Source organism: Rheinheimera sp. A13L (genome assembly GCF_000217935.1).
Classification (GTDB): Bacteria; Pseudomonadota; Gammaproteobacteria; order Enterobacterales; family Alteromonadaceae; genus Pararheinheimera.
In genome coordinates this window covers 55,865-112,811 of record NZ_AFHI01000034.1, presented here as the reverse complement: position 1 = coordinate 112,811, position 56,947 = coordinate 55,865, and the positions used below count along the sequence as shown (strand labels likewise).

Annotated in this window: 53 protein-coding genes (1 of these 53 only partly in view); 24 read left to right on the top strand and 29 right to left on the bottom strand. The window is 46.3% G+C overall.

The window, feature by feature from the left end; translation table 11 throughout:
* Together RHEIN_RS15430 and RHEIN_RS15425 are read left to right on the top strand one after the other, a co-directional pair.
* A protein-coding gene (locus tag RHEIN_RS15430; protein WP_008899907.1) for a TonB-dependent receptor crosses the window boundary here: on the top strand, positions 1-1,219 show its end. Its footprint begins 1,484 nt before the window's first position; only the last 1,219 of its 2,703 coding nucleotides appear in the window; its start codon lies beyond the left edge, outside the window; its stop codon occupies positions 1,217-1,219.
* Positions 1,220-1,482: 263 nt separating this feature from the next.
* The gene (locus RHEIN_RS15425) at positions 1,483-2,961 is read left to right on the top strand and encodes a phosphoesterase (RefSeq protein WP_008899906.1); all 1,479 of its coding nucleotides are present in this window, start codon (positions 1,483-1,485) and stop codon (positions 2,959-2,961) included.
* Between the two features lie 25 nt (positions 2,962-2,986).
* Here RHEIN_RS15425 and RHEIN_RS15420 read toward each other — a convergent pair whose 3' ends face one another.
* The 6 genes from RHEIN_RS15420 to RHEIN_RS15395 form a co-directional block, all read right to left on the bottom strand.
* The gene (locus tag RHEIN_RS15420; protein WP_008899905.1) at positions 2,987-3,346 is read right to left on the bottom strand and encodes a VOC family protein; all 360 of its coding nucleotides are present in this window, start codon (positions 3,344-3,346) and stop codon (positions 2,987-2,989) included.
* 48 nt (positions 3,347-3,394) lie between these two features.
* Entirely contained in the window at positions 3,395-3,829 is a 435-nt protein-coding gene (locus RHEIN_RS15415; protein ID WP_040555273.1) for a hypothetical protein, read from the bottom strand.
* Between the two features lie 75 nt (positions 3,830-3,904).
* The gene (locus RHEIN_RS15410) at positions 3,905-4,285 is read right to left on the bottom strand and encodes a DUF2065 family protein (protein ID WP_008899903.1); all 381 of its coding nucleotides are present in this window, start codon (positions 4,283-4,285) and stop codon (positions 3,905-3,907) included.
* Between the two features lie 18 nt (positions 4,286-4,303).
* Entirely contained in the window at positions 4,304-4,852 is a 549-nt protein-coding gene (locus tag RHEIN_RS15405; RefSeq protein WP_008899902.1) for a DinB family protein, read from the bottom strand.
* A gap of 1 nt (position 4,853) precedes the next feature.
* Positions 4,854-5,255, bottom strand: coding sequence for a VOC family protein (locus RHEIN_RS15400; protein WP_008899901.1), 402 nt, complete (start codon positions 5,253-5,255; stop codon positions 4,854-4,856).
* Positions 5,252-5,632, bottom strand: a complete 381-nt coding sequence (locus RHEIN_RS15395) for a hypothetical protein (RefSeq protein ID WP_008899900.1) — start codon at positions 5,630-5,632, stop codon at positions 5,252-5,254. The genes RHEIN_RS15400 and RHEIN_RS15395 overlap by 4 nt, the downstream gene beginning before the upstream one ends.
* Positions 5,633-5,783: 151 nt before the next feature.
* Between RHEIN_RS15395 and RHEIN_RS15390 the strand changes: the two genes are divergently transcribed.
* The 3 genes from RHEIN_RS15390 to RHEIN_RS15380 all read left to right on the top strand — a co-directional run bounded on the left by RHEIN_RS15390 (position 5,784) and on the right by RHEIN_RS15380 (position 7,033).
* The gene (locus tag RHEIN_RS15390; protein ID WP_008899899.1) at positions 5,784-6,116 is read left to right on the top strand and encodes an iron chaperone; all 333 of its coding nucleotides are present in this window, start codon (positions 5,784-5,786) and stop codon (positions 6,114-6,116) included.
* Positions 6,117-6,266: 150 nt separating this feature from the next.
* Positions 6,267-6,539: a type II toxin-antitoxin system TacA family antitoxin gene (locus tag RHEIN_RS15385; protein ID WP_008899898.1), complete on the top strand. Its 273-nt coding sequence runs from the start codon at positions 6,267-6,269 to the stop codon at positions 6,537-6,539.
* The gene (locus RHEIN_RS15380; RefSeq protein WP_008899897.1) at positions 6,539-7,033 is read left to right on the top strand and encodes a GNAT family N-acetyltransferase; all 495 of its coding nucleotides are present in this window, start codon (positions 6,539-6,541) and stop codon (positions 7,031-7,033) included. Before RHEIN_RS15385 ends, RHEIN_RS15380 begins: the two co-directional genes overlap by 1 nt.
* Here the strand turns inward: RHEIN_RS15380 and arsJ are convergent.
* From arsJ to RHEIN_RS15355, 5 genes are all read right to left on the bottom strand, one after another.
* Entirely contained in the window at positions 7,030-8,250 is a 1,221-nt protein-coding gene (gene arsJ, locus RHEIN_RS15375) for an organoarsenical effux MFS transporter ArsJ (protein WP_008899896.1), read from the bottom strand. The genes RHEIN_RS15380 and arsJ overlap by 4 nt on opposite strands.
* A gap of 152 nt (positions 8,251-8,402) precedes the next feature.
* Positions 8,403-9,416 carry an ArsJ-associated glyceraldehyde-3-phosphate dehydrogenase gene (locus RHEIN_RS15370; RefSeq protein ID WP_008899895.1) on the bottom strand — a complete coding sequence of 338 codons (1,014 nt, stop codon included), beginning with the start codon at positions 9,414-9,416 and terminating at the stop codon, positions 8,403-8,405.
* 26 nt (positions 9,417-9,442) lie between these two features.
* The gene (locus tag RHEIN_RS15365; protein ID WP_008899894.1) at positions 9,443-9,943 is read right to left on the bottom strand and encodes a phosphatase domain-containing putative toxin; all 501 of its coding nucleotides are present in this window, start codon (positions 9,941-9,943) and stop codon (positions 9,443-9,445) included.
* Positions 9,940-10,986: an ACR3 family arsenite efflux transporter gene (arsB, locus tag RHEIN_RS15360; RefSeq protein WP_008899893.1), complete on the bottom strand. Its 1,047-nt coding sequence runs from the start codon at positions 10,984-10,986 to the stop codon at positions 9,940-9,942. Before arsB ends, RHEIN_RS15365 begins: the two co-directional genes overlap by 4 nt.
* Before the next feature lie 33 nt (positions 10,987-11,019).
* The gene (locus RHEIN_RS15355; protein WP_008899892.1) at positions 11,020-11,370 is read right to left on the bottom strand and encodes a metalloregulator ArsR/SmtB family transcription factor; all 351 of its coding nucleotides are present in this window, start codon (positions 11,368-11,370) and stop codon (positions 11,020-11,022) included.
* A gap of 146 nt (positions 11,371-11,516) precedes the next feature.
* Here RHEIN_RS15355 and RHEIN_RS15350 point away from each other — a divergent pair, with 146 nt between their 5' ends.
* A complete protein-coding gene (locus RHEIN_RS15350) occupies positions 11,517-12,059 on the top strand; it encodes a PH domain-containing protein (protein WP_008899891.1) in 543 nt (180 codons plus the stop codon).
* Positions 12,046-13,485, top strand: coding sequence for a PH domain-containing protein (locus RHEIN_RS15345; protein ID WP_008899890.1), 1,440 nt, complete (start codon positions 12,046-12,048; stop codon positions 13,483-13,485). Before RHEIN_RS15350 ends, RHEIN_RS15345 begins: the two co-directional genes overlap by 14 nt.
* 56 nt (positions 13,486-13,541) lie before the next feature.
* Here RHEIN_RS15345 and RHEIN_RS15340 read toward each other — a convergent pair whose 3' ends face one another.
* The 6 genes from RHEIN_RS15340 to RHEIN_RS15315 all read right to left on the bottom strand — a co-directional run bounded on the left by RHEIN_RS15340 (position 13,542) and on the right by RHEIN_RS15315 (position 15,776).
* Entirely contained in the window at positions 13,542-13,850 is a 309-nt protein-coding gene (locus tag RHEIN_RS15340; RefSeq protein WP_008899889.1) for a type II toxin-antitoxin system RelE/ParE family toxin, read from the bottom strand.
* On the bottom strand, positions 13,838-14,095 hold the full coding sequence (locus RHEIN_RS15335) for a type II toxin-antitoxin system Phd/YefM family antitoxin (RefSeq protein ID WP_008899888.1): 258 nt from the start codon (positions 14,093-14,095) through the stop codon (positions 13,838-13,840). Before RHEIN_RS15335 ends, RHEIN_RS15340 begins: the two co-directional genes overlap by 13 nt.
* A 124-nt stretch (positions 14,096-14,219) precedes the next feature.
* A complete protein-coding gene (locus RHEIN_RS15330) occupies positions 14,220-14,681 on the bottom strand; it encodes a DMT family transporter (RefSeq protein WP_040555255.1) in 462 nt (153 codons plus the stop codon).
* A 71-nt stretch (positions 14,682-14,752) separates the two neighbouring features.
* The gene (locus tag RHEIN_RS15325) at positions 14,753-14,989 is read right to left on the bottom strand and encodes a DUF3303 domain-containing protein (RefSeq protein ID WP_008899886.1); all 237 of its coding nucleotides are present in this window, start codon (positions 14,987-14,989) and stop codon (positions 14,753-14,755) included.
* A gap of 80 nt (positions 14,990-15,069) precedes the next feature.
* Entirely contained in the window at positions 15,070-15,264 is a 195-nt protein-coding gene (locus tag RHEIN_RS15320; RefSeq protein WP_040555254.1) for a hypothetical protein, read from the bottom strand.
* Positions 15,265-15,371: 107 nt separating this feature from the next.
* Positions 15,372-15,776 (bottom strand): DUF1801 domain-containing protein, encoded by a 405-nt coding sequence (locus tag RHEIN_RS15315; protein ID WP_008899885.1) that lies wholly within the window; start codon positions 15,774-15,776, stop codon positions 15,372-15,374.
* A gap of 302 nt (positions 15,777-16,078) precedes the next feature.
* On the opposite strand from RHEIN_RS15315, the gene RHEIN_RS15310 reads away from it, so the two are divergent.
* The 3 genes from RHEIN_RS15310 to RHEIN_RS15300 all read left to right on the top strand — a co-directional run bounded on the left by RHEIN_RS15310 (position 16,079) and on the right by RHEIN_RS15300 (position 19,867).
* On the top strand, positions 16,079-17,086 hold the full coding sequence (locus tag RHEIN_RS15310) for a Fe(3+) ABC transporter substrate-binding protein (protein ID WP_008899884.1): 1,008 nt from the start codon (positions 16,079-16,081) through the stop codon (positions 17,084-17,086).
* Between the two features lie 102 nt (positions 17,087-17,188).
* On the top strand, positions 17,189-18,820 hold the full coding sequence (locus tag RHEIN_RS15305) for an ABC transporter permease (protein WP_008899883.1): 1,632 nt from the start codon (positions 17,189-17,191) through the stop codon (positions 18,818-18,820).
* Positions 18,821-19,867 (top strand): ABC transporter ATP-binding protein, encoded by a 1,047-nt coding sequence (locus RHEIN_RS15300; RefSeq protein WP_008899882.1) that lies wholly within the window; start codon positions 18,821-18,823, stop codon positions 19,865-19,867.
* Positions 19,868-19,883: 16 nt separating this feature from the next.
* On the opposite strand, the gene RHEIN_RS15295 is transcribed toward RHEIN_RS15300, so the two are convergent.
* The 5 genes from RHEIN_RS15295 to RHEIN_RS15275 all read right to left on the bottom strand — a co-directional run bounded on the left by RHEIN_RS15295 (position 19,884) and on the right by RHEIN_RS15275 (position 24,679).
* Positions 19,884-21,503 (bottom strand): methyl-accepting chemotaxis protein, encoded by a 1,620-nt coding sequence (locus tag RHEIN_RS15295; protein ID WP_008899881.1) that lies wholly within the window; start codon positions 21,501-21,503, stop codon positions 19,884-19,886.
* A gap of 326 nt (positions 21,504-21,829) precedes the next feature.
* Positions 21,830-22,522 carry a CTP synthase C-terminal region-related (seleno)protein gene (locus RHEIN_RS15290; RefSeq protein ID WP_008899880.1) on the bottom strand — a complete coding sequence of 231 codons (693 nt, stop codon included), beginning with the start codon at positions 22,520-22,522 and terminating at the stop codon, positions 21,830-21,832.
* 25 nt (positions 22,523-22,547) lie between these two features.
* Positions 22,548-23,351: a type 1 glutamine amidotransferase domain-containing protein gene (locus RHEIN_RS15285; RefSeq protein WP_008899879.1), complete on the bottom strand. Its 804-nt coding sequence runs from the start codon at positions 23,349-23,351 to the stop codon at positions 22,548-22,550.
* Between the two features lie 155 nt (positions 23,352-23,506).
* Positions 23,507-23,986, bottom strand: a complete 480-nt coding sequence (locus tag RHEIN_RS15280) for a hypothetical protein (RefSeq protein ID WP_008899878.1) — start codon at positions 23,984-23,986, stop codon at positions 23,507-23,509.
* Positions 23,987-24,025: 39 nt separating this feature from the next.
* Positions 24,026-24,679 (bottom strand): hypothetical protein, encoded by a 654-nt coding sequence (locus RHEIN_RS15275; protein ID WP_008899877.1) that lies wholly within the window; start codon positions 24,677-24,679, stop codon positions 24,026-24,028.
* Positions 24,680-25,007: 328 nt separating this feature from the next.
* On the opposite strand from RHEIN_RS15275, the gene RHEIN_RS15270 reads away from it, so the two are divergent.
* A complete protein-coding gene (locus RHEIN_RS15270; protein WP_008899876.1) occupies positions 25,008-26,018 on the top strand; it encodes an integron integrase in 1,011 nt (336 codons plus the stop codon).
* 82 nt (positions 26,019-26,100) lie between these two features.
* Here the strand turns inward: RHEIN_RS15270 and RHEIN_RS15265 are convergent, their stop codons facing one another.
* Together RHEIN_RS15265 and RHEIN_RS15260 are read right to left on the bottom strand one after the other, a co-directional pair.
* Complete coding sequence (locus RHEIN_RS15265; RefSeq protein ID WP_008899875.1) at positions 26,101-27,249, bottom strand: E22 family MetX-like putative esterase; 1,149 nt, start codon at positions 27,247-27,249, stop codon at positions 26,101-26,103.
* Between the two features lie 26 nt (positions 27,250-27,275).
* Positions 27,276-28,577, bottom strand: coding sequence for a GntP family permease (locus RHEIN_RS15260; protein WP_008899874.1), 1,302 nt, complete (start codon positions 28,575-28,577; stop codon positions 27,276-27,278).
* Between the two features lie 211 nt (positions 28,578-28,788).
* Between RHEIN_RS15260 and RHEIN_RS15255 the strand changes: the two genes are divergently transcribed.
* On the top strand, positions 28,789-31,011 hold the full coding sequence (locus RHEIN_RS15255; RefSeq protein WP_008899873.1) for a TonB-dependent receptor: 2,223 nt from the start codon (positions 28,789-28,791) through the stop codon (positions 31,009-31,011).
* A gap of 220 nt (positions 31,012-31,231) precedes the next feature.
* Complete coding sequence (locus RHEIN_RS15250) at positions 31,232-31,879, top strand: response regulator (protein ID WP_008899872.1); 648 nt, start codon at positions 31,232-31,234, stop codon at positions 31,877-31,879.
* A gap of 124 nt (positions 31,880-32,003) precedes the next feature.
* Here the strand turns inward: RHEIN_RS15250 and RHEIN_RS15245 are convergent, their stop codons facing one another.
* The gene (locus RHEIN_RS15245) at positions 32,004-32,810 is read right to left on the bottom strand and encodes a glycoside hydrolase family 19 protein (protein ID WP_008899871.1); all 807 of its coding nucleotides are present in this window, start codon (positions 32,808-32,810) and stop codon (positions 32,004-32,006) included.
* A gap of 689 nt (positions 32,811-33,499) precedes the next feature.
* On the opposite strand from RHEIN_RS15245, the gene RHEIN_RS15240 reads away from it, so the two are divergent.
* Entirely contained in the window at positions 33,500-34,393 is an 894-nt protein-coding gene (locus tag RHEIN_RS15240) for a LysR family transcriptional regulator (RefSeq protein WP_008899869.1), read from the top strand.
* A 4-nt stretch (positions 34,394-34,397) separates the two neighbouring features.
* Here RHEIN_RS15240 and RHEIN_RS15235 read toward each other — a convergent pair whose 3' ends face one another.
* Both RHEIN_RS15235 and RHEIN_RS15230 read right to left on the bottom strand, forming a co-directional pair.
* Positions 34,398-37,886, bottom strand: a complete 3,489-nt coding sequence (locus RHEIN_RS15235) for a PAS domain-containing hybrid sensor histidine kinase/response regulator (RefSeq protein ID WP_237704375.1) — start codon at positions 37,884-37,886, stop codon at positions 34,398-34,400.
* A 59-nt stretch (positions 37,887-37,945) separates the two neighbouring features.
* Complete coding sequence (locus RHEIN_RS15230) at positions 37,946-38,695, bottom strand: 3-hydroxybutyrate dehydrogenase (protein WP_008899867.1); 750 nt, start codon at positions 38,693-38,695, stop codon at positions 37,946-37,948.
* A 457-nt stretch (positions 38,696-39,152) separates the two neighbouring features.
* On the opposite strand from RHEIN_RS15230, the gene RHEIN_RS15225 reads away from it, so the two are divergent.
* Complete coding sequence (locus RHEIN_RS15225; protein ID WP_008899866.1) at positions 39,153-40,403, top strand: DUF819 family protein; 1,251 nt, start codon at positions 39,153-39,155, stop codon at positions 40,401-40,403.
* A gap of 48 nt (positions 40,404-40,451) precedes the next feature.
* On the opposite strand, the gene RHEIN_RS15220 is transcribed toward RHEIN_RS15225, so the two are convergent.
* Positions 40,452-41,477, bottom strand: coding sequence for a LacI family DNA-binding transcriptional regulator (locus RHEIN_RS15220; protein ID WP_008899865.1), 1,026 nt, complete (start codon positions 41,475-41,477; stop codon positions 40,452-40,454).
* A gap of 484 nt (positions 41,478-41,961) precedes the next feature.
* Here RHEIN_RS15220 and RHEIN_RS15215 point away from each other — a divergent pair, with 484 nt between their 5' ends.
* From RHEIN_RS15215 to RHEIN_RS15195, 5 genes are all read left to right on the top strand, one after another.
* Complete coding sequence (locus tag RHEIN_RS15215) at positions 41,962-44,577, top strand: TonB-dependent receptor (RefSeq protein ID WP_008899864.1); 2,616 nt, start codon at positions 41,962-41,964, stop codon at positions 44,575-44,577.
* Between the two features lie 65 nt (positions 44,578-44,642).
* On the top strand, positions 44,643-46,166 hold the full coding sequence (locus RHEIN_RS15210; protein WP_008899863.1) for a tryptophan halogenase family protein: 1,524 nt from the start codon (positions 44,643-44,645) through the stop codon (positions 46,164-46,166).
* 143 nt (positions 46,167-46,309) lie between these two features.
* Positions 46,310-47,011 carry a SapC family protein gene (locus RHEIN_RS15205; protein WP_008899862.1) on the top strand — a complete coding sequence of 234 codons (702 nt, stop codon included), beginning with the start codon at positions 46,310-46,312 and terminating at the stop codon, positions 47,009-47,011.
* Positions 47,012-47,243: 232 nt separating this feature from the next.
* A complete protein-coding gene (locus RHEIN_RS15200) occupies positions 47,244-47,963 on the top strand; it encodes a SapC family protein (RefSeq protein WP_008899861.1) in 720 nt (239 codons plus the stop codon).
* A 563-nt stretch (positions 47,964-48,526) separates the two neighbouring features.
* Positions 48,527-49,495 (top strand): Gfo/Idh/MocA family protein, encoded by a 969-nt coding sequence (locus RHEIN_RS15195; RefSeq protein ID WP_008899860.1) that lies wholly within the window; start codon positions 48,527-48,529, stop codon positions 49,493-49,495.
* Positions 49,496-49,557: 62 nt separating this feature from the next.
* Here RHEIN_RS15195 and RHEIN_RS15190 read toward each other — a convergent pair whose 3' ends face one another.
* Positions 49,558-52,125 carry a family 20 glycosylhydrolase gene (locus tag RHEIN_RS15190; RefSeq protein WP_008899859.1) on the bottom strand — a complete coding sequence of 856 codons (2,568 nt, stop codon included), beginning with the start codon at positions 52,123-52,125 and terminating at the stop codon, positions 49,558-49,560.
* 360 nt (positions 52,126-52,485) lie between these two features.
* On the opposite strand from RHEIN_RS15190, the gene nagK reads away from it, so the two are divergent.
* Genes nagK through nagP form a run of 4 tightly spaced genes read left to right on the top strand, consistent with a single transcriptional unit; the run spans position 52,486 to position 56,916 of the window.
* Positions 52,486-53,394, top strand: a complete 909-nt coding sequence (gene nagK, locus RHEIN_RS15185) for an N-acetylglucosamine kinase (protein WP_008899858.1) — start codon at positions 52,486-52,488, stop codon at positions 53,392-53,394.
* A gap of 31 nt (positions 53,395-53,425) precedes the next feature.
* Positions 53,426-54,427: a glucosamine-6-phosphate deaminase NagB-II gene (gene nagB-II / locus RHEIN_RS15180; protein WP_008899857.1), complete on the top strand. Its 1,002-nt coding sequence runs from the start codon at positions 53,426-53,428 to the stop codon at positions 54,425-54,427.
* Between the two features lie 10 nt (positions 54,428-54,437).
* Positions 54,438-55,559, top strand: coding sequence for an N-acetylglucosamine-6-phosphate deacetylase (gene nagA / locus RHEIN_RS15175; protein ID WP_008899856.1), 1,122 nt, complete (start codon positions 54,438-54,440; stop codon positions 55,557-55,559).
* A gap of 58 nt (positions 55,560-55,617) precedes the next feature.
* Positions 55,618-56,916 (top strand): N-acetylglucosamine MFS transporter NagP, encoded by a 1,299-nt coding sequence (gene nagP, locus RHEIN_RS15170; RefSeq protein ID WP_008899855.1) that lies wholly within the window; start codon positions 55,618-55,620, stop codon positions 56,914-56,916.
* The last annotated feature ends 31 nt before the right edge of the window (positions 56,917-56,947 follow it).

Here is a 56,947-nt window from a genome sequence, read left to right as displayed (position 1 = left end):
CACACCACAAAATCAGGGCGTAAAAACACTGACGGCAGAGCAGGTGCAGGTATTTAACGGTCATCCGGATCAAAGCTGGTTACAAGGTGATATGGCGGCTTTGCAGGCTTTTTATGGCCTGACGAACTTTGCCTTAACCGATGAACATACAATAGAAAGCTCAGCCTATGATATAGCGGAAGAAACCCAGGCCGCTTATCTGGTGTACGACACAGAATATGATGTGGCAGGTATGCCGCTGCGAGCCAACATAGGTGTGCGTTATTTCACTACGGAGCTGAGCTCAGAGGGCTTGTCCAAAGGTATTCCAACCACAATGGTGCGTGATTACTCCGACTATTTGCCTAGCCTGAATGTTACCTACGAATTTGCTGAAGATGTGATCTGGCGTACCGGTCTGAGCAAAAACATGACCCGTCCTTCGTTAGGTGCTTTGGCCTTTTCGGCCAATGTCAGCCAAACCTCTTTAGGCGAAAACGATATAGGTCAGATTTCAGTGGGTAACCCACAACTGAAACCTTTTGAATCCAATAACTTTGATACAGCAGTGGAATGGTACTTTGAAGATATAGGTCTGGCTTCAGTGGCGTTGTTTTACAAAGACATTGATAACTTTATCGTCACTGAAACTCAGCAAATCGTGTACAGCGAATTAGGTCTGCCAGCGCAGTTATTGCCTGTAGGTAAAACTGTGGATGATATTTTTAACGTATCGTCGCCACAAAACTCTGATTCTTCCAGCATCAAAGGTTTTGAACTGGCGATGCAACGCGACCTGGATTTCCTGCCAGCGCCATTTAATAACCTGGGCGTGATCGCTAATTACACCTGGGCAGATGGCAATACCTTGTATCGCAACGTCGAAAACTCAGGTGAAGATCAAGTCAAACCTTTTGCTGGTTTATCGAAGCAGAGCTACAACTTCACGCTCTATTATGAAACAGAACAGTGGGGTGGCCGTGTAGCAGCCGCTTATCGCAGCGATTACATCACAGGTGTGGAAAGTGGTTCTATCGACGATGACGAACGGGGTTACCATGCCACAACTCACGTGGACTTCTCTGCGTTTTACCGCTTAAGCGAGCATGTAAAACTAAACATTGAAGCCATGAACCTGACCAATGTGCGTGATGAGTTGTATAGCGATTCCAACGACAGAGCCTACAACACCACCTTTAGTGGACGGACTTATATGGCAGGGGTGACAGTGCAGTTCTGACTATAGCCTCGTACTTGAAGCTGCAGCTTTGTTGACCGCGCGCTCTCGCCCCAGTCACATAGGTTAACTATGCTCCTGGGGTCTCAAGCACTTGTCGCCTCGCTGCAGCACCAATTACTTTGGCTTAAATTCGAGAGAGGCGGGGCAAGCCCAGCCCCTACGGTTCTCCTGATAGTTTCAGGTTTGTTGTACGAAAAAAGCCCTGATTCTATTGAATCAGGGTTTTGCTTTAACCCGATTTTCCCAGCAGTAAGGTGTAGTGAGTGAAAACTTTTGTAGTGAATAAAAAGCAGATTGGCCTGGCCGCTGCTGTGATTGCGCTCATAGCGTCGTGCCAACAGGTTCAGCTGGAGCAAAAGCCAGAACAAAGTAAAAGCTGGCTGGCCGGCGATCATCATGTGCATACCCATTACAGCGTGAAATGGGATAACTCTGTGTTTCCGCCCACGCCCATCATTGGGGGAGATGCCAAATATTCAACAGCATTGAATGCACAAATGGCCGCACATTATGGTTTAAGCTGGATGGTCGTTACCGATCACGGCGGGCCAAATCGCGCCAAGCTGGCGTTGGAGCAGGCTTATCCTGAACTTGTGGCTTCACGTAAAGCCTTGCCGCAGATTTTGCAATTTTACGGTATGGAGTTTGATGTGCCGGGCAATAGCCCTGGTGGTCGCCATGCCAGTTTTATTATGCCGCACAGCCCGACAGAAGCAGAGCAGCTGTACCAGATAGAAAGCCGTTACAACGGCCGTCAGGGCGTACCGCCAGGGCCGGAAAAAGCTGAAGATGCTTTTATGCTGCAAGCCTTAAAAGCCATGAATGAATTACCGGATAAGCCTTTGCTTTTGGTGAATCATCCGGCGCGTTTAGCCACTGGTTTTCGGCAGTACAATAAAGTGGCCCCAGCACAATTACGCGACTGGCAAGATACAGCACCTGATGTAGTCATCGGTATGACGGGCGCCGAAGGCCATCAGGCTGCGACTTTAAATCCGGATGGCAGCACAGACCCAAACGCCTTTCGTGGCGAATACCCGCATTACCCAACTATGGGTGGTTATGACCAGATGACCGCCCGTTTAGGTGGGGTTTGGGATAGTTTATTAAGCGAAGGCAGGCACTGGTGGGTAACAGGAGTGTCCGACAGTCATGGTCATTACACAGACGGCTGGGCTGATTTCTGGCCAGGCCAATACGCCAAAACTTATGTCTACGCCGATAAAAACTACGACAGTATTTTTGCGGCGCTGAAAGCAGGCCAGGTTTTTGTCACTACTGGCGATTTAATAGATGCGCTCTTTGTTGAAGTGGCAGTAAAAAACTCCACTAAAACCGCCACAGCGGGCCAGACGCTAACTGTAAAACCTGACGATGAGCTTGTGCTGCGGGTGCGTTTTCGCGACCCCAACAGCAACAACGGCGGCGGTTTTAACCCAGAAGTTGAACGAGTGGATGTGATTCAGGGTTTTATCAAAGGCCCGGCCTCAGAGCGAAATAGCGACGAAGCACCAGATACCAAAATAGCCAAACGTTTTTATCCAGCCGACTGGACTAACAAAAACGGCTATAACCAGTTTGAGCTGCCACTGGGGAAAGCAAGCACCAGCCAATATCTGCGCTTGCGTGGCACTAATAATAAAAACGAACTGGAACCAGAGCCTGATGCCAAAGGCGAAAACCCCTGGTTCGATTTATGGTTTTACAGCAATCCGGTGTTTATTAAAGTGGTTCAAGACTAAGCTCAATCCGACTTAGTCCTGAACTTTACACCTGACCTTCAGACCAGACCGCAAACTCATTGCCGCTGGGTTCGGTAAAATGAAAACGGCAGCCGCCCGGGAAGTCAAAAATGGCTTTAATGATAGTGCCGCCGTGTTGTTGCACTTTGGCTAAAGTGGCATTGATATTTGCACTGTAAAACACCAGTAAAGCGGCGCCTGTTGCAGTAGTGGAGCTTTGTTCTGAACGGAAAAATCCGCCGTCTAACCCTTGGTCTGAAAAGGCAATATAATCCGGGCCATAGTCGGTAAAACTCCAGTCAAAAGCCGCGCTAAAAAATGCTTTGGTGGCGGCTAAGTCTTTGGCTGGGAATTCGACGTAGTTTAATTTTCCATCCTGATTCATGGGTGCTTTCCTTTAAAACAACTCACTAAAATTTTTAAGACTGTCGCTTTAGCTTCCGATAGAGGGTTTTGGCTGCAACTTATTACCAAGCAAGATACCAAGCCAGGCCATGGGCAGATAAGCCAGCAGCAGGTCCAGACTGATAAACCAGACAGGAGCTGGGATCATATAACTGGCGGCTATACCACCACAGAGAAAAAATACGCCAATCACATAGGCAAAACGGTTTTTGTGACTGGCCGCAATCAGATAAGCCACTAAAGCGCCAACCAAAGTACCCAGGGCATGCGCCAGAAAAGGCATAATAAAATGCTGGGGTTCAAACAGATGTATGCCAAGGCTCAGGCTTTCAGCGTTATTCACATCAACTCCAGCAGGAGGTGGAATAAGCATAGGACTGATGCTGACCAAGAGCATATTGACCGCTGCACCTGCCACTACACCTACAAGGATGGCGAGCAAGTTTCGGAGTAGTGTAAGCATATAGATGATCTGCAAAGGCTTGTTTAGCATTTAAGGTAGATGAGTTCTGACCACTGAGCAATAACCAGAGTTGAATCAGTGCCACTGCGCCGTAGCGGCATAGATCAAAGCCAAAGATAAAACCACAGAAAACATGCCAATCCAGTGGAAGTAGTTTTTGCAGATCTGAGCGGACTGCACAGCAAACTTTTTATGTAGCCTGGGCGGAGTCAAAGCTAAACCAAGGCCTACCACTAACAACACCAAACCTATGGCTTTGAACAATAAGGGAAATTGGCTATCTGCGGCATAAGCTACAAAAATGCCACCGGCAATCAGTCTGCTACTCACTTCAAAAGGATGAAAATAAGGCTGCTCACTGAAGCTGATAATACCTTGGGCAAAAGCATGGGGCCTGAACAACATGATCAGGCTGAAGAGCAGCATCAGCACAGCAAAAGCAGTGATAAAAAACATCAGATCCCTTTTGGGGTTTTAGACAGCATCAAGGGGTTCGTTATCAATCAGCATCAACAGATCCGTGACTCCGACATCCAGACCCATCTGAGAAAATAAGGTTGTCAGTTGGCCGCGGTGGTGAGTTTGGTGATTAAACAAATGCTGCAGCAAAGACGCAAACCGCTTTTGCATCAGCTCGCCTTTCATATTGGTGTAAGGCAACACCTGCTGCAGATGTTGCTCATTCAGTTCGGCGCACAAGGTTAAAAGCAGGCTATCCAGTTGTTGGCGGCTCTTATGCAGCTGATTAAAATTTGGATACAACATCTGATCAAGGGCAGCAGGGACAGGGAAATTGCTGAGCTGTTGCAATACCCTGGGCGGGTTGGCAAGCTGCTGATATCTGTTCAGCCAGATTAAATCGGCTACCAGCAGATGATTCAGAGTACCGGCGACAGATCCAAAAAATGCACCTCTGTGCTGTAACCACTCGTCGGCGCTAAGTGCTGATGCCAGCTGATACAAAGTGGCATTCATCCGTTGATTGTAAGATGCAAGCAAACAGAAGTTGTGTAGCAGTGACATACTATTCCTTAGAAAAAAACTGTTCGCGTTTTTCTTCCATTAAACCCACTAAATTGCCATCCGGGTCGCGGACAAAACCAGTCCACAGCTGATGATCCGGCATGTGTGCCGCCAGTGCAGGTGCGCGTTCGGCTTTGGCACCACGACTAAGAATGCTGGTATACACAGTTTCAATATCAGACACTTTAAAATACAAAATTGAATTGGCACCGACGGCTCCGGCTCCTTGTGCTGTGCTCAGCATCAAGCGAACCCCGCCCGCATTCAGAAAAGCCAATTGCGGGCCAGCGGAAAACAAAAACTCCAGCCCCAGGCTATCCCGATAAAAAGCCAGAGCTTTTTCAACATCACTGACAGTAATGGCAATTTGGCTTATGGTGGACAAATGGGTGTTTGTTGTCATTGATGGTCTGCCTCTTCGCTTACTATGGCTGTAAATATCTCAAATAAAGCAAGAGATGCAAAGCCGATAACACAAGCTGTGATGGGGAAATGGATAAAATCTAAAACTGAGGTGGAAGATGAGGTTACAGTTTCTTCTCTTCCGACCAACCAGGGATAAAAAGCAAAAAAGAAGAACAGTAGCGAAGGTAAGGTAAATGCCACTATTCGCGCTGGTTGTGTTGAAAAGCCGGATGACAAAGACAACAAAAGTGCTGTCAGAAAAGGCGATAGGGTAAGCAATAAAATGACGGGTTCAGTCACTTTAAGTTTTAAGCCAATCACAGTGAAAATTAACAGGGCTAAAATAAGGGTTCGGTAAATAGTGATCTTTTTCATCTGCCATCCTTGGGTGAGCCGAAGCAAAATCTGTGTTTCAGATCCAACACTAAAGTAGTTTTCCTGCTTTGGCAACGATTGCCAGAGCAAGCAATAGCTTGTAGTTTGTAAGCTAAGCTTTAACCCATAGATGCAAAAAAGGAGTATGACTATGGACCTGGCGGATTATCTGGCCGCTTTACCTGAGCAGCGCAGGCTGAGGCTGATGGAGTTGATCACTGAAATTAAGCGGCTCTATCCGGACGCACAGGAAAGCTTGTTGTATAGCATGCCCACTTACCAGTGGCAACAAGGCTGGGTGGCCGTGGCTAATCAGAAAGCTTATGTCTCTTTATACACCTGCTCGGCTGAACATTTACTGCAGTTTCAGCAAAAACACCCAGGCATCAAATGTGGCAAGGGTTGTATTAATTTCAAAGATAAAGACCCGTTACCGCTGCAGGATCTGCAACAGGTGATCATTAGTGCGATGACAGCCTCTTAGCCCGGTCATTGATCGACGTAAAAAGAGCACAATGTTTCCGCTATATGTATGTTCTGTCATACAAGGTGCCACTTTGACACGCGGCTTGATCTTTTATCAGGAGAGGCAGATAATTTATCAAAGTGCCACTTTGGCACGGGAGATTAAATAATGGCGACTACACCACCTCGTATTACAGCAAGAGTTGATAGTGAAACCCAAAACTTGCTAGCTAAAGCTGCGGCTATCACAGGAGTATCGAGCATAAATTCTTTTGTGCTGAGCGCAGCAGTTGAGAAAGCCAAACAAATTATTGAGCGTGAGCAAAAGCTGAAGCTTTCCGAACGAGACGCCTTACTGTTGATGGAAGCGCTTGATAACCCGGCTAGTGTTCATACTCATCTGGCGGCTGCATTTGCCCGTTATGAAGGCAAAGTTCAATAATGCAAAGCCTGTTGCTGGATAAATCGAAACACGACAGAAATAGGTTTAATTGTGGCATCGATGCGTTAAACAATTACTTAAAAGTCATGGCAAGCCAGCAAAGTAAAAAAGACAATACCCGTACTTTTGTGCTTGAAGATAAAACCAATTCCCAACACATTGTCGGTTTTTATACCCTGAGCATGACTCCGGTAGATATGCAGAGTCTTCCGGCGGCATTGCAGAAAAAGCACCACTCTTCAACATCAGGTGGCCTGATAGCACGGCTTGCTGTGGATGAAAGATACAAAGGCCAGAAAATAGGTGAGTGGTTATTGATTGACGCACTTAAAAAACTACTGCAAGCCAGTGATTCAGTAGGTTTCCCTATCATTATTGTGGATGCAAAAGACGGAGCCAAAGGTTTTTATCAAAAGTATGGCTTTCGCTCCTTTGAGGATGCTGAACATAAGCTTTTTATCACCATAGCGGATGTGCGGGCCAGTTTTGGCTAAATGGCATCATTGTTTTTCTGTTCAGCTTTAGCCTTAGGCAAAAAGCAGGACAACAGCACAGTGGCCAGAATAAAACCGCTGGACCAATACAGGCAGGCTTCCAGTCCTTGGGTTTGATACAAATAACCCGACAACAGAGTGCCAATTAAGCGGCCCATGGCGTTGGCCATATAATAAAAACCTACGTCCAGCGATACACCGTCGGTTTTGGCATAGCTGACAATCAGATAGCTGTGCAAGGACGAATTAATGGCAAACACAGCGCCAAATAACAGCAGTACAGAGACTAACAAGGTTTCCGTTGGGAAGGGTAAAGGTAATAGTTTCGCCAGCACAGCCGGGATCAGACAAAGCGCTAAAGCCCAGCCCACAGCAGCCCAACGGCCCGGTACTTTGCCTGCTTTTTTACCTGTAATGAATGGAGCCAGGCTTTGCACCACGCCATAACCAATAATCCACAATGCCAAAAAAGTGCCTATGGCCTGTTGGCTCCACGCCAGTTGCTGGGCTAAAAACAGCGGCAGCGCTATAACAAACCATAAATCGCGCGCGCCAAATAAAAATAAACGGGCGGCGGATAACAAATTAATAGGGCCACTTTTCGACAGCATGTCTTTAAATTTGGGTTTGTAACTACTTTTGCCTAAGTCTTTTTTCAGCAGCACTAAACTGAGCAACCAAACCAAAGCTAAAGCCCCAGCCATGACGGCCACAGCGGCTTGAAAACCCAGTTGAGTTAATAAAAAACCGCCAATAAAAAAGCCAACACCTTTGAGTGCATTTTTCGAACCTGTCAGTACAGCTACCCATTGATACAGCTTGCTTTGGGAGTCCTGCGGCACCAACAATTTAATCGAGCTTTTGGCACTCATTTTGTTTAAATCTTTGGCGACACCAGACATTGCCTGAGCGGCCATCACCCAGGGCACTAGTAGCCACTCCGTTGGAACCAATAACATCGACAGCGCTGCTATTTGTAAAAACAGCCCTATATTCATGGTTTTATTCAAACCAATACGAGCGCCCAACCAGCCACCAAACAAGTTAGTGATCACGCCAAACAACTCGTAAAACACAAATAACGAAGCGATTTCCAGAGGGCTGTAGCCAAGTTTATAAAAATGCAGCAGCACCAGCATACGCAAAGCGCCGTCTGTCAGGGTAAAAGCCCAGTAGTTGCCTGTAACGACGAAGTACTGCTTGATTGCTGCTGTCATTTTACTCTTCCTATTTGGTGCCGCAGCGTTGTTGCCTGCGTGCTTTCGCCCAATCACATAGGACAACTATGTTCATGGGGACTCTCTTACTTGTCGCCTAGCTGCAACCTCAACTAGTTTGAGTAAAAACTAGTCTGCGGTTGTTTGTTGTATCAAACCTGATCGGCTAAACCAACCAGTTTAGCCAACTCCACTGTGCGGTTAGCGTAGCCCCATTCGTTATCGTACCAGGCATAAATTTTTACCTGAGTGCCGTTAATCACCATAGTGGATAAGGCATCGATAATGCTGGAACGCGGGTCTGTTTTATAATCGACTGACACCAAAGGCCGCTCTTCGTAGCCCAGAATATCTTTCAGTTCTTGCTCGGAAGCCGCTTTTAATAAGGCGTTTACTTCTTCTGCCGTGGTGGCGCGTTCTACTTCAAATACGCAGTCGGTAAGTGAGGCATTAGCCAAAGGTACCCGTACTGCATGACCATTTAAGCGGCCTTTGAGTTCGGGGAATATTTCGGTAATAGCAGTAGCTGAACCTGTAGTGGTTGGAATTAAGCTGCTGCCACAAGCGCGGGCGCGGCGTAAGTCCTTATGCGGTGTATCCAGAATAGACTGAGTATTAGTTAAGTCGTGAATAGTGGTGATAGAGCCGTGTTTAATGCCCAGCTTTTCGTGGATCACTTTCACCACAGGAGCCAGACAGTTAGTGGTGCAACTGGCAGCAGTCACTATCTTATGCACTGCGGCATCAAACAACTGATGATTTACTCCCATCACCACGTTTAATACACCGGCTTCTTTTACAGGCGCGCTGACCACTACACGTTTTACGCCCTGATCTAAATAGCCCTGCAGCTGGGCTGAGCTTTTCATTTTTCCCGAGCATTCAATGACTATATCGCAACCCGACCAATTAGTGTCTGCAATAGCTTTATTGTGCGTGACTGCAATACGCTGGCCTTTGATCATAACTGTATTGCCTTCGGCTTCAGCCTGATTTAACCAGCGGCCATGCACTGAGTCGAAGTTCAGTAAATGGGCAAAAGTTGCAGCGTCACCCGCCGGGTCGTTGATTTGCACAAATTCAAATTCAGGCCAGTCAAAGGCGGCGCGTATTGCCAAACGGCCAATACGGCCAAAACCATTAATACCTACTTTTATTTTTTGCATTTTGTTTGTCTCCGCTAAGAATTCGTTTAGGCCGATTGTTCGGCAAGGCTTTGAAAATACGCCTGATGGGGGGCTAAGGTCAGTGCGTAAGGCCGCAAAGCCTGCACTAAAGCTTGGGTTTTGGCTTTGCTATAACCCAGTTCCAATAACAGCTGAGCTGCAACTAAACCTGTGCGGCCCGATCCACCTTTGCAATGAATAGCCACTGTGCCACCTGCGTGTAGCAGCGGCAGTACCACGGCAGAGGCTGCTGGCCAGTTCTGCTGAAAGTCTTGCTCAGGCGCATGATCATCTGCAATAGGCAACTGAAACCACTGAATGCCGGCTGTTGCACAGAGCTCTGGTAGTTGGTCTGCATTATTCAGCTGCATTTCAGCTGTGGGCATCAGGGTTAATAGCACCTGGGTACCAGCTGCTTTTAGCTGCTGCACTGAGCTGGCTAAATCCACCCCTTTAGTACCAGGGCAAGGCGTAAAAATAAGTCCGCCGCCTTGGGGCAGTGGTAATAAATCAAATGGGTGTGTCATGCTTGAGTGTCCTTTGATAAGTCTGCATTTGGAAAATAACGGCGGGTTTTATTGGCATACCACACCAGAGATAACATCACCGGCACTTCCACCAGCACACCAACCACTGTGGCTAAAGCAGCACCTGAGTGCAGGCCAAATAAGGAAATAGCCACAGCAACCGCCAGTTCAAAAAAGTTAGAAGCGCCTATCATGCTGGCTGGGGCTGCTATGTTGTGAGGCAATTTCAGCCGGCAGGCACTGTAATAACTCAAAGCAAAAATACCGTAGGTTTGCAGTAACAGCGGAATAGCAATTAACACTATGGCGACAGGCTGGCTCAAAATAGTGGGGGCCTGCAAACCAAACAGCAGTACTACTGTGGCCAGTAAACCCAATACAGACCAGGGTTTAATCCGGGCCAGAAACTGCGGCAAGGCATCCGGGTTGGGGTTTTGCTGCAGTTTTTTTCGGGTCAACACACCAGCCACTAAAGGCAACACCACATACAAAAGTACAGATAACACTAAAGTGGGCCAGGGTACGCTGATATCCGACACGCCCAGCAGCAGTGCTGTAATAGGAGCAAAAGCAAACACCATGATCAGATCGTTCACCGACACTTGCACGAGGGTGTAGTTGGCGTCACCTTTGGTCAGTTGGCTCCAGACAAATACCATGGCAGTGCAGGGCGCAACGCCGAGTAAAATCATGCCTGCTATATATTCAGTGGCTGTTTGCGCATCCACCCAGTCGGCAAATAAAACACGGAAAAACAACCAGCCAAGTAAGGCCATGGTAAAAGGTTTAATCAGCCAGTTCACCACCAAAGTCAGCACTAAACCTTTAGGTTCGCGGCCCACTTGTTTAATGGCTGAAAAATCAATTTGCACCATCATGGGATAAATCATTATCCAGATAAACACAGCAATCACCAGATTCACATTGGCATATTCTAAAGCGGCGACTGCATTAAACAGCTCTGGTATCAATGAACCCAAAGCCACACCCAACAGAATACCAAGCCCCACCCAGACCGATAAATAGCGTTCAAATAATCCCATTCGTGTCGCTCCGTGTTGATGCTGTAGTTTGATTTAACAACAGCCTTTTTGCCGCTCTGGCCTGTCACCCATCTGACAAAGTTGCTGCTGGTTTAATGCCAGCCAACCAGAATTTGCGGCCGCTGTCTGTTGCAGACACAACAGAGCCCAGTCTGGCAGTTCAGGATTTAAACGGTAATAGACCCACAAGCCTTGTTTGCGGTCGAGCAGAATGCCATCGCGGCGCAACTGGGCTAAATGGCGGGATATTTTGGGCTGGTTATCGGCTAAAGCGGCCACCAGTTCACAAACACAAAGCTCCTGTTCATGCTGAATAAGCAGCAAACAACGTAGCCGGGTTTCGTCCGAAAGAGCTTTAAAAAAGGTGACAGGCTCAAGTAGCATGATTGAAATCCGTATATATGGAAAACCATATGCGTTAGTTTATATGTGTTTTTCCATATGTAAACTTAAATTTAGTCAGAACCGGATTAGCCTTGCTTGACGCCTTTGCGTTATGCTGGCGTTATTGAGAATAAGGAGGCTTTGCCATGACCAATCAGCTGCTTGATGCCGGATTTTTGCACGACCAGTGCTTGTCCGGCCCTTTACCAGATCAGTGGTTGTTGTTATCTGCACAGGTCTTAACCAAAAGACGTTGCAGCTGGCTGCTGACTTTGCTGATTGTGGTGGCCGTATTACTTATGATGCAGTGGTGGTGGGGCTCAGAATGGGCATTTTGGCTGTTTCCACTTTGTTGGGGCCTGACCGGACTGCTTTTTCTGACCAGTTGGTTTTGGTTACCCCTTGAAATCAGGCACAGCAGATTTTTACTCCGTACTCAGGACTTTCTGCTGCAATCCGGCGTGCTCTGGCGCAGAGCTGTGCTGATCCCTTTGCATAGAGTGCAACATGTCACTATCAGCCAGGGGCCACTGCAAAAACGTTTTGGGCTGGCCACTCTGAAAGTCTATACCGCCGGTGGTATGGAAGCGGAAGCAGCGCTGGCTGATATTGAATATGCCGTGGCACAGGCGCTAAGTGAGCAGCTTAGTCTGTTGATCCCGCGTGGAGATATTGATGCCGAACACTGAGATACCAGCACAGCAGGTACTATCTGAAGATTGGCAGCGCAGCTCTGTTTGGGCACTGTTGCCGCTGCTGGTAAAAGCCGTGGTGCAATGGATTGGTGTGATCATTGGTGGCGCTTATTTGTCCTTCAGTAGCAACTTTCAGGCTTATGCGCCCTATTGGATAACAGGCCTGGCTCTGTTGGTTCTGGGCAGTGCTTTGTTGAACTGGCGCTACACCCTGTTTCGGGTGTCAACCCAAGGCGTAGAGTTACGGCGCGGCGTGTTGCAAAAAGACCATCTGCTATTGGCAAAATCGCGCATTCAGGAGCTACAAGTTCAACAACCCTTCTACTTCCGGCCGTTGCGGTTATTTACTGTCAGTCTGGATAGTGCAGGCAGCCAACAACAAGAGTTTTATCTGACTGGTGTGACGTCAGAGCAACTGGCTTTGTTGCAAGGCGGTGTGCAGGTTGAGCAGGCGTTGCCTTCGACACCATTTGTGCGGGTTTGGCTCGCGACTTTGTATAACAAACATCTATGGTTGCCGTTAGTGGCTGTTTTAGGCGCGATGCAATCACAACTGGATGGAGAGCTATTTGAGCACTTGTTTGCACAAGGTCGTGAAGTGTTGCAAGAGTCGGGGCTGCAGCAAAGTTTTGTGCTGCAACTAGCGGCAAGCCTGAGCGTACTGCTCTTGGTTGCATTGGTGTTGCTGCTAATGACCTTGATTTGGCTCTATCCACAGCGTTTTTTACGTGATGAAAGACAACTGCAACTGACCCAAGGCGTTGTATTAAAAAAATCCCAGCGCATCCATGCAAAACGGGTGCAGATGATGACTGTTAATCAGCCATGGCTGGCGCGGATTCTGGGGCATTTTTCACTTATTTTCCATGGCTTCACTAATTCTGAGGTACAGAGAAGTAAGTTTGTATTGTTAGGACAAACCGGCGAGGACATTAATCAGCAATTAAAGGCACAACAGCTGTTAGCGCTGTCTGAGATCCGGCGGCTCCCCTTGCAGCGTTATAAGCCAGCTTATTTCCAGCGCTTGTTGTTGCTCAGGGGCATTATTGCTGTATTACTTAGTCTGCTTTGTGTTGTTCTGTGGCAAACCGGAGTTGTCGCTTTCAGTACGGGCGCTCTGGTGCTGGTGGCTGCCGTATTGTGGCTGCTGACTGATCTGTGGGCCTACCGCCGTTGGCACGGATTCTGTGTGCAGGATCAGGTGTTGTACTTGTGGCATGGTGGCCTTGGCCAGTTCTGGCAGGTACTGCCGCTGCAGCAAGTACAAAAAGTACAGCTGGTGCAATCCTTGTTTTTTCGCCGGCAACAACTGGTGCAGGTTAAATTCAGTACGGCCAATGGCACAGTCACACTGGCAGCACTACCCAATCAGCAAGCTCAGGATTTATATCGGCTGGTGCTGAAGCTAAGGCCTGACTAATTGTTGCCAAAACGACTGCAAGCTGAGTGGTATTTATAGAGTCCGCGATTCTGTTGTTAGTCGTTTTTGCTACTCAACATAAACTTCCGTAAATCCCGCTCTTCACGCATAACATACAAAACAAAGACTTTTTCACCAAGGTGTTTATAAAAAATGCGGCAAGGATTAGCTACGACTTCACGATAGTTATGATGTTCAAGCCCTGCCGGAATTCGACCAGAATCAGGGAATATTTCCAGACGTTCGACTTTAGCAAAAACGGATTGAACCAAGTGTTTCGCTGCAGCAGGGTTTTCAACAGCAATATAGTCAGCAATATCATTCAGATCAGATAAGGCAGGTTCAGTCCAAATCACTTCAGCCATTTTGACATTTTGTCCTTCGCAGCGTAATGACTTACTACTTTACCCTCTGCTAAAGCTCGCTCTCCCCGTGCTATACCTTCGAGGATCGAAAGACGTTTTTGCATAAATTCATAGTCGTCCACGTCAACAAGATAGGCTGATGGCTTGCCATGTTCAGTGATTAATACCGGCTCTTTTGATGTATGCAGATCAGCGAGAATTTTAGTCGCCTGGCGTTTAAGTGATGTAACGAGTTCAACTTTCATTTGAGCTACTCCCGGCAAATACTAAAGTGATACTATTCTATCACTTTAGCGGTGGCAAGCTTGCTAAAAATGAAAATCCTATTCAGCTGGCACACAGAGCCGCGTTGGAGCTATGTGCAACAAGCTATTTTTTCGACACCATAATGACCCCAATAATTAAAAACACCGCACCTATAATGCGGTTGGTTGAGATTTCAATTTTAGGATAGCCAAGCAAACCCTGTTGGTCGTAAAAGATTGAGGCTATAACCTGGCCACAGACAACTGAGATTGCCAGCGCTACAGCCCCCACTTTTGGTGCAAGATAAATGGACATGACAATATTAAAGGCACCAAAAAAGCCACCTAGCCAGGCCCACCATGGAATGTTGAGTGCTTCTGCCGGAGAAAACCATTTATCGTTTTGGATCAGAATAATGGCACCCAGCACTAAGGTGCCGATCAGGAATGACAGAAATGCAGCTTGTACAGGCGAGTCTAAAGCGGTTCTGAATTGAGCATTCACACCGGCCTGAGAAGCCAAAGAAACACCAACAACAATAGCGGACAAAAACAAAATATAACTACCAATGTCTTTCAACAACATGCTCCAATATCTGGCTGGTTCTCATAACCCTGCTTGCAGCAGGTTGGGTTGAATTCCTTCCGGGATCTGAATTAATCAAGCGGCACTAATTCAAAATCAACAAAGTCGTCCCATTTCTTAAACCACTGATAAAAAAGCTCACTGTCATTGGATTCCATCAGTTGGTAGCAGACATTCAGCTCCTTATTGACCCAGGAATTCAGGTAATGCAGGCCCTCAGGGAACATACGACCCTGTGTGTTATATCTTTGATAATTAGCTTCGATACAACCGGGTTTAAACTTCTCGATTACCATATATTTTTTCATTTCTGAGATCCTTTGTAGTGAAGCGCAGTAACACTATGCAGCCAGATCAAATGAGTGGGCGTATTCATTTCTGACCGGGTTCATTTATCAGTTTTAGCTTTATATTGCTTGTGCTTCTGCAAATAACCAATAACCGCGCCCGTCAGTATGCCAGCAGCTATACCTAAGGCGAGATGTCCCACAGCGACTCCTAATCCGGAGCCTATAGCAGGGCCTATACATAACCAAAATCCGATTGGGTTTGCCAGTTCAGTTTTGTTTTTCCATGTACTCAATTTGTTTTGTCCTTAATAGCTAACGCAGCCATCAAATGCGTTCAATTTGTTGTGAATTCAGCACGGATAGCTTGTTGCAATGCTGATTGTTATATCCTTTTAACTTATCAGGCCCCAAGTAGCGGAAGGTGTTTCAGGCTATGGTATTTTAATGCCAGCTGCAGACAATGGCTTAATGGCCCTTTTTTTATCGCCGCATCTAACGGCAGCACCAGTGCTCTTTTTCCTTCATAGCTAAATTCATCCCTGTATATCTCTTTGAAGGTTTCAACCAGGCTGGTTTGGCAATGAAAATAGATCTGTATCACAGCCGGGGTTTTGGGTTTCCAGTCTATCCGGATTGGGCTGCCACCTTTGACCAGATAGCTGGCTTCTCCCCATTTCAGGTTTTCTTCTACTGTACCCAAGGCATTTTCTGCTGCCACAGTAAAAATCAGACCGCGAACATACTCAAGCTGTCTTTGAGCCTGCACAGGATAGGTGGCAAATTTAGCCTGTATTTCAGGTGCCATACCAGCTCCGGATGAATAACAAATAAAGCAGTCTGTCTGGGCTTGCCAGCTTAAGCGTCTAAATTAGAGTAGTTTTCCTGACACAGCAACAAATCGCAGCTCAATCTTTACTAACTATTGTTACAAGCTGTATCTGCTCAACGTCTGCTCTTTGTAGCTTGCCCTATAGATGCCAAATTCTGCGGCCACGCTTTAACCCTTTTAAGCGACAATTTGCAGCAAAATTGCTTTTGTTATTTGAGAATGGTTCTTGTTTGTGGCTATACTGCGGCAACTTTCAGTGAACCTCAACGGAGTATCCGATGAAATTGTGGCAAAAATCTTTAGTTGCAGTGGCTTTGTCTGCAGCTGCTTTGGCTCAGGCAGCAGAAGTGAATGTGTATTCTGGCCGTCAGGAAGAACTGATTAAGCCAATGCTGGATAAATTCAGTCAGGAAACTGGCATTAAAGTAAACCTGATCACTGGCAAGCCGGATGAACTGATCAGCCGTATGCAAAGTGAAGGTCGTAACAGCCCGGCCGATTTGTTGATCAGTACGGACGTAGGTCGTTTATACCGAGCTGAAACTCAGGGTTTATTACAGGCAGTGGATTCTAAAGTACTGACCGACGCTATTCCGGCCAGCTTACGCCATACGGAGCAGCAGTGGTTTGGTTTAACTATGCGCGCTCGCCCTGTGATGTACGTGCCGGGCAAAGTCAAACCAGAACAGCTAAGCACTATCGAAGATTTGGCCGATCCAAAATGGAAAGGAAAAATTTGCATCCGCTCTTCTGACAATATTTATAACCAGTCGATGGTAGCCGCTTTAATAGCTCAGTTGGGTGAAGAAAAAACTCAGGCCTGGGCCAATGGTTTTGTCAAAAACTTCGCTCAGCCACCTAAAGGCGGTGACCGCGATCAGATCAAAGCAGCAGCTGCTGGTGTTTGTGACATTGCCATTGCCAACACTTATTACTTAGGTGGCATGTTTGATGACGCTAATGATAAAGCCGCTGCTGAAGCTGTAAAGGTATTCTGGCCAAATCAGCAGGACCGTGGTGCTCATATCAATATCTCGGGCGCTGGTGTGGCTAAATATGCACCAAACAAAACTGAAGCAGTGAAGCTGTTGGAATATATGATAAAACCTGAAGCTCAGAGCTGGTACGCTGAAGTGAACCACGAGTACCCTGTAGTTCAGGGGGTAAAATGGAGCCAACGACTTGAATCTTTTGGGCAATTTAAGGCAGACCAGTTACAATTGTCGACCTTAGGTGAATTGAACGCCAAAGCAATAACTGTAATGGACAAAGCGGGCTGGAAATAAATTTAGCCTGAGTACCCAGTGTTAAAGCTATAGAAGGGCGACCATTAAGGTCGCCCCTACGTTTTCTTAGAGTCGCGTTTTTTTGAGAAGGACATATTTCGTTTGACGAGCCCGTTATTCAGCCGGACTGTAACAGTGTTTGCCTTGCTATTGGCTGTGCCCGTGCTGGTGGTGCTTGGCTCTTTGTTCACTCCTCAGCCAGAGCTTTGGGCACATTTGCTTGATACTGTGCTGGCCGATTATGTCACTAACTCTTTGCTATTGGCTTTGGGTGTGGGTGTGCTAAGCGCTGGCATCGGCACTTTAACGGCCTGGACTGTAGCGCGTTATCAGTTCGTCGGTCGCTCTGTGGTGCAGTGGTTATTGCTGCTGCCTATGGCTATTCCGGCTTATATCATGGCGTACAGTTATACCGGTTTGCTGGACTTTGCCGGGCCTGTGCAAAGCCAGCTGCGGCTATGGTTTGGCTGGTCGTACGGCGATTATTATTTCCCTGAAATCCGTTCTTTGCCCGGCGCTATTCTGATGCTGTCGCTGGTGCTTTATCCTTATGTTTATATGCTGGCCCGTACTGCCTTTCGTCAGCAATCGGGCTCATTACTTGAAGCCAGCCGCACTTTAGGTTTAACACCACGTCAGCATTTCTGGAAAGTGGCTTTGCCTGTCGCTCGCCCAGCCATATTAACCGGAGCAGCGCTGGCGATGATGGAAGCTTTGGCCGACTATGGCACAGTGCAATATTTTGGCGTCACTACCTTTACCACTGGTATTTTCCGCACCTGGTTTGGTATGGGCAATCAGCTAGGCGCGGCGCAATTGTCGGCGCTCTTGTGTAGTTTTGTGTTGTTGCTGCTTTATCTGGAGCAATGGTCCAGACGCAAACTGAAGTTTTATCAGCAAGGCCAAAAGCAGCAGGAACCCACTCGGCAGCCGCTGACAGGTGTAGCAGGATTAGCTTTGTTATTGCTGTGTTTATTGCCTGTGCTGTTGGGTTTTGTGTTACCTGGGTTGCAGCTGCTGGGCTGGGCCAGTGACAGGCTGGATCAGCTATTGTCTCCCGGTTTTATTCAGCTTTTAATCAATAGCTTCTCTCTTGCGGCTTTAACAGCTTTAGTCACTGCCAGTCTGGCTTTGTGTTTTGCTTATGCCAAACGATTATCCGGCCACTGGTCATTAGCTTTGCCTGTGCGTATCGCTTCTATGGGCTACGCCTTGCCTGGCACAGTGATAGCTATAGGTGTGATGTTACCGCTGGCAGCTTTGGATAACTCGATAGATTTATGGGCAGAGCAGCAATTTGGCATTCGCACTGGTTTATTGTTGTCCGGCACTTTGGTCGCGCTGGTGCTGGCGTATACGGTGCGTTTTATTGCTGTAGCTTTGCATAGTGTGGAGGCCGGCCTGATGCAAATTACGCCTTCGATGGACAACGCCGCCCGCAGTTTAGGCGAAAGCCCGGTTGGAGTGTTAAAACGTGTGCATTTACCGCTACTCAGAGCTTCGGTATTGGGTGCTTTATTGCTGGTGTTTGTTGATGTTTTAAAAGAGTTACCCGCCACTTTATTGCTGCGGCCTTTTAACTTTAATACCTTGTCGGTACGTACTTACGAGCTGGCTTCAGACGAACGGCTGGCCGACGCGGCTTTGCCTGCCCTTGCCATAGTACTGATAGGTTTAATTCCGGTGATCCTGCTGTCCCGTGCTTTGGATAGGTCTAACAGAGGTGCAAAGTAAATGCTGGTATTAGAACAGGTTTCAATAGCTTATGGCCCAGCCACTGTGGTCAAAGATGTCAGCTTAACCTTGCAACAAGGCCAGATAGGCTGTTTGTTAGGGCCGTCAGGCTGCGGTAAAACCAGTTTATTACGAGCTATTGCAGGTTTTGAACCTGTACAAACGGGCTCTGTTCTGTTGGCCGGTGTGGCTCTGTCAAAGCCTGATCAGTTGATTAATCCTGAACAGCGCCGTATTGGTATGGTATTTCAGGACTTTGCGCTCTTTCCACATCTGACAGTGGCGCAAAATATAGCTTTTGGTGTAAAGAAAAAGCCAAAAGCACAGCAGCAACAGATAGTGGCTGATCTGTTGGCTTTAGTAGGTTTGCCCACTTTAGGTGAACGTTATGTGCATCAGCTCTCTGGTGGTCAGCAGCAGCGGGTGGCTTTAGCCCGTGCATTAGCGCCAGAGCCTGAAGTCCTGCTGCTGGATGAGCCTTTTTCTGGTTTAGATGCCGACTTACGTGAAGCTTTGGCACAGGATATTCGTGGCATTATCAAACAGCGTGGCATCAGCGCTTTAATGGTGACTCATGATCAGTTTGAAGCTTTTGCGATGGCCGATCAGATAGGCGTGATGCAGCATGGCAAACTGCAGCAGTGGGGCAGTGCCTACGAGCTGTACCATCAGCCAGCCAATAGATTTGTCGCTGACTTTGTTGGTCACGGCGCTTTATTAAAAGGCGAAGTGCTGGCAGATAACAGAGTGTGCACTGCTTTAGGTGTCTTTACCCAAACAGAATCGGAATTTACATCGGGTGCAACTGTGGATCTGTTGGTCAGGCCGGACGATATAGTGCATGACGATGAAAGTGGTTTTACCGCCAAAGTGGTGGGTAAGTCGTTTCGTGGTTCGCATATTTTATATAGTCTGGAGTTAGAAGGGGCAGAGCAGGTGTATTGTTTAGCGCCGAGCCACCACGATCATCGATTGCAAAGCCGCATTGGCATCAGGCTGGAGCTGGATCATCTGGTGTTGTTTCAGGCCCAGAGCCATTCACTCTGAGCCTGACAGTTCCGCTTTATAAAGTAAAACGAGCCACAGCGTTATTCAGCCCGGTGGATAAAGTGCGAAGTTCATGTGCCACTTCGCTGTTGTGACGGGTCGCTTCACTGTTTTGCGCTGACATAGTGGCAATACGTTCAATATGACCTGCCACTTCGTTACTGGCTGAGTTTTGCTCGTGTAATGACTGTGAAATTGACTCTATGACTGTGACGACTTGCTGGAAGCTGCGCTGGATAATATCAATAGCCTGACCTGCCTGGCCCGCCAGTTCAACCCCTATATTCACCTGTTCCACCCCAGTACTCATCTGGCCGACAGCATCAACAGTGCCATTCAGTATGACGTCAATCATGCCGGAAATTTCAGTGGTCGATTGAGTGGTGCGCTGCGCCAGTAAACGTACTTCATCTGCGACCACCGCAAAACCACGGCCTTGTTCACCAGCCCGTGCTGCTTCAATAGCGGCATTCAGTGCCAATAAGTTGGTTTGATCAGCTATGCCTTTGATTACATTGACAATAGAAGAAATTTGCTCGGACTGTTTACCCAGTTCTTCAATACGGCCTGAGGCTGAGCGCACTACCTGGGCAATACGTTCCATACTGGCTACTGTGTCATTAATTACTTTGCTGCTTTGTTGCGCCTGCTGGCCTGATTGACCAGCAATAGTTTGAGCTTCGCTGGCGTTGGCAGAAACAGAATCGATACTGACACTTAATTCTTCCACTGCAGCTGCAATAGAGGAAGAAGCCCGTGATTGTTCTTCTGCTGAAGCGGACAGTTGTTCAGTAGTGCTGGCAACAGTGGAACTGGCACCGCTTAACTCTGCCGCTGCAGATTTGATTTGGCTCATCAGCTGATGCAACTGAGTTTGCATTTTGCCCAAAGCCAGCAGTAATTCAGCCACTTCATCACCACCACTGCTGTCAATCTGGTTATTCAACTTGCCGCTTGCCACTGAAGAAACTAAATTTTTGGCCACTTGCAGGCGGTTTTGTAAGGTATTTTTTAAGTACAAGGCGATCAGAACGCTGAACAGCAAAATAACCAGACCGCCAATAATTGATGTAGCGAAAACAAAACTTTTGGCTTCAGCTGCATCCTTACTGCGGCTCTCCAGCAAATCACGTTCACGTTGCTGCAAAGTTTCCATTTGCTGACGAAGTTGATCCATAAATTCTCTGCCAATACCAGTACGTATAAACTCGCGTACCGCCTGACGAGCTGTTGCGTCTGTGCCTGCAGCTCTCATCTGGCTGATGCTGGGGTCAATAGCTTTTGTCAGCCAGTCGTTATACAGGCTCTGAATAGTTTTTAAACTTTGCTGTTGCTCCGGGTTATCCGCAGTTTTTTGCAATAACTCTTTTAAATCTTTTTCGGCTTCGGCCTTTCCAAGCTGATAAGGCTGCAATGAGCTTTCATCAGCGGTAATAATAAAACCACGCTGGCCTGTTTGTATATTCACTAAAGCTTCGGACAATCTGTTGGTAGTGCGGATCACTTCAAAGGTATGGTTATTCAGTTCAACAGCTTGCTGCATTTTAGTCAGCTGATTTAACGTAATTAAGGTGGATAAAGTGACCAAAGCCACAATAGCAGCGAAAGCAAAAACAAGTTTTCTAACCAGAGTCATGGTTCACCTCAGTGGGTTAATAGTGGAGGGGGTGGAGCAAAGGCCCGCAGCTGTAAAGGGGGCAGTACAAACATACGTTGATCACCTGAACCAGATCAGTTGTTTGTAAGTGAAATTTATACAGGAATGGCACGCAAGCGGCAAGGCTTAATCGGTTTAGAACAAGCAGCTAAAACACCAGATTTTAGCTGCAACCAGATAAAAAGAGCATACAAAGCCTGAGAGTTAATCATTTGATTAAATTTCTATTTTCTATCTATGTTCGGTTTGAACACCAAGACTTTCATTAAGGGGAAAGCACCGCTTTTGATAGCGCTTGTCAGAACTCATGCGATACCTGCCTGAACAAAGGCTCTAACCAAAGGTGATACTGCACCCTTCAGTGCAGCTCGTTCCGGCTGGAAAAGAGTGGCAAAGAAAAAGGGATGCCCGCTGAGTTCTACAGCACGTATCTCGCCAGTCGAGTCATCGGCAGCTCCACGCAATGGACCTCTCAGAAGCGCTTGGCTGAATTCTGGATTCAGTCCATATCGGCAACGATACCCTTCAACTATTTCAAGGGTGCCGTAAATTTCTGCAAGGCTACTGCCCTGAAAAATAGTTACTTTTTCGCTGGTTTCAACCAGTGAGCAGGCAAGTGGTGAAATGACCGGGAGTGCTGTGTCCGGAGATGATTCAGCATGATCGGCGTTGGCCCAGCCAAGGACATTGCGGGCATACTCGATGATCGCGTGCTGAAACCCGCCACATGTACCAAGGAAAGGAAGCTGTTTTTCTCTGGCGTATTGAATCGCACGAAGTGCGCCGTCCATACTTAGATAAGGCGTAGCAGGCACACACCAGAGGCCATCGAATCCGGTAAGTGAGTCAACACTGATGATCTGGTCGGTTGGAAGCCATTCAAAAGCAATAGAAACACCTAATGCTTTTGCTGCTCCATGCAGTGAAAGAGGGATACCCTGATGCGCAGGAACAGTATCATCACGCTCACCTATCAGGCCAATTTTAATGTTTTGCACAGATTTTCCTTTGAGTTCTGACGCTTCAACCAGCCGACGCGTTAGCGGCCGACTGTATTGATTTGTTAAGCTTTTCGCCTTGCTCAAGCAAGATAAGCATTTCTTTCGCTACCAATGTAGCAGGTGGCAAGAACATTGTTGAAACTATGCGGGCATCAATGATGACCTCATGTTTATCAGCAATATTGCCTTTATTGATTGCTAAAGCCCCATTTTTACGAAGCTGGTCTTCAACAAGGAATGGCAGCAATGTACCCTGCTTCGCCCAGGCCTTCTCCACTTCTGTCGAATTTGGAAAGCCCGCAACTCGCTTTCCCTGAACCAGAAACTTGCCATTTTTTAGTTTTACATTCGCAAAAGCGCCCGCTCCGTGCCCACTGCTCCCGATCACTCCACCGCTTTCATAAATTTTCGCCATTATATCAAGTAGCTTTTGATTCGAAGCCACGTCGAACAGCGTCCCGTAGCCCCCACCTATAAAGACGGCAACATAATTCTCAGGGTTAACCTGATCCGGATTCAGTGAGCTATTAGCCCTGTCCAAAAAACCTTCATACTTTATTGTGTAACTGCTGATACCGAGAGGGTCCATCATAAACGGCACAGCTCCTCCGGCTGGAGAAGCAAAATCAACTGCATAGCCATGAGAAACAAAGACATGGTACGGAGGTGCGTATTCCCAAAGATTATTTCTGGCGTCATGCTTATCAGCATCGCCCATATCTTCCAGATTTGAGGCGATGATCAGAATCTTTTTGGCGTCGCCTGCCTGGGCTGGCAGAGCAAAGCCTATAAGGACTATGCCTAAAACCATAATCAGATGTTTCATATTCACTCCATTGATTTAACTTATGCCCGGAATTGGGCTAACGCCCGCAGCACGCGCGGCTTTGTAGTGAAGGCGAAGCCGCAACGAAAAAGCCGTCGCCGTGCCTGCGATTGTTAGGCCGCTTAATTCGTATACCAAATGGCATGACAGAACTCCTAACGAACTCTGTAGTTAGAGTCTAGTCCGGATGGCCTATTCCGCATTAAGAATAGATTTAAGAATTTATGCTGCTCAATGTCCTGACCTTGAAAAGTGAACGAAATAAGCTCTTTTTTATCATCATAACTCAAGTACCGGCACAAGACATTTTCCCGTACTTTACCGACTCTGCCATCGTATGTCGCATCAAGGCTAACAAATGTTTGTGAAATATCAACGTTATTGCGCTCATACAAATCGAGAAGCCTTAGAGTTGCTGGCGGAATATCACCATCAAACCACTTGCTGTACAGCTCTCTTATATCATTCAAGCTAGCATTTCCCTCAGTGCGCTCGACACGATTAATGACAAGCCCCTCAGGGCTAGACACAACCTCTTTAAGAAGATCAATGCAAACTTGTTCATCCTTTGGTGTTGATAGACCGCACCCGGACAAAGCAATAGCCATGCTGGCAAAAAGAAGAAACCTTTTCATTCAACGTCCCCAAAATTCGTAAATTGCCTAACGCCAAAATCAGCCGCGCGCTTTTTGCGTCGGCTGCATTTTTTTGTTAGCCATGACTGCCAGAAGCTGCTCAAAATCAGGATCAACTTCGGGCTTCGTTTCTATATGAGAATGGTAGCTCTGTTGGTCAGGGCCCCAATCGAAATATATTCCCGCACTCGGTTTTACCAGTTCCAACGCTTGTGCTTCACTTATTGAAAGGTCAATCGATGCTAATTCGTGCTTGGTTGATTGCCCGACCAACTTAGCAATGACTGTCAGTTTGTATGCGCCAGAATTGAAATTGAAATTAGCTCCGTCTTCGGGTAGTAAAAAGTGATGATCAAAAATAACGCCTTCCTGCGGTACAAATAGACCACTACCTCTTTTTAAATTTCCTTTCTCACCGTAAACCCAGATATTAAAGTTTTGCTTTGACTCATTGCGGTGCAACGCTACATGAAGGCTTTCCAGTACCTGCCCACGCTTGGCTGTGCTATAGAGCAAGGTTCGCAGATAAATCTTATTTTTCTTGCTGTCGAATTTTGAGCCGTCGGGACCAAAGAATATGACTGTAGGCTGAGTCATCAAAAGCCGTCCCTTACGGAAGAAAGTCAGCCACGCTGTCACGCCTGATACAGACAGAGCGAGACAGGAAATTATGAAGCTAAACCATGGTGACATCACGATACTTCCTTAATGGCTAACATTTGTATGTTGTGCTGGCACGCTTTGCCTGGTTCTACCAGCTAGCATGCCGCGATTAATTATTTGATCCACAAAGTTTATTTTTAAAAGGTTTATCCAGGTCAAGGAAAAATCGTGCTGGCACGTTATTTCCTTTTTGGCCACCTGTTATTTATTTGCTTTGCCATCCTAAGCCTCTAAATTAGATTGTTTTTCCCTGTTCAGCAACAAATAACTGTGCCTGCTATTTCAGAGAAAGCGTGCTTGATTTTATAAAAAAACAAATAATACTGTGTTTATATACATGTTTTATGGTGAGCTTAAAATGGCTAAAAGTGCTTTTTTACAAGCTGTATCTGAAGACATTCGGTTAAGGGGATATAGCATTCGTACAGAGCATTCCTACTTGTATTGGATAAAAAGTTTTATTCTGTTTCACCAGAAAAAACATCCACAAGAGATGGGGGCTGAAGAGGTCAAAAATTTTTTAAGCTGGCTGGCGAATCAGCGGCATGTTGCTGTGAACACTCAAAAAGTAGCGTTGAATGCGTTAGTCTTTTTGTACCACAAGTTTTTAAAACTGGAGTTGGGCGAGCTTGGGTTTAAGCATGCTGTGAAACAACGCAGCTTGCCTGTCGTGTTATCTGTTGCAGAAGTTGCCGCAGTATTGCAACACCTGAAGGGGTTACCTTTACTTGTAGTGTCTTTATTGTACGGTAGCGGGTTAAGGGTTTCTGAGTGTTTACGCCTGCGTGTACAAGATGTTGATCTGGAGCATTTATCTATTACTGTCAGAGACGGCAAGGGAAGAAAAGACAGGCAAACTTTGCTTAGTCGCAGTTTGGTGCCCACACTGAAGCAACGTATAGAACAAGCTCTGGCTTTGCAACAGCAAGACAATCTGCGTGGTATTGGCCCATCTTTACCCTTTGCGTTGGGGCGGAAATACCCTTCTGCATATCGACAAGCAGGTTGGATGTATTTGTTTCCTTCAACTTGTCTTTGTGCTCACCCGCTGACAGGAGTGCTTTGCAGGCATCATTTGCATGATAGTGTGATCAGAAAGACGCTGCAGCCAGCTGTCGTTGCCAGCGGTATTCGTAAAAAAGTGAATTGCCACACGTTTCGTCATTCATTTGCCACTCATTTATTGCAATCGGGTTATGACATACGCACAGTGCAGGAATTGCTTGGGCATAACGATGTGGCAACCACTCAAATTTATACTCATGTGATTGGTCAGCATTACGCGGGCACAGTTAGCCCTTTGGATAAACTCATTCATCCGCCAGAATTAAAAGAACCCCTGTGTAGTTATCGCAGTAGTGCTGCATAAAAAAACAGCTAAAGCCAAAGCTTTAGCTGAACCAGAGGAAGGCAAACCTCAACAGGGTGGATAGAAAGAGTGATGGAAGAATTTACTGAGCTAAAAACGCCCGGATTTGTTCTGCTTTACTCTGAATATTTAATAGCCCGTCTAAATGCCCGGCCTGACCTGAAATTTCTTCATACAATGCATCAGGCATCTGGTCTTTGCTCTGTTTTGCCATAGCCGGAGTCAGCAATAAATCTCCAGTAGCAGGCAACCAAAGAGTTTTGGCCTTTACGCTTTGTAGCTTTTGTTGCCAGTTGTCGCCCATACCAGCTCGCCATAATTGTGAAGCCCTGACCAAATACAACAACGAATTGGCGTCCATTTGGGCTGAACGCTGCTTAGCCGCTTTCATTAACTGATCCCAGGCTGGTAATTCGTTTTGAATGTCCTGATGAATGGCTTTATCCAAAGTGGGGGCAGGGTAGCTTTGGTTAAATAAATCCGGGTGTAACGCATCCTGAATCACATATGCCAAAGCCCGGGTTAAGCCTTGAGGTTGCTCTGTTAAGGGATAGGCACCTTTATGCCACTTTGGGTCCTGTTTAATGGGCTGAGCCCAGCGCTCCAGCCGTATCGCACTGAAACTGTCGATATAAGCTGTGCCTATCACGGGCAGTAAACGCTCTACTTTATCCGGATAACTGACGGCCCATTCAATAGCCTGAAAAGAACCCATCGAAGGGCCAATCACCGCATAGAGTTTTTTAATACCGAGTTTATCCAGTAAGGCTTTTTGCACTTCGACAAAATCACGAATGGTAACGACTGGAAACGTTAAGCCATAAGCCTTACCTATGTCGGGGTTGATGCTGGTAGGGCCTGTGGTGATCACGTCGGGTGAAAAAGCATTCAGGTTGGCCAGACTATCAACACTTACTACATAAAATTTATTGGTATCTATGGCTTTGCCGGGGCCAATAATACTATCCCAGTAGCCAGGTGCTGCGTCTGTAGCGCGGTATTTGCCTGCGGCATGGGAAGTGCCGGAAAAGAAATGAGTAATTAAAATGACATTGGATTTATCAGCATTCAGTTGGCCATAGGCTTCCCAGCCAGCTTTTACTTGTTTTAACACCACGCCACTTTGGGTGGTGAAGCGCTCTAGTTCCAACTGCTGTTTTTGTACCAAAGGCAGCTCTGCTGCAGCGAAAAGGCTGCTGCACAGCAACATAAATCCAAGCCATAATTTCATTGGGTTATCCTTCTAAATGCCTTTGATCAGAACCATTGGAACAGGAAAATAGCCATGATCACACCAAGTGTGGGCACCACTACTGTCACAGCAGCCACAGGCCAGTAGGCATTCTGGTGGCTTTCACCACAGATAGCACGAATGGTAGTGACCACATAACCATTGTGCGGCAGTGAGTCTAAAGCGCCGGATGAGATAGCAACCACACGGTGCAGCTGTTCGGCATCCACGCCTCGCTCTAAATACACTGGGGCTATTTCCGGCAAGGCGATGGCCTGACCACCAGAAGCTGAACCTGTTAAACCGGCAATAATACTGACTGCTACTGCTGCGCCTATCAGTTCAGAACCTGGTAAATGCGTCATGGTGTCTACCACAGCGGCAAAAGCCGGTGTTAACTTAGCGACAGAACCAAAACCCACTACTGCGGCTGTATTGCCTATTGCAATTAAAGCCCCCGTTGCGCCTTGATCCAAAGTTTGCCCCAAAGAGGTTAAGAACTTACGATTTAACAAATACAAAGTGGTGACACCGCCTGTCAGCGCCACGATCAAGGCAGCTTGTTGCATGGAATCGTGCAGCAGATAAGACAATATCAACACCACCAGCAAAGGTAAAATGCCCATCATTGGATGAGGTAAAGCTTTGTCACCGACTACAGGATCTGCTTCGCGACCTTCAAATTTTTCACCTTTGGCCATAGCGCTTTGGATCATCTTCATCAGCCAGCAGTAGCCAATAATAGCCATAAAAATAGCCACTATGATGCTGACTTCCCAGCCAGCATAAGGGCTGGTGCCCAGGTATTGAATAGGGATCCAGTTTTGAATTTCCGGTGAGCCTGCTGATGTCATAGTAAAAGTGACAGAACCTAAACCTAAAGTAGCTGGAATAAAGCGCCGTGGCAGGTTGGCGTCTTTAAATAAACTCACCGCCATGGGGTAAGCGGAAAAAGCCACCACAAAAATACTGACACCACCATAAGTCAAAACAGCACAGGCCAATACCACAGCCAGCACAGCCCGTTGTTTGCCTATACGTTTTACAATAGCAAGTGCCACTGCGTCAGCAGCTCCTGTGTGTTCCATCAGCTTGCCAAAAAGTGCACCCAATAAAAACATTAAAAACCAGCTGGAGACAAAACCAGCAAAACCTGACATATAGCCCTGCACAAAATTGGCCGGGTTGTCGGCCAGCCAAAATGGGATGCCATTAAATAAAGCGACAAACAAAGCGCACAGCGGTGCCAGAATAAACAGATTCACGCCGCGCATTGTCAGTACTATCAATAACACCAGTCCCGCCAGTAAACCAAATAAACTCAGCATAGAAACAACCTTGTGTTTTTTTTTCAGTCTGGTGGAAAGTAAAGCTGCAAACCATAGTACTAAGGTACAGTCTCTCAGATGCTTTTTTGGTTAATCCTTTTGTTTTCATTGGCTTGAGTGTAGTTTGTGGCGGGTATAGTACTAAGGTACAGCTTAACATTTCAGCAGGACAGCCTAGAGTGGTACTGGACAAGTTAGCAGGAGAAGGCACATGGCCCATAACAATAAGAAGACGAAGACTATATTCCAACCGACCTTATTAGCGCTGCTGGTAGGCTCAGCTTTATTTAATCCGGCTTTGGCAGAACAGGCCACCGACGACACGGCAGAACAAGAAGAAGCAACGCTGGAAGTCATCCAGGTAACGGCACGTAAAACTGCGGAAAACCTGCAGCAGGTTCCGGTGGCTGTAACCTCTATAGGTGCAGAAGCTTTGGCTCAGCGTGGCATTGAAAATATTACTGCGGTGCAGGCTTATTCGCCGAACACCACTTTACAGGTGTCCCGTGGTACCAACAGTACTTTAACCGCTTACATCCGTGGTATAGGTCAGCAGGATCCACTGTGGGGTTTTGAATCCGGGGTCGGTATTTATATTGACGACGTCTATATGGCTCGCCCTCAAGGTGCAGCTTTGGACGTCTACGATGTAGAACGTATTGAAGTATTGCGTGGCCCGCAGGGTACTTTGTATGGACGTAATACAATAGGCGGCGCGGTTAAATACATCACTAAACCTTTAAGTGGTGATACAGAGCTGAGTTTACGGGGGACTGTAGGTAACTACGGACAAAAAGATTTCAAAATTGCTGGCCAGACAGCATTAACTGACAAGCTGTTTTTTGGAGCTGCCTTAGCCACACTAAACAGAGATGGTTTTGGTACTTATCTCAACACCGGCGCTGAAAACTACAATAAAGAGATCTTGTCTGGCCGCGTGAGTTTGCAGTATCAGGCGACGGATAATTTACGTTTCAGTTTTGCAGCCGACCGCACTGAAGATGATTCCAATTCCAAAGGGGGCCATCGCTTAACACCAAGTTTAGTGACTGGCGATACGCCACCAGAAAGTGTTTTTGATTCCAATACCAGCATGCCTGCAGATAACTCTGTGGTGACTGAAGGTCAGTCACTGACTATTGCCTGGGATATAAACGATAGCTGGACCTTAAAATCCATTACAGCCAAACGTGAAGGGGTGACAGACACGAATATCGACTTCGATGCCACCGCATTACCCTCGTTAGATGTACCCGCCTTTTATGAAGACGAACAAACTTCGCAAGAACTGCAGTTGTTGTTTAACGGCGACAAACTGACGATGGCATCAGGCCTGTATTACTTTAAAGGTGATGCTTGTGGTGCCTTTGGCACTGTGCTGGTGCAAGGGTTGGGCGTGACTATTGAAAACGGTGGCTGTGTAGAAACTGACAGTGTGGCAGCTTATGCTCAAGGCAGTTACCAATTCACTGACAAACTGTCTTTTACCTTAGGTGGCCGTTACACCGAAGATGACAAAGATGCTGATGTGTATCGTTTTGTCTATCTGGGGTATAAATTGCCTCGCGCTGATGGCACTCCAATAGCTGTGCAATCCGATTTCGAAGGCAGCGAAAGTTTCAGTCATTTCTCTCCCCGTTTAGGTTTTGAATATCAAAGCTCCGACAACTTCATGTGGTATGGCTCTTATACGGACGGTTTTAAATCTGGTGGCTTTGATATGCGTGGCAACCAGTCTATTAACCCGAATGCCGGCGATCCTTATCAGGAAGAAATAGTCGACACTGTCGAAGTTGGTTTTAAAAGTGAATGGAATAATCGCACTATACGTTTAAACGCTGCGGCTTTTAGTTCCAGCTATGACGATATGCAGGTCACAGTGCAGCGTGCGGTGAATAATACTGTAGCTTCTCAGGTATTGAATGCCGCCAGTGCTGATATACGTGGTTTTGAAGTCGAAATGATTTCTGTATTGACCAGTAACTTAGAATTTACCGGTATTCTCGGCTACACAGATGCCAAGTTTAATGAAGTGGTATTTTTTGATTCAGTATTACAAACTGATGTGGACGTGTCGGATGTCTGGTCTTTTGCCAATACTCCGGAATGGACTGGTACTTTAGGTCTGAAATACACTCAAAGTGCAGGTATAGGTGAAATTGTTTATAACGTTATGGGTTCGTACCGTGCTGACACTCAAATTTTTGAAGTGCCCTCGGTGCTGGATTTTGGTGGTTACACCATCTTTAACGCTGGGGCTACCTGGTACTCCAATGATGGTCACTGGGATCTATCGGCTCAGGTGCGTAATATAGGTGATAAAGAAACCCGTATTGCCGGTTACAACTTCCCGCTGTTGGCCGGTGAGCAAACCATTACGGCCTATTACGGCGACCCAAGAACCTACAGCTTAACTTTAGGTTATCGTTTCTAAGCAGCTAAAGGTGTAAAAGATTAGCCAAAGTAATTGGAGTTGCAGCGAGGCGACAAGTGATTGAGACCCCAGGAGCATAGTTCACCTATGTGACTGGGGCGAGAACACACAGTCAACAAAGCTGCGGCTTCAAGTACGAAGGCTAAAAATTACTTGCCGGGGCGAAAGCCCTGGTTCAGTATGTTTAAAAGAGGTTTTAAAGAGTTGATACTGCGCTGTTATGATTGCAATTATTGCTGATGACCACCCGTTATTCCGTGTCGCTCTGGCACAGGCTTCCCAACAAATTCTTGGCACTGATGCTGTGCTGCTGCAGGCCAACAGTATGGCGCAGTTATGGGCTTTATTGCTGCAACACCCCGATACCGAACTGATCTTCCTGGATTTAAAATTGCCGGATGCTGAAGGTTTTGCCGGTTTAACTTCACTTCGCACTGAATACCCTGATATTGCCATTTTAATGGTGTCTGCCATTGAAGATCCTGCCGTGATTAAACAAGCATTGCAGTTGGGGGCTTCGGCTTATATTCCAAAATCTGCGCCTTTGGATTTGTTATCTGAAGCAGTGGCTCAAGTGGTAGCAGGGGAAACCTGGGTGCCAGCTGAGCTGGTGAACGATGTGGAAAAAGCCAGAGATCTGATTGATCAGGATTTTGCCCGCCGGCTGGAACAACTGACACCTCAGCAATTCCGTGTGCTGAAAATGATTGCCGACGGTTTACTGAACAAACAAATTGCCTTTGAAATGCAGGTGCAGGAAACCACCATCAAACAGCATGTGTCGGCAATATTACGCAAACTGAATGTGAACAACCGTACTTTGGCCGGTATTTTGTTTGAAAAGCTCAAACTACCGGATGAGTTTTAACTTATCCCCGTTATTCCTTGAGTGGTATTGAAATACAAGGGGCGACCTTTATGGTCGCCCGCTCAGTTTCTCTATTAATTGCAGAGAGCTGGGCGGGTATTTCAACCTAATGGACAGGCAGTGGTTAATTTAGTCCCATCTGTTGTTTGGCTATACCGAGCAAATGCGCTCTGTCCTCAATGCCATTGGTGCCGCCGTTAATCAGCTTGGTTACTTTCATTAAATCGTCTGCTTGCGCAGCGGCATTAATATTGCGCTTTTGCCAATACCAACAGCCCGATGCAACGGCCAGCACAGGATCTAAGGCAACCAAATCAGGTTGATTAACCACATCTGTGCCCCAGTCCTTGCTAAAAGCCTGGTAGTTCGCTTTGCCTGTCAGTTGAATAATGCCCCGGCCTCTGTATGCCCAGCCATCGCCGCTTTGTTCAGCACCATTACCCATTCGATTGGCATAAATACGGTTGGCGATTTTTTCTGGTTGCCTGGCGTACTCATTTACATCAACGCCAACAAAATATTTGGCAAACAAAGAGCTCAAGGCTGAAGCGCTGTAGTTCAGGTTCTCTCTGAGCTGAGCATAACCTGCACTTTCGTGGGCAGTTTGTGCCATAAAATGGGCGACACACAGAGGCGGAGTGATCTGAGCTTTAGGCAAATCCAGCTCCAACGCCTTGCAGAAAAGATTCAGATCGCTGGCGTTTAAAGCAGGGCACAAAGCTGACAGCAAAGCCGGACTGACTAAAGTTGCTTCTGTTGAAGCCAATTCTGTTGAAGTCAAGTCTGGTAATTCCAGTTGTTGACCCGGATAAATCTGATTGGCATTCGCTAAATGATTCTGGCTGGCGATCCAGCTTGCTTTACTGCTGTCACCATAATAACGGGCGGCAATGGTGCTTAAAGTATCTCCGGTTTTGACCTGATAAAGCATGATATTCTCCCTGTCGTTGAAAAATAACAGGTACAAAGTATGGTGCAGTTTTTATTTTTTAACAGTGGTTCGACAATAGTCTCAGCACTATTGTGAGTCACCGAAAATATGCTCCTGCATTTTCGGTGTACCGTACCTCCTGTACATCACCAAAAATATGCTCCTGCATTTTCGGTGTACCGTACCTCCTGTACATCACCAAAAATATGCTCCTGCATTTTCGGTGTACCGTACCTCCTGTACATCACCAAAAATATGCTCCTGCATTTTCGGTGTACCGTACCTCCTGTACATAAAAAAAAGCCCACTTCTTGGGTGGGCAAAAGAGGCGGCAACGCCTTTTAGCTAGGAATTGGTGACACTAATGCATGAATTCGGTGGTACAGCAGCTGGTTTTACCGGGCAGGTTGTTAGGGCCTGGTTCGATTCAGTCTGCTGTACAGGGGCTACTGGTACATAACCATGAAACTCAGCTAAGCCTTTAAACACCTGTACTAAACTCTGGCTGAACATAAGATTTCCCCCTTTTTAATCTGAATTCTGCTGTCTGAATGCTGGGCAGTGTAAGCATTAGCTATGGCTTTGATTAGCGGGGCGAACAAAGACAGACAGTTTCCTAAAAGAAACAGTCAGAGTGAAAAAATCCGGTTAAAATCAAGCACAAAACAGCATAAGAAAAAGGTGCAGGGATGTCGTTGTTACAGCGTTTAAGTGATATGGCTACATTTGCCAAAGTAGTGGAAAGTCGCAGTTTTACTCAGGCTGCTGTGGCGCTGGATATGTCCAAAGGTGCTGTCAGTAAAGCCATCAGTCGCTTAGAGCAACATTTAAACGTGCGTTTATTGCAACGTTCCACCCGTCAGCTGAGTTTAACCTCAGAAGGCGAAGCCTTTTTTGAGTATTGTCAGCGGGTGGTCGTTCAGGCCGATCAGGCTGAACATCATTTATCTGAACTGCGGGATGAACCCTCAGGTTTAATTCGTATTAGTGTGCCTGTCACTTTTGGTACTTTGCGGATTGCCCCTTTGTTGCCAGAGTTGTTGAAACAGTACCCTAAGCTCAGCATTGAGCTGGATTTAAACGACAAAGTGATTGATTTGATTGCCGAGAAAATGGACTTAGGCATCAGATTTGGCCAATTGGCGAATTCAAGTTTAATAGCCCGTTCTTTACCGGGTTTACCTATCACACTGGCGGCTTCCCCTGGTTATTTGCAAGCCTTTGGTACACCACAAAGCCCTGCTGATTTATGCCATCACCAATGTTTGAGTTCTGGTTCATCCGTGGCCGATCGCACCTGGTTTTTTCGTTACCAGGATCAACGAATTGAAGTGCTGACCACAGGCCGTGTCTTGTGTAACAGCAACAGAGCGCTGAAACATGCGGCTTTAGCCGATATGGGCTTGTTGTTTGTGACCCGTTATCAGGTGGAAAAGGAGCTGCAAAACGGCAGTCTGGTGGAACTGATGCAGGACTATATGCCAGAGCCTCTGCCGCTGCATCTGGTGTACCCTAACCGCCATCATATGAAGGCAGGTTTAAAAGTAGTGATCCAGTTTTTACAGCAGCAGTTTGCTGCATAAAGTTTTAATTCAGCAAACGCTGTAACAGCCGCTTTAACGACACTTCTTTCAGTGGCTTAAGCATAAAATGAAAACCAGCATTCAGTGCGTGCTGACGAATATCACCGCTTTGGTCGGCTGAGTTAATGACAACAGGAGCGCTGATGCCAAAATGTTCCGCCAGCTGTATGGCTACCTCAACTCCGGTCGCACCATGATCCAGATGATAATCAAATAACATCAGATCGGGTTTAAAGCCTTGTTGCACAGCGGCCAGTGCTTCATTGGGTGAATTAACGGCCTGCACTTCGCAGTGCCAGCTTTGCAGCAATTGTGACACGGCTTGCAGCAATACGGCTTCGTTATCCATCAGCAGAATACGTTGCCCGGCAAAACCACTGGGCTGGCTGGATTTAAGCTGTGGCAAGACACGTTGACTGACCCTGCAAAGCGGAACTTTGATATAAAAACAGCTGCCTTTGCCAACAGCAGAACGAAAGCCAACTTCATGGCCTAACAAGCTGCAAATACGCTGACTGATTGCCAGGCCAATACCTAAACCTTTTTGATCGGCCTGACTGCCTTGCTGGAATTCATCAAAGATTTTTTGTTGATCTGAGGCGCTGATCCCTATGCCGGTATCGCAGACACAAATTTGCAACTGATCTCCCTGTCGTTTTACCCCCAACAGAATTTTGCCGCTGTGAGTGTAACGCAAGGCATTAGCTAATAAATTCTGGATCACCCGTTTTAATAGTTTGGCATCGCTTAAGGTGCCAAGGCGGGTTGGAATATAACTGAAGCTTAAGCCTTTGTTATGCGCCAATACAGCGGCTTCCCGGGCGCTTTGATCTAAGAGTTCAGCTAAGGCAAAAGTTTCAGGCTGAGCTTTGACCACCCCGGCATCCAGCTTGGTCAGCTCCAGAATAGCTGCCAGTAATTCTTCAGCAGAATTCAGCGAATGGCTTAAATTTTGTGCCAGTTGTTTCACTTCATCCTGCTGGCTTTGCTGGCGGATCAGGCCACAAAACAAGGCGGCGGCATTAAAAGGTTGCATCAAATCATGACTGGCGGCGGCAAAAAAACGGGTTTTGGCGGCTGTATTGGCTTCCAGTTGTTGCTTGGTTTGCTCAAGTTGGCGGTTCAGTTCTTCAAGCTCTGCGGTGCGGCTTTTAACGCGTTGTTCCAGCGTATCATTGCTTTGTTCCAGTTCACGCTGCACTTCAATAAAGGAGCTAACGTCGCTGTATGTAGTGACAAAACCACCACCTGGCAAAGGGTTGCCCAGCATTTCGAAAATACGGCCATCCTGTTGCTGGCGCTGAAATTTATAGCTGCTGCCCTGACGTAAATAATTCAGCCGTTTTTGTATCTCCTGGCTGAGTTCCACTTGGGATAAAGGCTGACCTGCCAAACCACGCTGCAAGTTGTAACGGATTAATTCTTCCACTGGCCTGCCTACTTCAACTAAACCTTGAGGGTAGTCAAACAGCTCGAGGTAACGCTGATTCCAGGCTATAACCCGCATATCGGCGTCCACCACACTGATGCCCATGCTGATATTGTCGATGGTGGCGTGTAATAAAGCCTGATTAAACTGAAATACCTGACTGGCTTCGTCAACAAAACGTGCGACAGATTCAATAGGCAACTGAGCGTGTTTACCTGAAGCTTGCAGTAACAGTCGCATAGAAGCGCCACCTACTACAGCAGCCAGACTGCGTTCTACCGCCTGCATAAACTGCGGATTGGCCCATTGCTCGGGCTCTACCGTCGTTTTGCTGTAGCGTTGCAGCAGTTTTTTTGCTTCTTTTTCTCCGGCAAAACGCCGCACTAATAAATAACCATCCTGCACGCTCAGAACTGGGTTTTGGCTGCTTGCACTTGGCTGACTTGGGCGACGTAGAAAACGGTAACTTTCCAGCCATTCGCCTAAGCGGGTTTGGCTGAAGTGACTAACCAGCAGTAACATCAACGTATTCACTGTTAAGCTCAGCACTACCCCTAAACTGACCGAATCGAGATGCCCACCAAATAGTTGAGTAGGAGCAAGCCAGCTCAGGCCTAAAGGCCCTTCAGTCAGCCAGTCGCCGCTGATAAAACCCGCTCTGGCGACTTCAGGCAGTAATAAAATATAAGCCCAGATGGCAAGGCCGCTGCACAGCGCCGCTACTGTGCCCTGACGGTTAATGCGTTGACTGAATAAGCCTAAAATCAGCGGTGGTGCCAGTTGAGCTATTAAGGCAAAAGCCATTAAACCCAGCTGAGCTAAACCAGTACCAGTGCCTATCCAGCGATAATACAAATAGCCCAGGAACAGCACGGCCAGCATGGACCAGCGCCTTAAGGTGACGACTTTGATTTTTTGCTGGCCCGGGCTTTCGTTGTGTTGTTTGCGGTAAATCAGCGGAGTTAACAGGTCGTTGGTGACCATTATACCCAGCACCACAGTAGCGACTATTACCATACTGGTGGCGGCCGAGAATCCGCCTAAATAGGCCAGCAAAGCAATATCAGTGCGGTTGGCCGCCAGTGGCAGTTGCAGCACTACTAAATCCACATTGGCTTGTGGCCCCAACATCATAATGCCGGCTAAAGCTAAGGGCAGGGTAAAGAAGCTCATCAGCAACAAGTAACCAGGGAATATCCAGCGGGCCTGATGCAGGTGACTTAACTGCTGGTTTTCGACAAAACTGACATGGAACTGGCGGGGTAAGCATAAAGTGGCGACAAAACCCAATAACACATGCACCCAATACACATAAGAAGGCTGGCCTTGTTGCTGCAACTCTTGCACTGCTTCATGTTCAGCCGCTTTGTTAAAAATATCAGTGATGCCATCAAACATGCCCCAACAGACAAAAATACCTATAGCGATTAGTGCCAGTAATTTCACCAGAGATTCAAAAGCTATAGCCGCCATTAACCCCGGATTGGGCTGATGCGCTTTGGCGCTGCGTCCGGAAAATAATAAGGCGAAAACTGCTAACCAGAGCGTGACATAAAGCCCTGTGTCCTGATACCAGGGTCTGTTGTCCTGCATCACCACCAGCGCCTGAATGCTGGTGCTGATGGCCTGCAACTGCAGTGAAATATAAGGAATAATAGCGATCAGCACTATGACTGTAGTGAGTATCGCCAATAAGCGGGAATGACCATAACGGGTGGCAATAAAGTCGGCGACTGAGGTAATACGGTAGCGACGACAGGCAATGGCAATACGCCCTATTAAGCCAAAAGCAAACCAGAATAAAATCAGTGAGCCAATGTAAGTGGGGGGGATCCACCAGCCATTCACCGCAGCCTGAGCTGTAACACCATAAAAAGCCCATGAAGTGCAATAAATGGATAAAGCAAAGCTGAAAATCCAGGGCGAAATTGGATGACGACGCTGCAGCCTGCGGCCTACAGCACCTACCCCTAAGAGCACCAGTAAATACAGTAAAGACAAAGCAGCAATGGTGCCCAAACCAATGGTGCTGGCAGGTAAGGTCATAATCACTTCAACGGCCACAGCATGGTTTTATTCTGCCCTGATGTTGGATCCGCTGTCCAGTATTTGCACGCTGGCATTTATCGCGCTGTCCAGCCGCCATCCAGTACCAGAGTTTGAGCGGTAATATGTCGGGCCGCAGGTTCGCATAAAAAAGCTGCTGTGCTGGCAATTTCGTCCACGCCAATAAAAGCTTTTTGTGGCATAGGTGCAAGCATGATCTGGTCTATCACTTGTTGTTCGGTCAGGTTATGTTCTTTGCTTTGAGCCGCTATTTGCTGATCAACCAAAGGGGTGCGTACATAAGCAGGGCAAATGGTATTTATAGTGAAATCGAAGTTAGCATTTTCTAAAGCCACTACTTTACTAAAACCCAATAAACCATGTTTGGCTGCCACATAAGCGGATTTAAAAGGCGATGCCACCAGCGCATGGATAGAGCCTATATTAATCACCCGGCCAAAACCTTGCTGCTGCATGCGGGGTAACACAGCTTTGGTCAGCATAGCCGGGCCTGTCAGCATCACCTGTAGTAATTGCTGCCATTTTTCTTCAGGAAAGTCTTCCAGCCGCGCTACATGCTGTACTCCGGCATTATTAATCAGAATATCGATTTGATAGGCCTGGGCGCAGGCTTCAATGGACGCTTGTTCGGTTAAATTCAGCAGTATGCTGCTTGCGTTATAGCCTGTGGCTGTTAACTCGTGCTGACGGATTTCCAGTTGGCTTGCGTTGATATCAGCCAGGATCACATGATGGCCCAAAGCACCAAAATGTTCAGCTACCGCAAACCCAATACCACCAGTACCACCTGTGATCAGTACATTCATTGCCAACTCCGCTGCTAAAACTGTTCTGTCTGGCAGGTTAAGAGTTTTGATTTTTTACCACAACGGTACTTTAGTGCTATAGCCGGGCATTTTTGTTTGGGAAGGGATTTAGTCGTTATTTTTTGCTGAACTATGGCATAGCAAGCAACTTTGTTTTGACCGTCCCGCCTGCTGTGATAGATTTAGTCGTCACGTAAAAAATAACTATAAAGTTCTGTTGGTGGAATGGCATGGATAACTGATGTTTTTATCTGTTATCACAAATAAAAAGCGTTAAAGCTAAAAATAATAGCCATTTACTAAACACCACCAGCGCTATACCCAAAATAATTGGAATTGCGGCGAGGCGACAAGCCAGCGAGATCCCATGAGCATAGGCCACTATGTGATTGGGGCGAGAGGGTGCAGGCAACACTGCAGCAGCTTCAATTAGGACGGGGATAACCGAGGAAAAATCATGGAACAATCAACCGCATTAATTACCAATGATGCTGTGGTACTGGGATTGCTGGCAGTGATCCTGGGTTTGGTATTTCATACCAGCCAAAGCAGTAATAAATATTGTCAGAGTTTTTACAAATATGTGCCTGCATTATTGTTGTGTTATTTCATCCCTTCGCTGTTTAACAGCTTTGGAGTGATAGACGGCGATAAATCTGACTTATACAAAGTGGCGTCGCGTTATTTATTGCCAGCCAGTTTAGTGTTGTTAACTTTAAGTATTGATTTCAAAGCTATTTTAGGTTTAGGGCCTAAAGCTTTGATTATGTTTTTAACAGGCACAGCCGGCATTATCATTGGTGGTCCTCTGGCTTTAGCTCTTGTCGGAAGTTTTGCTCCTGAAGCCGTAGGCGGAGAAGGGGAAAATGCGATTTGGCGTGGTATGACAACAGTTGCTGGCAGTTGGATTGGTGGTGGCGCTAATCAGGCCGCCATGAAAGAAGTATTTGAAGTGGGTGGGCCTATCTTCTCAGTGATGATCACTGTAGACGTGATAGTGGCAAATATCTGGATGGCAGTATTGTTATGGATGGCCAGCAATTCAGCGCGTTTTGATAAAGCCAATGGTGCAGATACTTCCGGTATTGAAGCTTTAAAACTGAAAATTGAAAAATATCAGGCCGAAAACTCCCGTAATCCAAGTTTGCCTGACTTAATGAAACTGATGGCAGTTGCTTTTGGTGTTACAGGTTTGTCGCATCTGCTGGCAGACTGGATAGCACCATGGATTGGCGCTAATGCTCCAGCGCTTGAAATGTACAGTTTAGACAGCGTGTTTTTCTGGCTGGTGTTGCTGGCCACTACTTTTGGTTTGCTGTTATCTACCACTAAAGCCCGTAACCTGGAGTCGGTGGGTGCATCAAAGTTAGGCTCTGTCTTTTTATATATTCTGGTGGCCACTATCGGTATGCATATGGATGTGACTGCTATTCTGGATTATCCGGTGATGTTTGTGGTTGGTATTATCTGGATGAGTTTCCATGCCGGTTTACTGATTTTTGTCGCCCGACTGATCAAAGCTCCGCTGTTTTATCTGGCTGTCGGCAGCCAGGCAAACGTAGGTGGCGCTGCTTCAGCTCCTATAGTTGCAGCTGCTTTCCACCCGGCTTTGGCCCCTGTTGGCGTATTGCTGGCGGTATTTGGTTATGCGCTGGGTACTTATGGTGGTTACCTCACAGGCATATTGCTGCAACTGGTTGCGCCTTAAACAGAATTGGGAGCAGAACAGATTGATGATGTGTTCTGCTCCCTTTTATTAGCTACTAACCTGAGCTGTAGATTCCCGCACTAAAAGCTCGGGGATAAACACAGGCTGATCTTCGGTCTGGCTATGGCTGCCTGGTCTGGTGTGTTTAAACAATAATTCTGCTGCACTTTGCGCTATGGTGCTGTTTGGCTGGTGCGCTGTGGTCAGTGGTGGCCAGGTTTGACGCGAAAACGGGCTGTTTTCAAAGCCAACTATAGAAAGCTGCTGCGGAATTTCAATATGCTGCAAACGCGCACTAAATAAAGCACCAGCTGCAATTTCATCATTACAGGCAAAAATAGCAGTTGGCTTGTTGGGTAAAGCCAGCAACTGAGTAGCGCCTTTCACACCGGATTCAAACGAATAGCTGCCAGGCACAATAAACTTTGGATTGGCATTGATGCCTCTTTTGGTTAATGCCGCCTTAAAGCCTGCCAGACGTTCACCACTTGAACTGTGTTCGTCATCTCCACATAAAAACGCAATCTGGCTATGACCCAACTCCAACAGGTGATTGGTGATTTTGAATGCCGCGGTGAAATCGTCGACCAATACGCAGTTGGTTTGCTTAGGGGATGGGGTAGAGCCGGAAATAATACGGACAAAATCAACATTAATGCTGCTTAGCGCTTCAGCTATTTCCGGCATTTCGGAAAATGGCGGCGTTAATACTAAACCTGCCAGCCGGGAATGCTGCACTAAATCAATCACTTCCTGTACTATGCCAGGTGATTTTGCGTTGGTTGGATGGATCAGTAATTCATAACCGTGGCGGCGACACGCATCCAACAAGCCTCTCTGCATATCAATGACATAATAGGCATTTGGGTTGTCGTAGATGTAGCCTATGCTGTACGACTTAGTACTGGCAAGATTACGGGCAGCAGCGCTTGGCTGATAATGCAGCTCTTGCATCGCCTGATTCACTTTATCAATCGTCGCTTGTTTTACCGACGGCTCATTGTTCATCACCCGCGACACTGTCTTGATTGACACGCCGGCTTTAGCGGCTACGTCATGAATGGTCACTTTCATTGCTGGATCCCAAAAAGCACAACACCAAATGGCCTTATGCTGAAAATAAATAAGCTAATTTTTTTACCGATCCAGCTAACTTTATGACAGCGCTGGTCATTTTGTAACAAAGATTGAGTTAAGGGATAACTCTTTTTTGCTTAAACGGCAAACATTTATTCAAGCTTTTTTGCTTAAAAAATGCTCTTTTTTTAATTTCAAAAAACAAATTTAAATTTTATTGATATTAATCAGCTAGATATATTCTTGTTTTCCTCAATGTCTGCGGCTGGTCTGAACAGCTCGTTATAAAAAACAGTTCTAACGAGACATTTCTGACTTTTGAAATTCGTTTAAATTTTCATCTAAAGGAGTTTGCAAAGCTGATTTTTTTTGTGTATGTTAAATTTCAATGACAGCGTTGTCATGGTGGAATCATGAAAATCTGTTGTTTCAGGACAATAAAATCATCGCACAAAAAAAATCAGGAATGGGAGAGAAGCTTATGCTGCACAATAAAATGAATAAGTGCGCCGTAGCGGTCAAATTAGGTTTAATGGTAGGAACTGCTGTATTAGCATTTCCAACTATGGCTGATCAGGCTGCAGAAGAAAGCGCAAAAAAAGAACAAAAGGTTGAAGTGATCCAGGTTAAAGGGATCCGTGCTTCGCAGGAAGCCAGCTTAAACGCAAAACGATTCAGCGATGCTGTAGTTGACGTGGTAACTTCCGAAGATATTGGTAAGTTCCCTGACAGTGACGTGGGTGAAACTCTTGGGCGTATTTCAGGTGTTGCGGTCAGCCGCCAGTTTGGTCAAGGTCAGCAGGTATCTATCCGTGGTGCTTCAAGCCAGTTAACCAGCACCTTGCTAAACGGTCAAACTGTTGCATCAACAGGTTGGTATGACCAGCAATCGATAGACCGTAGCTTCAATTATTCTTTGTTGCCGCCAGAATTGATCGGTGATGTAGAAGTGTATAAATCGTCTCAGGCTGATATTGTTGAAGGTGGTGTCGGCGGTACCGTTATAGTTAATACCCGTAAACCACTGGATATGGATAGTGGTACTGCTTTTGCCAGTATCAAAGGCGATTACGGTTCTGTGTCCGGCGAGACAGATCCACAGGCTTCAGGTTTGTACAGCTGGAAAAATCTGGATGAGACTTTCGGTGTGCTTGGCGCTGTATCTTATTCAGAAACTGCTTATCAGCGAAACGGTATTGAATCTTTGGTTGGATGGGGTGACATTGTTCCTACAACTTTTGAGCAAGATCGTGAACGTACTGCGATCAATGCAACACTGCAATTCCGGCCAACAGACGATTTTGAAATGGGTCTGAACATTATCAGCCTTGAGTTGGAAGCAAATAACGCCAATACCTCATTATTCTTAATGTTTCCGGATGACAAAGAAGCTGCTTGTGAACAAAAAAATGCGTCTGGCACTTGTGTCTTCTACCGTCGCGATGCGTCGGACGAAAACTCAGGCTGGGCTCAAAGCTGGGCTAGGGCAGCCAGTATGTCTTCTGACACTGTTGATCTTAATTTTTCCTACGATGCAGATGACTTTATTATCTCAGGCCGGGTTGGCAATACTAGTGCTGAAGGTGGCACTGATTTAACTGCGAACTATGGTTTCTGGTTAGGCTCACCAGCGAACTATGCTGGTACTTATGACGCTCGTGGTGAAATTATTGATATTAATATTGCCAAAAAAGACTTTAGTTCGGGCGATTTTGCTGCAGGGACCGTATTACGACCTGAAGGCTGGTCGTTAAAGCAGCAACCTGACAGTGATGAAGAAACATATGCTCAGTTGGATCTGGATATTCCTGTCAATTTTGGTGTTGTTACAAAAGTCAGCACAGGTGTACGCTGGACTGATCACGATGTGAAAGCTGAAACATACACTGCGAACATGGCAAGTACAGTACCTGAAGGTCCGGCAAGCCGCTACTACAATGGTTCAGTGTCTTCAGCAGGCGGTTTTACATTGCCTAAACCTATATTATCTACAATGTTAAGTGATGCCAGAGCGGCCATTCAGAGCTTTGATAACACTTCTGTAGCTTACAAGTCAGGCTATGGCACTATCAATGAAGAAAACCTGTCTTTGTACCTGATGGCTGATTTTTCAACAGAAGACATTCGCGGTAACTTCGGTGTTCGCTATGTTTCAACTGATGCCAGCTCGAATTACTTCAATTTCGTGAACGGTGTTTACGCTGACAACTTAAGTACAGATAAAGCAGATTACAGCGAAGTTTTGCCAAGCTTTAACATTGCCTACAATGTGACACCTGACATTATTCTGCGGGGCTCTTTGGCTGAGGTTATTGCCAGACCCAACTATACTGATATGTTCTCGCGCTCAAACTTTGCTGGCTACAACGACGGCACTCCAGGTAATGAGGTGGTGACTAAAGGGAATATTGCTTTGAATCCTTTTAAAGCAACTCAGGGCGACATTGGTATTGAGTACTACTTTGGCAAGTCAGGCATGGCAAGCACGACGGTATTCTTTAAAGATGTAAGCAGTTTTGTAACTTCAGGACAACTGTTAAATCAACAAATTGGTGTGGTTGATCCAAACTCTAACCTTGATAACTGGACTGTTTCCACTATTTTTAACGGCGACGGTGGTGAGATTAAAGGGATCGAGTTCCAGTTACAGGATGGCTTCGACAATGGACTGGGTTACATTGCAAACTACACTTATGTTGACGCTGATTCACCAGCTGAGAATTATCCGGATGAAATCGCTATGTTCACTGATTCATCTAAAAATACTATCAACTTAGTGGGTTACTATGAAGCGGCACAGTACAGTATCCGTTTAGCTTATAACTGGCGTTCAGCCTTTATGATGCGCGAATTGCCTGGCTTCTATGGCAACAGAGAGCACCAGGACTATGGTAGTTTAGATTTGAGTGCGAACTATGAAATCACTGAAAATCTGACTATGAGTTTTGAAGCGGTCAACCTGACAAAAGAAGACAGTGTGCAGTTAGGTGTGGCTCCTAGCTCTGCAGAAGTGAAGCCTGAGCTGAAAGACGGTTACCCTGCTTGGTTCTTTGAAGGGGAAGCCCGTTATAAGGTTGGTGTGAATTATCGTTTCTAAGCAATAACCTGCTGTTTGAAGGCTTGCAGTACAAACTGCAAGCCTTTTTCTTATAAGGATCCTGAATGATCAATCGCATAATAATAGTAGGCGGTGGTACAGCAGGCTGGTTGGTGGCAAATCATCTTGGTCAGGCAATGAAAAGCAGACCGGAGATGAAGATCACATTGATCGAATCTCCCACTATTCCTACTATTGGTGTGGGTGAGGGAACAGTGCCTGCGATCAGACAATCCCTGCGTAAATTTGGCATCAGTGAGTCAGATTTTATTCAGCGCTGCAATGTCACCTTCAAGCAATCAATAAAGTTCGTCAATTGGCTGGACAAAAACATTCATGGAGAAAACCACTATCACCATTTGTTTGACGTACCAGTGCCTTACGGTATAGATCTGGCACCATTTTGGTTGAACCAACACAAACAAACCGCTTTTGCCGATCTGGTGGCCGCACAATATCAAGTGGTAGAAGCTGGTTTAGCCCCTAAAGCTATTACGTCACCAGAATTTGGCGGCCTGACCTCTTATGCATATCACCTTGATGCACGAAAGTTCGCTGACTTTCTTCATGAGCATGCTGTAAAACACTTTGGGATTAATCATCTGTATGGCGACATCACTGATATAGACAGAGATGTTGATGGCTACATTACCGCCTTGCACAGCCCGCAATTAGGCTTACAGCCTTGCGATTTTGTGATTGACTGTAGCGGCTTTAATTCGGTCTTACTTGGTGAAAAAATGCAGGTCAAATTTATTGACCGTTCGGATCATTTGTTAACTGATGTGGCTTTAGCTGTCCAGATTCCGACGATGGAACATAGTATTGTGCCGCCTTATACGCTTGCAACAGCGCATCAGGCGGGCTGGATTTGGGATATAGCTTTAACAAACCGCCGTGGAGTCGGGCTTGTATATTCGTCATCGCACATGGATGAAGAACAAGCTTGCCTGAAGCTGAATCGTTATATTGGTGGTGGCCTGGAAAACTACCCATGGCGGAAAATTAATATGAGGATCGGGCGCAGGGAGAAGTTCTGGCATAAAAATTGTGTTGCTATCGGACTTTCTCAGGGCTTTGTTGAGCCTTTGGAAGCTACCTCAATTTTAATGACAGACTTTTCTGCAGATTTACTGAGCAAGCGTTTTCCTGAGAATCGTGCTGCTCTTGAATTACTTGAACAGAGGTTTAATCAAAGGTTACTACATGCCTGGGAGCAAACCTTTGATTTTATTAAGCTGCATTATTGTATCTCTGACAGATCAGATTCATCTTTTTGGTTAGATAATCGCGACCCCGCAACTATACCCGATACTTTACTGCAAAAAATCGCACTGTGGCGTCACCACCCTCCTGCAAGGGAAGACTTCTTTACTAAGTTTGAAATTTTTGATTTTGAAAACTACCTGTATGTTCTTTATGGGATGAAGTTTAACACTCCAGCTCCGAAGTTAGCCCCTGAGTACATAAAAATGGCGGCAGCTGTGCAAGAGAGAGTTACTCTGGAAGCTGAGGTTTTGAAGCAGAAACTTATTTCGCACCGTGCACTGCTGGAGAAAATACATAAGTTTGGATTACAACGACTTTGAAACTTACATCACTGTACAGCTTGACCACACTGGAGCTTATGTTTGTTCTGGTGTTTGTTAAGTTATTTTTTTGTCTTAGCTTTAGCCTGAAAAGTTAACTTACCTTAGGTGGCATATACAAAGCTGTGAAAAGGATTGAATCTATGTCTGTACAAATTTCCCTGTTATTCCGTGAGAAACATGCCCATCTGAAAATCAGAAGATACAAGGCTTTTGCTCATGCTGAAAAGCAGCAGATTGTCCCCGTTACCTTCCAGGAGTTTGTCTCTGTTGGTGCTGAATTACCTGTAGTGTTCGTCAAAAACAGTGAGACGGGTCAATTTGAAAGTGTGGTTTTACTTGCATTTAAAGCAGGAGAAAACCTGATGATTAAGGATGGGGAATGGCAAGGTCATTATGCGCCCATGGCTTTGCGTCACTATCCTTTAGCTCTGACACCGGATCCTCAACAATCAGAACAATTGTTGGTCGCACTGGTAGAGTCGAGCCCTATGGTCAATGAATTTGAAGGTCAGGCTCTTTTTAACGAAGACGGCTCGGATTCTGATTATTTAAAAGCTGTGACTGAATCAATGGGCGAGTTTTTCAGGCAAACAGAGGCGACTAAAAGTTTCAACAAGTTGCTTGCTGATATGGACCTGTTGGTTTCACAAGCTTTAACTGTAAATATTGAGGGTAAACCAACAGAGATTAACGGCATTTATGTCATCAATGAAAAGAAATTAACTGAATTATCCAATGAGCATTTCTATATTTTACGGCAAAGAGGTTTATTACCTGCTATCTACGCTCACTTGATGTCGTTACAGCAGATCCGGGGCCTCTGTATGCGTAAAAGTAGGTGAACAGCGCCGGGTTGATAACAATTTGTATACCAAATCTGCGGGTTACCGCAATGATCCATGCTTGCAGGCATACAGAATGCAACTTTTGCCGCATTCTGTATCTTATGCCTCTGGTGTCCGTCGACTTTCTAGGGTAATTTGAGGCTCAAGTTTTGTGGCGTTTAGTTGCTGCAAATGTATCATTGGCTTACTATCAAGCCCGAATTTCTGAATGTTTTAAGAGGTTTCATTCATGTCACTGCAAATTGCTCCGCTACAAAAAGAAAAACACGCCCAAACAAAAATCAACATTGCCAATGCTTTTGCCTTTGCACAAGATCAGCATATTGTGCCTGTAGTAGTTCAGGAATTCGTCCGTATTGGCGCGGAAATGCCGATTGTTTTTATTAAAGATTCTGCGTCTGAGCGTTTCGATGTTGTGGCTATGCTGGGATTGAAAACAGGCGAAAACCTGATGGTTGCAGAAGGCCAATGGCAAGGTTTTTATGTACCAAAAGTGTTGTGGAATCACCCGTTAATTCTGGCTGACGACCCAAGCAAAGAAGGGCAGTTACTTGTTGCTTTGGTTGAATCCAACCCAATGGTTAATACTGAAACAGGCCATGCTTTGTTTAACGAAGATGGCACTGAGTCCGATTTCCTTAAATCCCGTGTTGATTCTATGCGCGAATTTTTTATGCAGTCCCAAAACACCAGAGCTTTTAACAAAGTTTTGGCAGATATGGAATTGTTAGTTCCTCAGACTTTAACTATCACGCTTGAAGGCAAGCCACGTGAAATATCGGGGATCTATATTGTCGACGAGAAGAAATTAAATTCATTGTCTGATGAGCAGTTACTTGATTTAAACAAGCGTGGTCTGATGCCTGCAATTTATGCGCATTTAATGTCATTACAGCAAGTGCAGCGTTTAGGTGAACGTGCCAACAAAGCCGCAGCTAAAACAGCCTGATCCCGTCCTATTGAACAAGCAGCACAGCAAGTGCTGCTTGTTGTTTACCTGAACTCCCCCTTTCATTGTCGTCAGTTTATCTGCTGAATATTTTCTGTTTATCCACATTTCAGCTTTTTACTTATTCATGTTGTTTTTGTGTGAAAAACGCTTGATTTGATGAAAAAAAGTACATAGTATAATTATGACAGCGTTGTCATATTTGTGAAGGGTTACTTTTCTGTGGCCTTTGTCTGGCGGCAGTGAGTTGTAAGGAACGGGGCAATCAGAAGCTTGCTGGGGTCTGATTGTTGTTTTCTCCCTCGTCAGAGTCATGTTGATTGGTAGTTGGTCAACAGGGTTCACCAGCAGACATGGAGGTTGTGTTTTATTTGCCAATCCTTATCCAAGGGATCTTTGAGGATACTGCCTGCAGTATCCTCTTTTTTTTGTATGCAGTCTGTGCAGATCACCATCTGGGTTGTGACCTGGTGTTTTTTAGCTTTGTGCCGGAGCATGTAGCACTGGAAACAGGTCGATGGCTTCTTTAAAGTGCGTTAAATGCAGTGGAAGGACAAGTAAAGATGAAACAAATCCGTTGGGGAATTATTGGTTGTGGCAATGTCACTGAATTAAAAAGTGGTCCGGCTTTTAATAAAGCAGGGCACTCCAGTCTGGTCGCTGTGATGCGTCGTGACGCGGCCAAGGCGGAAGACTATGCCAAACGTCATCAGGTGCCACACTGGTATGATGATGCGCTAAAGCTCATCAACGACCCTGAAGTGAATGCTGTGTATATTGCCACTCCACCTGATAGTCACAAAGACTATGCTTTGCTGGTGGCTGAGGCCGGGAAAATCTGTTGTGTTGAAAAACCTATGGCTTTAAATACTGCAGAATGTATTGAAATGACTCAGGTTTTTGAACAAAAACAATTGCCTTTGTATGTGGCTTATTACCGTCGTTCTTTACCTCGTTTTCTAAAGATCAAAGAATGGCTGGAGCATGGCCTGATTGGCACACCCCGTCAGGTGCAATGGAGCTTCAGCCGCACTCCTAATACAGCAGATTTAGCAGGGCAGTACAATTGGCGTACCGATCCGGCAAAAGCTGGTGGTGGTTATTTTATTGATTTGGCCAGTCATGGCCTGGATTTATTGCTGTATCTGCTGGGTGATGTGTCGGATGTGCGAGGTATCAGCACCAATCAGCAAAAGCTTTATGCTGCAGAAGATGCTGTATCTGCCATTTGGCAATTTCAGTCGGGTTGTTTAGGCACAGGCTTTTGGAACTTTGCCGCCTCTGAGCGCAACGATAAAGTTGTTATTTATGGCAGCAAAGGCCGGATTGAGTTTTCGGTGTTTGAACATGAGCCAGTACAGTTATTTAGCACAGAGCAGCAGTTAAGTCTGGATATACCGCATCCGGAAAACATTCAGTTTTACCACATTCAGGCTATGGTGCAGGACATGCTGCATGGCACTGGTCATCCTTCCACTGGAAAAACGGCGCTAAAAACCAGCTGGATGATGGAGCAGGTGTTAAAAAACTAAAACTGGGGTCAGTTCACATTGTTAACAGTTAACAATGTGAACTGACCTTTTTTTTCAGGTAGTTAATCCAGTTTCGTTACTCTGCTGGTGGCACCATTTTTCGCTTTAGTCCGCAACAGTAAGTCGCTGCTCACCTTCACAGCTTCAGTGTAAGGCAACCAGCTTTGGCCCTGATCTTCGCTGTATTCAATAACTAAACCAGGCCAGGCGCTGTTGGCCAGCAATAAGCCATCCTGCAGCACTGCACCTGGTGGTGGCAGATACAAAGCCACGCCAGCTTCTGCTAAACGGGGTAATTCTTTCTGGGTTAAGGTCCAGCCGAAACGTTGCCAGTCTTGTTGTCTGGCTTTTGTGTCAGGCTTTTGGGCTTCCCACTTTGCTTTGTGCCAGGCCCGTTCAGCCAATGCCAATAAGCGTGGGTACAACATTTGTTCTAATTGTTCTGCTGTCCTGATCGTTTCAGTCCAGATCTGGCCCTGAATACCAAGAATATTTTCTGGTTTTTCTAAGGCTGGCAGTTCCTGACCTAACAAAACTTCCAAATTTTCAATGACCTGACCTTCACGGGTTTTATCAGCATTGGCGTATAAGTGATCTGGCATATAACCAAAGACCTTGGCCACATCAGTAAAGCGGGAGGCCCAATAGTAACCGCGCTCTTCCGGATGCGCTTCATAAGGGTGGTCAAAATACAAATGGGTACCGTGTGACAATACCACCTGGTAACCGGCATTGGCTAAACGGTGGGCACGATCACCTACACCCCATTCCCAGATATTATCCCAAACATTGGCATACACATTTTCGTTGGCAAATTGCTGACGGTTAAAGGGGTTTTTAGCGTCATACATTAAACCATCTTCCCAGCCACCTAAGGTTAGCTGTCTGTTGGCTGCCAGCTGCGCTACCTTAGCCACAAAATAAGGTTTTAAATCGGCAACACCGGCTACTCCATTCTCTGGTGTTGCTATCAGCTGGGCACAGGCAGGAGAAGCAGTCCATGAACCTGCACCAGTTTCATCTCCACCCATATGAAAGGTGCTGAGTTTTAAACCGGCCTGACGGTACATTTGCTGCAATTCATAAATGACTTTATCTACAAAAGCGTAAGTGGAAGGCAGGCAGACATTGATAGAGTTGTCGTTGTAGTACTGCACCGTCATGTATTTCGACTGGTCCAGCGGATCGGACAACAAATACTGGGTCGCTTCAGCTTCTTTACCTTGCTCTTTCAGTGTCAGATAACGAGCCTGCATGGCTTTTACCGCAGCTCTGGCATGGCCTGGCATATCAATTTCCGGGATGATTTCGATATGGCGCTCTGCTGCGTATTTTAAGATCTCAATAAAGTCTGCTGTGCTGTAATAGCCATTGCCGTTGCCTGATGTAAAAGGACCTGTGCCCAACTGAGTCAGCAGGCAGTTGCGCTCGGACAAATCAAAACAGCGATTTGCACCTATCTGAGTCAGTTCAGGCAAACCCGGGATCTCGATGCGCCAGCCTTCATCTTCAGTTAAATGCAGGTGCAGCTTATTCAGCTTATAACGCGCCAGCTGATCGATCATGCGTAATGTCACTTCTTTACCATGGAAATTACGCGCCATATCGTAATGCAAACCACGCCAGCCAAAACGTGGCCAGTCAGTGATAGTCAGATTTGGTAAAACAGCTCGTTCACCCTCTACCGGCAGCAATGCCAGCAAACTTTGCACTGCATAAAAAGCTCCGGCATTGTCATTGCCACTTAAGCTAATTTGTTTATCGTCGATCACCAACTGATAACCTTCAGCTTTGTCTTTCACCGCCTGAACGGTCAAGGCAATATGAGGCTGATTTTTGGCTGGCGCTTGAGTGGTCAAGGTTAGCGACAAACCAGAGACTTGCTTTAACTGTTGCTGTAAATAAGTCGCTTCAGAAGTTAAACGGCCACTGTGATAAATCACCCAGTCAGCACTAAGTTTTGTTTGGCCGCGCTGATAGCTGATTTGTTGTGGGCTGGGCACTATGGATAATTGTTCTGGTTTTCTAAAAGCCGACAGTTGCTGTTGATTCAACACAAAACGGCTTTGGCTGGTGGCTACAGGGTATAAATCCGGCGACGGGTTATTAAAACGCTGCAACTGCTCAGGTCTGGTATAAGGTTCAACAAAACGGCTGAAATCTTCGGTATCTGTATTGGCAAAGATTTCTGGTTTTAAGCCTTTAGCGGTAATAAAAGCCCGTGGCATCCAGTCGCTGTAACTGACCATAAAAGAAGATGGATAAAAAGTAAGGCGTAACTGTTCGCCCGGTTTTAAACCTTTAAAGTTTTTACCTGGGCTCAGGCTATGTAAGTCGCCTTGTACATGCTGCAGTATCAAACCATGTTGTTCTACACCTTCCTGTTTTCGGATCGCATGAAAATACAAAGTCCAATTGCCAGCTCCTGCACTCAAAGTCTGGGATGACTTGTTAGCCAGAATCAGTTCGACCTGACTTTTTTGCTCAGTAGCTGACGTAAAATTGCTTTTGACAGCAAACTTTAATTCGGTGTTTTTGGCAAATTCTGCCAGTTCAACCTGAGTAAAAGCCTGAACTTGTCCGCTAAAAAAGTAACCAATACAAAGCCATAGTAGTAAAAAATACTTCATCGCACGCTCCCCTAAACAGCGGTACACTATCACCGCGGGCTATTCCCTGATGGATTTTATGTAAATGACTCTGGCATCTGCTGTCTTTCCGACGCGCAAAGTGACAGAACAATGACAAGATGGACCTCTTCTAATTGATTGATTTTAAATGTAAATATATTTCTATTTTTGCTTATTTCGAAAAATTAAGCTCGATTTTTAAACAAGGGTCTTGTTATTTGTCAAAATTATTATATGCTGAATTGAAAAAATGACAACGCTGTCAATTCGGTTTTTGATGAAATAATGGACAGCAACAGGTGAAAGCTTAATCGGATCGGATTAAAGCTGACCAGCGGACAATGCAACGAGGTTGGTAGGATGACTACAGCAGTAGGCTATGATGGCCCGTTTTATTTAGGTGTAGATGGTGGAGGCAGCAAATGCCGGGTCATCATAGTCACAGAAGACAATCAGGTAATAGGCGAGGGCTTATCCGGCCCGGCCAATCCGTTACGTGGCATGAAAGTCGCAACCGACTCTATTTTAGCCGCTACCCAACAAGCTTTGACTTGTGCCGGTATGGCTTTTAAAGATATGTCCAAACTTATTGTTGGTGCCGGTCTGGCTGGCGTCAATATGCCTGAATATTATCGTATTTTCTCAGAATGGCAGCATCCTTTTGCACAATTGCATTTAACCAGCGATTTGCATGTGGCCTGTATTGGCGCTCATCAGGGCGGTGATGGTGCTGTGATTATTGCAGGCACAGGCTCTTGTGGTCTGGCTGATGTCAAAGGCCAGCTGATTGAAGTGGGCGGCCATGGTTTTCCTTATGGTGACAATGGCAGTGGTGCCTGGATAGGTTTGCAAATGGTACATCATGTGCTGTTAGCCAAAGACTTATTAGGCCCACAAACGTTGCTGACTGATTTGTTATGCAGTGAATTAAAACTCAGTCAGACCCTGGCTCTGGTCGATTTCTTTATGCATGCCACTCCAACTACTTATGCCAAATATGCCCCTCTGGTATTTAGTGCCGCTGATCAGGGTGATGTTTTGGCGCAGCAGATAGTGCAGCAGGCAGCGGCTCATATCAGCGCTATAGCCCAACGTTTATTGGGTATCAATCCACCCCGTTTATCCTTAATTGGTGGTTTGGCGCATAAGTTACAACCTTATCTGGCGACAGAAGTGCAGCAAAAAGTGACACCAGCTTTGGCTACGCCAGAATTTGGTGCCGTCTGGTTTGCTAAGCAGCGCCAGCAAAAAGCTCAACGTATTTCTTAATAAATCTTAACTTTAAGCAGTGAGTAACCCAATGATGACCCGAACTATTATGGCGCAGGAAGCTGCGGAAGCACCAAGCCGGATCCGTGAACAATTAGCTGCCAATGCCAGTCGTATTGCCGACATAGTCAGGTTGATCAAACAAAAGCAGCCACGTTATGTCTATATGGTTGGCCGTGGTTCATCTGATCATGCCGGTGTCTTTGCCAAGTATCTGATTGAAATTGAAATAGGTTTACCTGTTGCAGCAGCGGCCCCTTCTATTGCCAGCGTATACAACAAACAGCTGGATTTAACAGGTGCTCTGGTACTGGTGATTTCACAATCAGGCCGCAGCCCGGATATTCTGGCTCAGGTGGCTATGGCCAAAGCTGCTGGCGCTTTAGTCATTGCATTGGTGAATGATGAAAGCTCCCCTTTAGCTGAGCAAGCCGATCAGGTGATTCCTCTGAATGTGGGTGCTGAAAAAGCGGTTGCAGCGACAAAAAGTTATTTAGCCACTTTAAGTGCTTTATTACAGCTGGTTGCCGCCTGGTCTGGCAATAACCAGTTGCAGGATGCAGTGATGAGCTTGCCTGAATTACTGGAGCGCGCTATCGAATTACCTGCTCAGTTAACTGCAGAGTCTCTGGACGGAGTGAAACATCTGGTGGTGTTAGGCCGTGGCCCTGGTTATGCCATCAGCCGCGAGATTGCGCTGAAACTCAAAGAAGTCTGTGGCATTCATGCTGAAGCCTTTTCCAGCGCTGAGTTCCTGCATGGTCCTGTGACTTTAGTCAAAGATCAGTTTGCTATCGTTGATGTCAGCATAGCAGATGAAGCCAATGCAGCTCATCAGGCTCAAATTGCCGAAGTGCGTAGCCGTGGCGCCCGTATTGTGCATTTGCACCATGCCGACTTAGTGTCCAATCCACGGGTACTACCGCTGGCCTTGTTACAGCGTTTTTATCTGGATGTTGAAGCTGTGGCTCGCAGCCGTGGTGTCAATCCGGATGCACCTCCTGGCCTGAACAAAGTCACTAAAACGGTCTGATGAGGTGTTCATGCAGCAGATTTCAGTAGCCCGGCTGTTTGACGGTCAGAACTGGCAACAAAATGTCACTTTAACTATCGAAGCTGGCCGTATTCATTCGATTCAGCCAGCTGATGGTGCCGTACTGCAGGGGACTCTGGTGCCGGGTTTTATCGATGTGCAGGTCAATGGCGGCGGTGGTGCTTTATTTAATACGGATACCAGCATCAATGCGCTGCGCATTATGGTTAAAGCCCATGCTCAGTTTGGCAGCACAACACTATTGCCTACAGTGATCACAGATTCAGTGGCCGTGATGCAACAAGCTGCTGATGTGATAGCTCTGGCTATCGCCACTAAAGAGCCTGGTGTTTTAGGTGTGCATTTTGAGGGCCCGCATTTATCTGTGCCTAAAAAGGGAGTACACCCAGAACCTCATATCCGGCCTTTATCAGCAGCTGAGCTGGCAATTTACCGCCGCACTGACCTGGGTATTAAGCTGGTGACTGTGGCACCTGAGAACATCAGTCCTGAACAAATTAAAGAGTTAGTGAAAGCTGATGTCATTGTTTGTTTAGGTCACAGCAACGCAGATGCAGCCACGGTGCAAGCCGCTCTTGCGGCCGGAGCTACGGGTTTTACTCATTTATACAATGCAATGTCGCCTTTAACCTCGCGTGAACCTGGTGTAGTAGGGGCGGCTCTTGCCGATCCACACAGCTGGTGTGGTGTTATTTTAGATGGCTTTCATGTGCATCCGCTGGCAGTAAAAGTGGCCTTAGCGGCTAAGCCTAAAGGCAAACTACTGATAGTGACAGACGCGATGTCGCCTGTGGGCACCAGTCAAACCGAATTTGATTTTTTTGACGGCAAAGTTATACGTGACGGCAATAAATTAACCAATTTAAACGGCAATTTAGCAGGTTCAGTGCTGGATATGGCCAGTGCTGTGTCTTATGCAGTCAAGGAACTTGGCCTGGAACAAGGTGAAGCTGTGCGTATGGCGTCTTTATACCCAGCCGAGTTTTTAGGCATCAGCCTCGAGCGTGGACAAATCAAAGCAGGGGCCTTAGCTGATCTGGTTCTGCTGAGTGATGAAGGTCAGGTACAGCAATGCTGGCTTGAAGGCCAGGCTTTTATCGAAACCAGGTAACTAATAAATTTATCCAATAAATTCAACATAATAACTATTAAAGCAACAGGAAGGAATTATGGAAATGACAGTTGATACCCCCAAGGCGCGTAGTGGCGTTTTGCCTATGGTCATAGTGGCCATGCTGTTTTTTGTGCTGGGTTTTGCCACCTGGCTGAATGGCTCTTTGATGCCCTATTTAAAACAAATGCTGCAACTAACCCCATTGCAGGCATCCCTGGTGCTGTTTTCCTTTTATATTGCCGTTACTTTTACCGCTTTGCCATCAGCCTGGCTGATCCGCAAAGTAGGTTATAAAAACGGTATGGCATTGGGTATGGCTGTCATGATGCTGGCAGGCCTTTTGTATATTCCAGCCGCACAAACTCAAACTTTTGCTTTGTTTTTGCTGGCTCAGTTGGTGATAGGTGCAGGTCAAACCTTATTACAAACCGCAGTGAATCCCTACGTTGTCAAAATTGGTCCTGAAGAAACTGCAGCTGTGCGTATCAGTATTATGGGTATTCTGAACAAAACTGCTGGTGTGGCAGCTCCTTTGGTGTTTACGGCTTTGATTGTCAGCGGCTTTACCGCTCCTGTAGATACAGCTTTGACCCCGGAGCAAATTGACGCTATGGCCGCCAGCCTGGTGTTTCCTTATTTAGGATTGGCTGCCTTTTTAGGCTTATTGGGTTTAGCTGTAAAATATTCGCCTTTGCCTGAACTTGAAAAAGAGTCAGGCACAGGTACTGGTGTTGAGCAGTTAAAAGCTGTTTTGGCTAAACCTGCCTTAGTGCTGGGTGTATTGTCGTTATTTGTTTATGTGGCCGTTGAAGTGATAGCGGGCGACACCATAGGTTTGTTTGCCTTGTCGCTTGGTGTTGAACGCTACACTGTGATGACCTCTTATACTATGGCTTGTATGGTAGTGGGTTACATCCTGGGTATTCTTCTTATTCCCCGGGTGTTATCCCAGCAAAAAGCTTTGGCAGTTTCCGCCGTCTTAGGTTTAGTTTTAACTCTGGCTATAGTCTTCGGCGATACCAACTCTTACCTTATTGCGAATGCGCTGCTGGTGCCTTTTGGCGGCACAGCCTTGCCAGACGCCTTGTTATTTATCGCCATTCTGGGCTTAGCCAATGCCATTGTCTGGCCTGCGGTCTGGCCTCTGGCTTTGTCAGGTCTTGGCACTTTAACCAGTATTGGTTCGGCTTTACTGATTATGGGTATTGCTGGCGGCGCTTTTGGCCCATTGTTTTGGGGTCTTGCCAGCGGCACAGCTTTAGGGCAGCAGGGCGCTTATCTGGTGATGTTGCCTTGTTATGCCTTTATCCTGTTTTATGCGTTGAAAGGCCATAAGTTAACCAGCTGGAAATAGCCTTCCTACTTGAAGCTGCAGCGTTGTTGTC

What these genes read in the sequence shown, in the direction of transcription:
- RHEIN_RS15250 (WP_008899872.1), top strand. Translation starts at nt 31,232, where the DNA reads ATGATTGCAATTATTGCTGATGACCACCCGTTATTCCGTGTCGCTCTG.
- RHEIN_RS15420 (WP_008899905.1), bottom strand. Translation starts at nt 3,346, where the DNA reads ATGAATCAGGATGGAAAATTAAACTACGTCGAATTCCCAGCCAAAGAC.
- RHEIN_RS15190 (WP_008899859.1), bottom strand. Translation starts at nt 52,125, where the DNA reads ATGAAGTATTTTTTACTACTATGGCTTTGTATTGGTTACTTTTTTAGC.
- RHEIN_RS15345 (WP_008899890.1), top strand. Translation starts at nt 12,046, where the DNA reads ATGCCGAACACTGAGATACCAGCACAGCAGGTACTATCTGAAGATTGG.
- nagP (WP_008899855.1), top strand. Translation starts at nt 55,618, where the DNA reads ATGGAAATGACAGTTGATACCCCCAAGGCGCGTAGTGGCGTTTTGCCT.
- RHEIN_RS15215 (WP_008899864.1), top strand. Translation starts at nt 41,962, where the DNA reads ATGCTGCACAATAAAATGAATAAGTGCGCCGTAGCGGTCAAATTAGGT.
- nagA (WP_008899856.1), top strand. Translation starts at nt 54,438, where the DNA reads ATGCAGCAGATTTCAGTAGCCCGGCTGTTTGACGGTCAGAACTGGCAA.
- RHEIN_RS15245 (WP_008899871.1), bottom strand. Translation starts at nt 32,810, where the DNA reads ATGCTTTATCAGGTCAAAACCGGAGATACTTTAAGCACCATTGCCGCC.
- RHEIN_RS15340 (WP_008899889.1), bottom strand. Translation starts at nt 13,850, where the DNA reads ATGGCTGAAGTGATTTGGACTGAACCTGCCTTATCTGATCTGAATGAT.
- RHEIN_RS15220 (WP_008899865.1), bottom strand. Translation starts at nt 41,477, where the DNA reads ATGAAAGTGACCATTCATGACGTAGCCGCTAAAGCCGGCGTGTCAATC.
- RHEIN_RS15335 (WP_008899888.1), bottom strand. Translation starts at nt 14,095, where the DNA reads ATGAAAGTTGAACTCGTTACATCACTTAAACGCCAGGCGACTAAAATT.
- nagB-II (WP_008899857.1), top strand. Translation starts at nt 53,426, where the DNA reads ATGATGACCCGAACTATTATGGCGCAGGAAGCTGCGGAAGCACCAAGC.
- nagK (WP_008899858.1), top strand. Translation starts at nt 52,486, where the DNA reads ATGACTACAGCAGTAGGCTATGATGGCCCGTTTTATTTAGGTGTAGAT.
- RHEIN_RS15275 (WP_008899877.1), bottom strand. Translation starts at nt 24,679, where the DNA reads ATGTCACCATGGTTTAGCTTCATAATTTCCTGTCTCGCTCTGTCTGTA.
- RHEIN_RS15260 (WP_008899874.1), bottom strand. Translation starts at nt 28,577, where the DNA reads ATGCTGAGTTTATTTGGTTTACTGGCGGGACTGGTGTTATTGATAGTA.
- RHEIN_RS15415 (WP_040555273.1), bottom strand. Translation starts at nt 3,829, where the DNA reads ATGCTTACACTACTCCGAAACTTGCTCGCCATCCTTGTAGGTGTAGTG.
- RHEIN_RS15365 (WP_008899894.1), bottom strand. Translation starts at nt 9,943, where the DNA reads ATGACACACCCATTTGATTTATTACCACTGCCCCAAGGCGGCGGACTT.
- RHEIN_RS15280 (WP_008899878.1), bottom strand. Translation starts at nt 23,986, where the DNA reads ATGAAAAGGTTTCTTCTTTTTGCCAGCATGGCTATTGCTTTGTCCGGG.
- RHEIN_RS15255 (WP_008899873.1), top strand. Translation starts at nt 28,789, where the DNA reads ATGGCCCATAACAATAAGAAGACGAAGACTATATTCCAACCGACCTTA.
- RHEIN_RS15380 (WP_008899897.1), top strand. Translation starts at nt 6,539, where the DNA reads ATGCAAAGCCTGTTGCTGGATAAATCGAAACACGACAGAAATAGGTTT.
- RHEIN_RS15205 (WP_008899862.1), top strand. Translation starts at nt 46,310, where the DNA reads ATGTCTGTACAAATTTCCCTGTTATTCCGTGAGAAACATGCCCATCTG.
- RHEIN_RS15400 (WP_008899901.1), bottom strand. Translation starts at nt 5,255, where the DNA reads ATGACAACAAACACCCATTTGTCCACCATAAGCCAAATTGCCATTACT.
- RHEIN_RS15385 (WP_008899898.1), top strand. Translation starts at nt 6,267, where the DNA reads ATGGCGACTACACCACCTCGTATTACAGCAAGAGTTGATAGTGAAACC.
- RHEIN_RS15295 (WP_008899881.1), bottom strand. Translation starts at nt 21,503, where the DNA reads ATGACTCTGGTTAGAAAACTTGTTTTTGCTTTCGCTGCTATTGTGGCT.
- RHEIN_RS15240 (WP_008899869.1), top strand. Translation starts at nt 33,500, where the DNA reads ATGTCGTTGTTACAGCGTTTAAGTGATATGGCTACATTTGCCAAAGTA.
- RHEIN_RS15410 (WP_008899903.1), bottom strand. Translation starts at nt 4,285, where the DNA reads ATGTTTTTTATCACTGCTTTTGCTGTGCTGATGCTGCTCTTCAGCCTG.
- arsJ (WP_008899896.1), bottom strand. Translation starts at nt 8,250, where the DNA reads ATGACAGCAGCAATCAAGCAGTACTTCGTCGTTACAGGCAACTACTGG.
- RHEIN_RS15350 (WP_008899891.1), top strand. Translation starts at nt 11,517, where the DNA reads ATGACCAATCAGCTGCTTGATGCCGGATTTTTGCACGACCAGTGCTTG.
- RHEIN_RS15310 (WP_008899884.1), top strand. Translation starts at nt 16,079, where the DNA reads ATGAAATTGTGGCAAAAATCTTTAGTTGCAGTGGCTTTGTCTGCAGCT.
- RHEIN_RS15270 (WP_008899876.1), top strand. Translation starts at nt 25,008, where the DNA reads ATGGCTAAAAGTGCTTTTTTACAAGCTGTATCTGAAGACATTCGGTTA.
- RHEIN_RS15225 (WP_008899866.1), top strand. Translation starts at nt 39,153, where the DNA reads ATGGAACAATCAACCGCATTAATTACCAATGATGCTGTGGTACTGGGA.
- RHEIN_RS15315 (WP_008899885.1), bottom strand. Translation starts at nt 15,776, where the DNA reads ATGGCACCTGAAATACAGGCTAAATTTGCCACCTATCCTGTGCAGGCT.
- RHEIN_RS15200 (WP_008899861.1), top strand. Translation starts at nt 47,244, where the DNA reads ATGTCACTGCAAATTGCTCCGCTACAAAAAGAAAAACACGCCCAAACA.
- RHEIN_RS15390 (WP_008899899.1), top strand. Translation starts at nt 5,784, where the DNA reads ATGGACCTGGCGGATTATCTGGCCGCTTTACCTGAGCAGCGCAGGCTG.
- RHEIN_RS15210 (WP_008899863.1), top strand. Translation starts at nt 44,643, where the DNA reads ATGATCAATCGCATAATAATAGTAGGCGGTGGTACAGCAGGCTGGTTG.
- RHEIN_RS15300 (WP_008899882.1), top strand. Translation starts at nt 18,821, where the DNA reads ATGCTGGTATTAGAACAGGTTTCAATAGCTTATGGCCCAGCCACTGTG.
- RHEIN_RS15405 (WP_008899902.1), bottom strand. Translation starts at nt 4,852, where the DNA reads ATGTCACTGCTACACAACTTCTGTTTGCTTGCATCTTACAATCAACGG.
- RHEIN_RS15370 (WP_008899895.1), bottom strand. Translation starts at nt 9,416, where the DNA reads ATGCAAAAAATAAAAGTAGGTATTAATGGTTTTGGCCGTATTGGCCGT.
- RHEIN_RS15285 (WP_008899879.1), bottom strand. Translation starts at nt 23,351, where the DNA reads ATGAAACATCTGATTATGGTTTTAGGCATAGTCCTTATAGGCTTTGCT.
- RHEIN_RS15265 (WP_008899875.1), bottom strand. Translation starts at nt 27,249, where the DNA reads ATGAAATTATGGCTTGGATTTATGTTGCTGTGCAGCAGCCTTTTCGCT.
- RHEIN_RS15195 (WP_008899860.1), top strand. Translation starts at nt 48,527, where the DNA reads ATGAAACAAATCCGTTGGGGAATTATTGGTTGTGGCAATGTCACTGAA.
- RHEIN_RS15230 (WP_008899867.1), bottom strand. Translation starts at nt 38,695, where the DNA reads ATGAATGTACTGATCACAGGTGGTACTGGTGGTATTGGGTTTGCGGTA.
- RHEIN_RS15325 (WP_008899886.1), bottom strand. Translation starts at nt 14,989, where the DNA reads ATGAAAAAATATATGGTAATCGAGAAGTTTAAACCCGGTTGTATCGAA.
- arsB (WP_008899893.1), bottom strand. Translation starts at nt 10,986, where the DNA reads ATGGGATTATTTGAACGCTATTTATCGGTCTGGGTGGGGCTTGGTATT.
- RHEIN_RS15395 (WP_008899900.1), bottom strand. Translation starts at nt 5,632, where the DNA reads ATGAAAAAGATCACTATTTACCGAACCCTTATTTTAGCCCTGTTAATT.
- RHEIN_RS15355 (WP_008899892.1), bottom strand. Translation starts at nt 11,370, where the DNA reads ATGCTACTTGAGCCTGTCACCTTTTTTAAAGCTCTTTCGGACGAAACC.
- RHEIN_RS15330 (WP_040555255.1), bottom strand. Translation starts at nt 14,681, where the DNA reads ATGTTGTTGAAAGACATTGGTAGTTATATTTTGTTTTTGTCCGCTATT.